52 protein-coding genes and 1 pseudogene (2 of these 53 only partly in view) are annotated in these 57,671 nt (G+C 53.3%); 29 read left to right on the top strand and 24 right to left on the bottom strand.

What is annotated here, in order from left to right:
* The 5 genes from ureC to BMZ14_RS02015 form a co-directional block, all read right to left on the bottom strand.
* Positions 1–1,308: the 5' portion of an urease subunit alpha gene (gene ureC, locus BMZ14_RS02035; RefSeq protein ID WP_074794052.1), read on the bottom strand. Its footprint begins 399 nt before the window's first position; the window shows 1,308 of its 1,707 coding nt (coding positions 1–1,308); the start codon lies at positions 1,306–1,308; its stop codon lies off the left edge, out of view.
* 33 nt (positions 1,309–1,341) lie between these two features.
* Positions 1,342–1,665 (bottom strand): urease subunit beta, encoded by a 324-nt coding sequence (locus tag BMZ14_RS02030; RefSeq protein ID WP_074794050.1) that lies wholly within the window; start codon positions 1,663–1,665, stop codon positions 1,342–1,344.
* Between the two features lie 18 nt (positions 1,666–1,683).
* A complete protein-coding gene (gene ureA, locus BMZ14_RS02025) occupies positions 1,684–1,986 on the bottom strand; it encodes an urease subunit gamma (RefSeq protein WP_074794048.1) in 303 nt (100 codons plus the stop codon).
* Positions 1,987–2,088: 102 nt separating this feature from the next.
* Positions 2,089–2,925, bottom strand: a complete 837-nt coding sequence (locus tag BMZ14_RS02020) for an urease accessory protein UreD (RefSeq protein ID WP_256208315.1) — start codon at positions 2,923–2,925, stop codon at positions 2,089–2,091.
* Between the two features lie 408 nt (positions 2,926–3,333).
* On the bottom strand, positions 3,334–4,647 hold the full coding sequence (locus BMZ14_RS02015) for a hypothetical protein (protein WP_256208314.1): 1,314 nt from the start codon (positions 4,645–4,647) through the stop codon (positions 3,334–3,336).
* 429 nt (positions 4,648–5,076) lie between these two features.
* Between BMZ14_RS02015 and BMZ14_RS02010 the strand changes: the two genes are divergently transcribed.
* Positions 5,077–7,065: an ATP-binding protein gene (locus BMZ14_RS02010; RefSeq protein ID WP_074794044.1), complete on the top strand. Its 1,989-nt coding sequence runs from the start codon at positions 5,077–5,079 to the stop codon at positions 7,063–7,065.
* A gap of 117 nt (positions 7,066–7,182) precedes the next feature.
* Positions 7,183–7,827, top strand: coding sequence for a response regulator (locus BMZ14_RS02005; RefSeq protein ID WP_074794042.1), 645 nt, complete (start codon positions 7,183–7,185; stop codon positions 7,825–7,827).
* A gap of 78 nt (positions 7,828–7,905) precedes the next feature.
* Here the strand turns inward: BMZ14_RS02005 and ftsB are convergent, their stop codons facing one another.
* The 5 genes from ftsB to tadA all read right to left on the bottom strand — a co-directional run bounded on the left by ftsB (position 7,906) and on the right by tadA (position 12,772).
* Positions 7,906–8,241, bottom strand: coding sequence for a cell division protein FtsB (ftsB, locus tag BMZ14_RS02000; protein WP_074794040.1), 336 nt, complete (start codon positions 8,239–8,241; stop codon positions 7,906–7,908).
* Between the two features lie 121 nt (positions 8,242–8,362).
* A complete protein-coding gene (gene eno, locus BMZ14_RS01995) occupies positions 8,363–9,646 on the bottom strand; it encodes a phosphopyruvate hydratase (RefSeq protein WP_074794038.1) in 1,284 nt (427 codons plus the stop codon).
* 220 nt (positions 9,647–9,866) lie between these two features.
* A complete protein-coding gene (locus BMZ14_RS01990) occupies positions 9,867–11,576 on the bottom strand; it encodes a CTP synthase (RefSeq protein WP_074794036.1) in 1,710 nt (569 codons plus the stop codon).
* A gap of 256 nt (positions 11,577–11,832) precedes the next feature.
* The gene (locus BMZ14_RS01985; protein WP_074794034.1) at positions 11,833–12,315 is read right to left on the bottom strand and encodes a L,D-transpeptidase; all 483 of its coding nucleotides are present in this window, start codon (positions 12,313–12,315) and stop codon (positions 11,833–11,835) included.
* Between the two features lie 7 nt (positions 12,316–12,322).
* Complete coding sequence (tadA, locus tag BMZ14_RS01980; RefSeq protein ID WP_074794032.1) at positions 12,323–12,772, bottom strand: tRNA adenosine(34) deaminase TadA; 450 nt, start codon at positions 12,770–12,772, stop codon at positions 12,323–12,325.
* Between the two features lie 328 nt (positions 12,773–13,100).
* Between tadA and BMZ14_RS01975 the strand changes: the two genes are divergently transcribed.
* From BMZ14_RS01975 to BMZ14_RS01950, 6 genes are all read left to right on the top strand, one after another.
* Entirely contained in the window at positions 13,101–13,397 is a 297-nt protein-coding gene (locus BMZ14_RS01975) for a hypothetical protein (RefSeq protein ID WP_074794030.1), read from the top strand.
* 152 nt (positions 13,398–13,549) lie between these two features.
* Positions 13,550–14,512 (top strand): DUF5996 family protein, encoded by a 963-nt coding sequence (locus BMZ14_RS01970; RefSeq protein ID WP_074794028.1) that lies wholly within the window; start codon positions 13,550–13,552, stop codon positions 14,510–14,512.
* A gap of 137 nt (positions 14,513–14,649) precedes the next feature.
* Complete coding sequence (locus tag BMZ14_RS01965) at positions 14,650–15,156, top strand: VOC family protein (protein WP_074794026.1); 507 nt, start codon at positions 14,650–14,652, stop codon at positions 15,154–15,156.
* 275 nt (positions 15,157–15,431) lie between these two features.
* Complete coding sequence (locus BMZ14_RS01960) at positions 15,432–16,001, top strand: recombinase family protein (RefSeq protein WP_074794024.1); 570 nt, start codon at positions 15,432–15,434, stop codon at positions 15,999–16,001.
* Complete coding sequence (locus tag BMZ14_RS01955; RefSeq protein WP_074794022.1) at positions 15,998–16,207, top strand: addiction module protein; 210 nt, start codon at positions 15,998–16,000, stop codon at positions 16,205–16,207. Before BMZ14_RS01960 ends, BMZ14_RS01955 begins: the two co-directional genes overlap by 4 nt.
* Entirely contained in the window at positions 16,204–16,407 is a 204-nt protein-coding gene (locus BMZ14_RS01950; protein ID WP_083396581.1) for a type II toxin-antitoxin system RelE/ParE family toxin, read from the top strand. Before BMZ14_RS01955 ends, BMZ14_RS01950 begins: the two co-directional genes overlap by 4 nt.
* A 110-nt stretch (positions 16,408–16,517) precedes the next feature.
* On the opposite strand, the gene BMZ14_RS01945 is transcribed toward BMZ14_RS01950, so the two are convergent.
* Together BMZ14_RS01945 and BMZ14_RS01940 are read right to left on the bottom strand one after the other, a co-directional pair.
* Entirely contained in the window at positions 16,518–17,879 is a 1,362-nt protein-coding gene (locus BMZ14_RS01945; protein ID WP_074794020.1) for an amidohydrolase, read from the bottom strand.
* A gap of 595 nt (positions 17,880–18,474) precedes the next feature.
* Entirely contained in the window at positions 18,475–19,041 is a 567-nt protein-coding gene (locus BMZ14_RS01940) for a hypothetical protein (protein WP_074794018.1), read from the bottom strand.
* Between the two features lie 217 nt (positions 19,042–19,258).
* Here BMZ14_RS01940 and BMZ14_RS01935 point away from each other — a divergent pair, with 217 nt between their 5' ends.
* Positions 19,259–19,972 (top strand): IS6 family transposase, encoded by a 714-nt coding sequence (locus BMZ14_RS01935; RefSeq protein ID WP_074794016.1) that lies wholly within the window; start codon positions 19,259–19,261, stop codon positions 19,970–19,972.
* Positions 19,973–20,324: 352 nt separating this feature from the next.
* On the top strand, positions 20,325–20,606 hold the full coding sequence (locus BMZ14_RS01930) for a DUF768 domain-containing protein (RefSeq protein ID WP_074794014.1): 282 nt from the start codon (positions 20,325–20,327) through the stop codon (positions 20,604–20,606).
* Between the two features lie 431 nt (positions 20,607–21,037).
* Here the strand turns inward: BMZ14_RS01930 and BMZ14_RS01925 are convergent, their stop codons facing one another.
* On the bottom strand, positions 21,038–21,349 hold the full coding sequence (locus BMZ14_RS01925; protein WP_305728844.1) for a type IV secretion system protein: 312 nt from the start codon (positions 21,347–21,349) through the stop codon (positions 21,038–21,040).
* Positions 21,350–21,509: 160 nt separating this feature from the next.
* On the opposite strand from BMZ14_RS01925, the gene ccmA reads away from it, so the two are divergent.
* From ccmA to ccmI, 9 genes are all read left to right on the top strand, one after another.
* Positions 21,510–22,130, top strand: a complete 621-nt coding sequence (gene ccmA, locus BMZ14_RS01920; protein WP_074794012.1) for a cytochrome c biogenesis heme-transporting ATPase CcmA — start codon at positions 21,510–21,512, stop codon at positions 22,128–22,130.
* Between the two features lies 1 nt (position 22,131).
* Positions 22,132–22,791, top strand: coding sequence for a heme exporter protein CcmB (ccmB, locus tag BMZ14_RS01915; protein ID WP_074794010.1), 660 nt, complete (start codon positions 22,132–22,134; stop codon positions 22,789–22,791).
* A 108-nt stretch (positions 22,792–22,899) separates the two neighbouring features.
* The gene (gene ccmC / locus BMZ14_RS01910; RefSeq protein WP_074794008.1) at positions 22,900–23,640 is read left to right on the top strand and encodes a heme ABC transporter permease CcmC; all 741 of its coding nucleotides are present in this window, start codon (positions 22,900–22,902) and stop codon (positions 23,638–23,640) included.
* Positions 23,607–23,834 (top strand): heme exporter protein CcmD, encoded by a 228-nt coding sequence (gene ccmD, locus BMZ14_RS01905; RefSeq protein ID WP_371265534.1) that lies wholly within the window; start codon positions 23,607–23,609, stop codon positions 23,832–23,834. The genes ccmC and ccmD overlap by 34 nt, the downstream gene beginning before the upstream one ends.
* A complete protein-coding gene (gene ccmE / locus BMZ14_RS01900) occupies positions 23,818–24,267 on the top strand; it encodes a cytochrome c maturation protein CcmE (RefSeq protein ID WP_074794005.1) in 450 nt (149 codons plus the stop codon). The genes ccmD and ccmE overlap by 17 nt, the downstream gene beginning before the upstream one ends.
* Before the next feature lie 114 nt (positions 24,268–24,381).
* Entirely contained in the window at positions 24,382–26,421 is a 2,040-nt protein-coding gene (locus BMZ14_RS01895; RefSeq protein WP_074794003.1) for a heme lyase CcmF/NrfE family subunit, read from the top strand.
* Complete coding sequence (locus BMZ14_RS01890; protein ID WP_074794001.1) at positions 26,418–26,942, top strand: DsbE family thiol:disulfide interchange protein; 525 nt, start codon at positions 26,418–26,420, stop codon at positions 26,940–26,942. The genes BMZ14_RS01895 and BMZ14_RS01890 overlap by 4 nt, the downstream gene beginning before the upstream one ends.
* A complete protein-coding gene (locus BMZ14_RS01885) occupies positions 26,939–27,490 on the top strand; it encodes a cytochrome c-type biogenesis protein (RefSeq protein WP_083396579.1) in 552 nt (183 codons plus the stop codon). Before BMZ14_RS01890 ends, BMZ14_RS01885 begins: the two co-directional genes overlap by 4 nt.
* On the top strand, positions 27,487–28,803 hold the full coding sequence (gene ccmI, locus BMZ14_RS01880) for a c-type cytochrome biogenesis protein CcmI (protein ID WP_074793999.1): 1,317 nt from the start codon (positions 27,487–27,489) through the stop codon (positions 28,801–28,803). Before BMZ14_RS01885 ends, ccmI begins: the two co-directional genes overlap by 4 nt.
* Positions 28,804–29,036: 233 nt before the next feature.
* On the opposite strand, the gene BMZ14_RS01875 is transcribed toward ccmI, so the two are convergent.
* Together BMZ14_RS01875 and smpB are read right to left on the bottom strand one after the other, a co-directional pair.
* Positions 29,037–30,047, bottom strand: coding sequence for a COX15/CtaA family protein (locus tag BMZ14_RS01875; RefSeq protein WP_074793997.1), 1,011 nt, complete (start codon positions 30,045–30,047; stop codon positions 29,037–29,039).
* A gap of 89 nt (positions 30,048–30,136) precedes the next feature.
* Complete coding sequence (gene smpB / locus BMZ14_RS01870) at positions 30,137–30,580, bottom strand: SsrA-binding protein SmpB (RefSeq protein WP_074793995.1); 444 nt, start codon at positions 30,578–30,580, stop codon at positions 30,137–30,139.
* Between the two features lie 90 nt (positions 30,581–30,670).
* Between smpB and BMZ14_RS01865 the strand changes: the two genes are divergently transcribed.
* The 5 genes from BMZ14_RS01865 to BMZ14_RS01845 all read left to right on the top strand — a co-directional run bounded on the left by BMZ14_RS01865 (position 30,671) and on the right by BMZ14_RS01845 (position 36,690).
* Positions 30,671–31,108 carry a type II toxin-antitoxin system RatA family toxin gene (locus tag BMZ14_RS01865; RefSeq protein ID WP_074793993.1) on the top strand — a complete coding sequence of 146 codons (438 nt, stop codon included), beginning with the start codon at positions 30,671–30,673 and terminating at the stop codon, positions 31,106–31,108.
* Positions 31,095–31,409 carry an RnfH family protein gene (locus tag BMZ14_RS01860; protein ID WP_074793991.1) on the top strand — a complete coding sequence of 105 codons (315 nt, stop codon included), beginning with the start codon at positions 31,095–31,097 and terminating at the stop codon, positions 31,407–31,409. The genes BMZ14_RS01865 and BMZ14_RS01860 overlap by 14 nt, the downstream gene beginning before the upstream one ends.
* 163 nt (positions 31,410–31,572) lie before the next feature.
* On the top strand, positions 31,573–33,033 hold the full coding sequence (gene guaB / locus BMZ14_RS01855) for an IMP dehydrogenase (RefSeq protein WP_074793989.1): 1,461 nt from the start codon (positions 31,573–31,575) through the stop codon (positions 33,031–33,033).
* Between the two features lie 160 nt (positions 33,034–33,193).
* Positions 33,194–34,756, top strand: coding sequence for a glutamine-hydrolyzing GMP synthase (gene guaA, locus BMZ14_RS01850; RefSeq protein ID WP_074793987.1), 1,563 nt, complete (start codon positions 33,194–33,196; stop codon positions 34,754–34,756).
* 311 nt (positions 34,757–35,067) lie between these two features.
* The gene (locus BMZ14_RS01845) at positions 35,068–36,690 is read left to right on the top strand and encodes a dihydroxyacetone kinase subunit DhaK (protein ID WP_074793985.1); all 1,623 of its coding nucleotides are present in this window, start codon (positions 35,068–35,070) and stop codon (positions 36,688–36,690) included.
* A gap of 125 nt (positions 36,691–36,815) precedes the next feature.
* On the opposite strand, the gene BMZ14_RS01840 is transcribed toward BMZ14_RS01845, so the two are convergent.
* From BMZ14_RS01840 to BMZ14_RS01825, 5 genes are all read right to left on the bottom strand, one after another.
* A complete protein-coding gene (locus BMZ14_RS01840; protein ID WP_074793983.1) occupies positions 36,816–37,241 on the bottom strand; it encodes a CBS domain-containing protein in 426 nt (141 codons plus the stop codon).
* A 45-nt stretch (positions 37,242–37,286) separates the two neighbouring features.
* Entirely contained in the window at positions 37,287–37,436 is a 150-nt protein-coding gene (locus tag BMZ14_RS14710; protein ID WP_143071855.1) for a lmo0937 family membrane protein, read from the bottom strand.
* Positions 37,437–37,539: 103 nt separating this feature from the next.
* Positions 37,540–37,944, bottom strand: a complete 405-nt coding sequence (locus BMZ14_RS01835; protein ID WP_074793981.1) for a hypothetical protein — start codon at positions 37,942–37,944, stop codon at positions 37,540–37,542.
* A gap of 67 nt (positions 37,945–38,011) precedes the next feature.
* Complete coding sequence (locus tag BMZ14_RS01830; protein ID WP_074793979.1) at positions 38,012–38,233, bottom strand: CsbD family protein; 222 nt, start codon at positions 38,231–38,233, stop codon at positions 38,012–38,014.
* A gap of 41 nt (positions 38,234–38,274) precedes the next feature.
* Complete coding sequence (locus BMZ14_RS01825; RefSeq protein WP_074793977.1) at positions 38,275–38,880, bottom strand: BON domain-containing protein; 606 nt, start codon at positions 38,878–38,880, stop codon at positions 38,275–38,277.
* Positions 38,881–39,304: 424 nt separating this feature from the next.
* On the opposite strand from BMZ14_RS01825, the gene BMZ14_RS01820 reads away from it, so the two are divergent.
* A complete protein-coding gene (locus BMZ14_RS01820) occupies positions 39,305–41,383 on the top strand; it encodes a hybrid sensor histidine kinase/response regulator (protein WP_074793975.1) in 2,079 nt (692 codons plus the stop codon).
* Positions 41,384–41,725: 342 nt separating this feature from the next.
* The gene (locus BMZ14_RS01815; RefSeq protein WP_074793973.1) at positions 41,726–42,529 is read left to right on the top strand and encodes a PEP-CTERM sorting domain-containing protein; all 804 of its coding nucleotides are present in this window, start codon (positions 41,726–41,728) and stop codon (positions 42,527–42,529) included.
* Between the two features lie 253 nt (positions 42,530–42,782).
* Here BMZ14_RS01815 and BMZ14_RS01810 read toward each other — a convergent pair whose 3' ends face one another.
* The 3 genes from BMZ14_RS01810 to BMZ14_RS01800 form a co-directional block, all read right to left on the bottom strand.
* Complete coding sequence (locus tag BMZ14_RS01810) at positions 42,783–43,100, bottom strand: DUF1840 domain-containing protein (RefSeq protein ID WP_074793971.1); 318 nt, start codon at positions 43,098–43,100, stop codon at positions 42,783–42,785.
* A 93-nt stretch (positions 43,101–43,193) separates the two neighbouring features.
* Positions 43,194–44,186 carry an SGNH/GDSL hydrolase family protein gene (locus tag BMZ14_RS01805; protein WP_177186888.1) on the bottom strand — a complete coding sequence of 331 codons (993 nt, stop codon included), beginning with the start codon at positions 44,184–44,186 and terminating at the stop codon, positions 43,194–43,196.
* 110 nt (positions 44,187–44,296) lie between these two features.
* Positions 44,297–44,611 carry an ElaB/YgaM/YqjD family protein gene (locus tag BMZ14_RS01800; RefSeq protein WP_074793967.1) on the bottom strand — a complete coding sequence of 105 codons (315 nt, stop codon included), beginning with the start codon at positions 44,609–44,611 and terminating at the stop codon, positions 44,297–44,299.
* A 380-nt stretch (positions 44,612–44,991) separates the two neighbouring features.
* Here BMZ14_RS01800 and BMZ14_RS01795 point away from each other — a divergent pair, with 380 nt between their 5' ends.
* Entirely contained in the window at positions 44,992–45,513 is a 522-nt protein-coding gene (locus BMZ14_RS01795) for a cyclic nucleotide-binding domain-containing protein (RefSeq protein ID WP_256208313.1), read from the top strand.
* A 182-nt stretch (positions 45,514–45,695) separates the two neighbouring features.
* Here BMZ14_RS01795 and BMZ14_RS01790 read toward each other — a convergent pair whose 3' ends face one another.
* On the bottom strand, positions 45,696–54,410 hold the full coding sequence (locus tag BMZ14_RS01790) for a glycoside hydrolase family 94 protein (RefSeq protein WP_256208312.1): 8,715 nt from the start codon (positions 54,408–54,410) through the stop codon (positions 45,696–45,698).
* Between the two features lie 651 nt (positions 54,411–55,061).
* Between BMZ14_RS01790 and BMZ14_RS01785 the strand changes: the two are divergent.
* Both BMZ14_RS01785 and BMZ14_RS01780 read left to right on the top strand, forming a co-directional pair.
* A pseudogene (locus BMZ14_RS01785) lies at positions 55,062–55,787 on the top strand (Crp/Fnr family transcriptional regulator).
* A 409-nt stretch (positions 55,788–56,196) separates the two neighbouring features.
* Positions 56,197–57,671, top strand: partial view of an AsmA family protein gene (locus tag BMZ14_RS01780; protein WP_074793962.1) — the 5' portion only. Its footprint extends 502 nt past the window's final position; the window shows 1,475 of its 1,977 coding nt (coding positions 1–1,475); the start codon lies at positions 56,197–56,199; its stop codon lies beyond the right edge, outside the window.

Genomic DNA, 57,671 nt, shown 5'->3' with positions numbered 1-57,671 from the left:
CCACAAGACGAGATCAGCGTATTTGCCGACCTCTACGGACCCAACGGCGTGGGAAACCCCGTGCGTGATCGCAGGATTGATGGTGTACTTGGCTATATAGCGCTTCACCCGGAAGTTATCGTTCCTCGAACTGTCTTCCTGCAGGGAACCGCGCTGTATTTTCATTTTGTGGGCAGTCTGCCAGGTGCGCAACACGACCTCGCCAATACGGCCCATTGCCTGCGAATCCGACGACATCATCGAAATGGCGCCCATGTCATGCAGAATATCTTCGGCCGCGATGGTCTCCTTTCGGATGCGCGATTCCGCGAAAGCAAGATCTTCCGCAATGCTGGCATCGAGATGATGGCACACCATCAGCATGTCCAGATGTTCGTCCAGCGTGTTGACGGTGTAGGGCCGCGTCGGGTTGGTGGATGAAGGCAAGACATTTTCCTGACCCACAACCTTCATGATGTCGGGTGCATGGCCGCCACCTGCCCCCTCCGTATGGAAAGTATGAATCGTCCGATCCTTTATCGCAGCGATCGTGTTTTCTACATATCCCCCTTCATTGATGGTATCGGTGTGGATGGCTACCTGAATATCATTTTTATCCGCGACATCCAGGCAATTATCGATAGCCGCGTAGGTAGTGCCCCAGTCTTCGTGCAGTTTCAGCCCGCAAGCACCGGCCACAATCTGTTCTTCCAGCGGGGCCGGCATGCTGGCATTACCCTTGCCGAAAAACCCTGTATTCATCACCATCCCGTCCGATGCTTTCAGCATTGACTTGATGTGCCATGGGCCCGGGGTACAGGTTGTTGCCGAGGTGCCGGCCGCCGGGCCCGTCCCGCCTCCCAGCATGGTGGTAATCCCATTCATCATTGCGTCCTCCTCCTGCTGCGGACTGATGAAGTGGATATGGACGTCGAGCCCGCCCGCCGTGATAATTGAACCTTCGCCGGCAATAATTTCGGTTGCCGCGCCGATGGCCATCGTGATGTCAGGCTGGATATCCGGGTTTCCCGCTTTGCCTATTGCCGCGATCTTGCCATCCTTTAGACCAATATCCGCCTTGACTATGCCCCAGTGGTCTACAATGACCGCGTTGGTAATTACGGTATCCATTACATCAGCATGACTGCGCTGTGATTGACCCATCCCGTCGCGGATCACCTTGCCGCCGCCAAATTTGACTTCTTCGCCATATGTAGTGAAATCTTTCTCGATTTCAATAAGAAGTTCCGTATCGGCCAGACGGATGCGGTCGCCGGTAGTAGGGCCGACCATTTCCGCATAGGCCTGGCGGGAAATTTTAAAAGTCATTTTCTGCTCCTCTGTAGATTATTCGCGGCACTGTTATTTCAGCTTGCCCATCACTTTCTGGTTGAACCCATACACCGTCCGGTCTCCGGCGAGTTCAACCAGTTCAATAGTGCGTTCCTGACCAGGTTCAAAACGTACCGCTGTGCCCGCCATGATATTCAGGCGCATGCCGTAAGCCGCCTCACGGTCGAAATTCATTGCCGAATTGACTTCATAAAAGTGAAAGTGCGAACCAATCTGTATTGGTCTGTCGCCACCGTTCGAAACTTTCAGCGTCTTGGTTTTTCTGCCGACGTTCAGTTCAATCTCGCCAGGCTGCACAAATATTTCACCTGGAACTAATGGTATTCTTGCCATGGCTAATCTCCGGGGTTTTCAAGGAATGGGGTTGTGGACAGTCACCAGCTTGGTGCCATCCGGAAACGTCGCCTCGACCTGGATATCAGGAATCATTTCGGGAACGCCCTCCATCACGTCGGCGCGCGTAAGTATCTTTCTGCCCTCCGACATAAGCTCAGCAACTGTATTGCCATCGCGCGCCCCTTCCATTATTGCGCAGGTGATCAATGCGACCGCCTCCGGATAATTGAGCCGCAAGCCGCGCGCTTTCCGTCGTTCCGCCAATAACCCTGCGGTAAATATTTGTAACTTGTCTTTCTCTCTCGGCGTAAGATCCATTTGACATCTCCTCGGTAAATTAACGGCTGCTTCTATTCTCCACAGCGCTAATACGTAGCACATTTTTAAAATGGCGAAAAAATAGCCTGTTCACCAGCGGCCTTATGTGTTCCACAACCTGGGCACCATGGCCTGCCGGTTCAACATGACTGGACGAAGCAAGCCCCAGGCGTGCAACATTATGCGGCGAGCAATTTCGCTCGAATGCCCCAGGTAGCGCATGACGATAATGGATTTAAATTGCGTAACGCCGAAATTGCCTGGGCTATCCCCTATGGCATCCGCGCCCTCACTCATTTCACGTAGCAGCGCGGCAGGAACTGCTTTGCCTACTGCAATCAGGGTTGCGCACACGGTGCTGCCGGAGAGTACCAAAGGGCTTTTCATGGCTGTGCTGCCGCCTTCCAACCGGGACTGCTCGAACCAGATTAATTTACCATCGCGACGGATGCTGCTGCGCTGCCTGATCTGCCCTCCCGTGAACGACTCGCCGGACGCGGTGCGACCAAAGCACAGAATTTCGCAGCCGATATAGCTCGCATCCTTTTCCAGCGCAACGCTGTGGTCCAGCATGACTTGTGCATTGTCGAAAAAAATGGTTTCCTGCGGCACCCACTCAAGTGTTCCTCCGGGGCCCACGTCAAGTTTTATATTCTGGTACGAAACACGGCCGTTGGCTTTGTACCACTTGGCTGCGCCGGGGGTAGTGATTTGCGCGCTTGCTGCCGGGCCAACCTTGGCGGTGACCTCCAGCTTATCCCCGCCGACAACTCCGCCAGGCGGGTGCACGATCACGACCTGGCACACTTCACGGCCTTCCGGATAGAGAGGTTTTTGCACCAGCAACGGGCCAAGGTGGTTTCTCTCGGTCAGCCGGGTAGCACCGGCGTCTTTCGTAAAACCCAGCGTCAAGCGGGCTTGCAAGGGCGCATGCGGCACAGCGGGTACCGGATTCGATAAAGATTTCGCGGGGTACAAACGATGGACCGGAGCAGCAGGCTCCTTTCCCGTTAAAAGGTTTTCCGCATTAGTAGTCGGATACATTTTTGTTGTTGTATTTATGATTTAGCTGAATCAGGTTTCCTGAAATCGGTCTCCATCACATCCCTTTCTGAGCACGTTACACACAATCTTGCATGATGTAAACCGAAACATAATGATGTTCATGCTCTTTAACCCCCTGAACGATATAAGGATTTATAACTTTGTCCTACACTGAACCTCAGATGGCAACGGAGCAGAATGATTTCCCGCCTTGCAGTCCATTCGCCTTTTCTCGCCCCTATGCCGGACTGAGCAGTTCTCGCCCGATTCTTGTTTCCGAGACTACCGTTCGCAGCTCAGGTATTACATTTGCAACTGGAAGGACAATTTAAAAATATCCACCTTGTCTCCTGTCACATCAGGTGCATAGTTCAAGCCCTTGGTAAAGAGATCGCCATGCTGGTAATACGCCGAAATACGCGCATTGAAGCCATCGATGATGTAATTCACGCCACCCTCGATCTCCTCGCGATTACTGCTGTGATCAGGCTGAATACTGGTAAACCTGCCGTAAGGCTGGAACTGCCCAATCCCTATCTTGACGGGTATCAGGTAAAGCCCGGTGACCGTCCATGATTTTCCATCGAATATGCAAAAGCAGCTTGGATCGGCAAAAGCGAGAGGGGAATAGTTGGCATAGAATTGCTTGTACTCGCCGTTGAGGGTGAACACGCCCGTATTTTTCGGCAGCACTTTTTCAAACAGGATATCGCCCACAAGACCAAGAAAATCACTGCGATTGGCAAATGAACCCGCGCCATCTTTCTGATACGATGCGCCGAACGCCAGCGCAAGAATGTCTCCCGCTTTACCGAAATAGGTGCTGCTGGTGTAATAGCCCGGGTTTTTTTCGGGGTTCAAAAAATTGTAGGTGAATCGTCCGGCCCAGAGCACGCTATCACCCTGGTTTGGCCCAACGGTGCTGGATGACTGGAGCCCTCTGTATACCCCGACAGCATAGCCGAGCGTACCTTTGATGAATCCGGGTTCGACGCTGCCCCAAAACGTTCCACCGTCATCACGGCCATAGCGGCCCGCGCCTCCGCTGCCAAACTTGGTGCTGAAATCCTGCGAGAAAAAAGGTGTTTTGAAGGCATCATGAGTAGCCTGGAAAAAGGGTCCGCTCAGTTCGCCCCGCTCCGTAGGCACCAGCATGCGCCCGCCCCATATATTGAAATACCGGTTAACCTCCAGTTTTCCTATCGCATCAAGAATATTGTAGGACATCCTGGGATTGTCACTGGACTGGGTGTTATTACAGAAAAAGCATTCCGTGTTGATCTCGAACTTCACATATTCATGGACCTGCCCATTGAAATAAACACGGGCGTTGTCAATGCTGAAATCATTCCTGAAGCTGCCGGTCGCACGGTTTTCCACCCATAAGCCAGTGCCGCGGAACCCCATGCCAAGTGTCATCCATCGGGTATCGTCAATCGCCCATTTTGGTTTACTCAAAGGCGTATGGTCCACGGCGCGGGCTTGGGGTGATAAGGATATAAAGCCTGCCGTTAGCGCTAGCAGCGTCGCTAACCGGGCAAAAAAGCTTCCTCTTCGCTTACCCCGGTCATTTTCCTGGAAAGCGTTCCCAGCCGTCATTAATTCGTAGCCAACCATTTATATCCCCTTCATGACAGTACTGAACAAGATATCCCCGAGTATGTCTAATTTTTCTCCAAGCCATCGCGGGCGTCCGTCACGTGTCAACACCCACTTGATTCTCGTGAACAGACAGCTAATTCTTTCCAATCCTCAAAATGCTATCATTAACGGAATAGCAAAGATGCAGGGGATTCCTGACAGGATATTCCTTTGTTCCTACATTTTGTTTCAGCGTTACCTCTAGTAACCTTCCCTATCATCCGTTGCAAGAGTCCATTCCAGAAAGAAGGGGCGGCCAAAAAAAAGTGATTCGCAAGAACAGGTCATCGGTTTATTTAAAAGGAGCGCAGGCGGTAATATCTCAGAAAGCTCTGCTGCGGTATGATTTTTCCGGTGTTTGCTATGGGTGGCAAGACATGATTTTACAAGGCGAAACGGAAGAACATGAGAATCAACGTTTTCACGAATTTTTTTCTTGTCATTATTTTACTGGGACTCGGCTTGCTGATAGCACTCTCTTCCCAGGCACTGGGCACTCTTGACGATGTCATAAACGCCGAGCGCCAAAAACACCACTCCCTGCAGCTTGCAAATGAGCTGTTCCGGAGTTCCGAAAACCTCACCAAAATGGCCCGAGGCTACGTGATAACTGGCAACTCGAACTACGAGCAATTTTTTTTTGAGATCCTCGGCATTCGTAACGGAACACTGCCGCGCCCCGCAAAGTACTTGAATAACTATTGGGAGGTAAACTGGTTTCCCGTCCAGGCAGAGTCCGATAATCCTATCTCCCTGATGGAACTGATGCGTCGCGAGGGTTTTAGCGAGAGGGAGCTCGATCTCCTGCGACAATCGCAAAACATTTCCGACAATTTGGTCAATCTGGAAAAACAGGCTTTCGCTGCTGTAAGGGGGTTATACGACGACGGGTATGGCAACTTCACCGTAGCCGGCGCGCCTGATCGCGATTTCGCTATTGATCTGTTGTTCGGTCAGCGTTATATAGCTGAGAAAACCAGAATCATGCTCCCGATCAGCGAATTCACGCAGATGCTGGATATTCGCACGCAAACCACGCTCAGCACCTTGCAGGGTAAATTTCAGCAGCAAATGCTGTTGATACTGGCATTGCTTTGCATCGGGCTACTCATCGTGGTATGCGCCGCTTTCCTTGTGCGGCGCAATGTCCTGCGTCCACTCGATCATCTCAGGCGCCAGGCGAGCAGCATCGCGCGCGGCAGCTATTCCACCCGCTGCGACATCTCTACGCATAATGAAATCGCCAAGGTCGGCGCTGACTTCAATACCATGGCAGAAGCCATTGAACATGAAATTACCAAACTCAAGCAGGTCGAGGGATCGTTGCGGGAGCGATTAAAGGAAATTCGCTGTTTTTACGGGATTCGCCGCGGCATGGAGTCAGGTTCGCTTGAGGAAGTTTGCAAAACCATTTTTGTGCAACTCATCGCGGCAATGCAGTTTCCGAACATTACCACAATCAAGATTGAACTCGACGGCAAGCAGTTTGTTTCCGGCCAATATGATAAAGATCATATACGCGTATTACGAAAGCAAATTCTGGTATACGGCGAGGCTTGCGGCTCTATTGCCATATTTTACAGTGAGGATCGGCCCTTCTTACTGCCAGAGGAGCAGAACTTGATCGACGTTGTCGGGGACGATCTGGGGAAGTGGCTTGAGCGCAAGCACGCAGAGGCAATGATTCTTACCGAGCAGGAGCTTAGGGTGCGCGATGCAGCAACACGGGAATTTGCAGCCCATGTAGAGCGCATGCGGGAAGAAGATCGCAAATATATCGCCCGCGAGATTCACGATGAACTGGGCCAGCTTCTGGCGGCATTGCACCTGGAAATTTCGTTGCTGAAGAGCGGACAGGTTAATAGAAGCGAAAAACTGGAAATCATCAGGCATAACATGCTGGAATTGGTGGATCAGGCAGGCCAGAGCGTGCGTAATGTGGCAGAACATCTGCGTCCGGCTTCACTGGAGTTCGGAATCATATCGGCAATCAGAAAACTGACCAACGAATTCAGCAAACATAGCGGCCTGAACTGCACATTGCAGCTGATGGAAGCGCCAATCGACCTGGATGAAAATCAAACGGTGACCATATTTAGAATCGTCCAGGAATCTCTGACCAATGTGACACGGCATGCCGAAGCAAGTTGTGTCAAAATCACCCTTTGGCAGAATGCGGATGACTTTATGGTTGAGGTACGTGACAACGGCAAGGGGTTCGATCCCGCGAGCGCCCCTAAGAAAAAGTCATTTGGCCTGCTTGGAATGCGAGAGCGCGCCGCTGTACTGGGCGGCAGTATCGATATCAGCAGTGTGCCGCAGCAAGGAACCGTGGTTAGCATGTGTATACCGATGAAGCAAAATAAGGAGAACGGACTTTCCGCTCACAAATGAACAAGTGCTGGTGGCACGAACTGATCAAATCAGCAGGCCTGTTTTTTATAACCTGGCATATTCCGGGGACGAATGGGGTTTGAGCTACCCCGGCTTTTCTCCGGGTATATTGGAAAAATGGCATACGACCAAACAATAAGAGTTTTTTTAGCGGATGACCATAGGTTATTCCGGGACGGGCTCAAACGGATTCTTGGCGAAACAACTGACATTGTAGTGGTTGGCGAAGCGTCAGACGGGTTTGACGCATTGGAAAAAATTCACCTGGGTGGGTGGGATGTGGCATTGCTGGATGTCAGCATGCCAGGCATGAGCGGGCTGGAGGTACTGAAACGGATAATGATCGACGATAAGAAGCATCAGGTGCTGATGCTGAGCACGTATCATGAGGATGAGTACGCTATCAGAGCAATACGCGCAGGCGCGTCCGCCTACCTTACCAAGAACAGTCCAACGGATCTGCTGATTTCCGTAATCCGGCGCTTGGCCAATGGGAAAAAATACATAGATGCAGCACTGGCGGAAAAATTGCTGTTCGACCTTGGTCCAACATCTAAAATGCCGCATTCCATACTTTCCGATCGGGAATTCACTGTCCTCAAACTTATCACCGCCGGATTATCTTTAACCCAAATTGCGCAAAAATTGGCTTTAAGTGCAAAAACCGTTAGCACTTACCGCGCTCGCCTTCTTGAAAAAATGAAAATGCAGAACAATGCTCAGTTAATCCGCTACGTAACCGAGCACAAATTGTTGGAATAGCACCACAAGTTTGTCAGTGACCTCTCAACTTCGGCAGGGAGTGAACCATATCACGCTGGTTGAGAATTCGTCATTTTCTTACTTCACGGACCCTTCGCCCTCAGTCGGTTCCTTTGAGAAGTTTTTTTCGCTATCTTCCGCGCTATCTTCCGTTATGTGAAAGAAGATCTCGTCCTCCCTGATCATGCCGAGTTCGCTACGGGCCCGCTCTTCAATCGCTTCGTAGCCCTGTTTGAGGTCGCGTACTTCCGCGTCCAGGGCAGCATTGCGGGTTTTCAGTTTCTGGTTGGTTTCGTATTGTGCCACGACCTGCTGGTCGACTTCCCAGACTTTAAGCCAACTGCCCTTGCCCAGCCATAGTGGATATTGCAGCAGGATAATCAGGGCAGCGAGTATAAGGCTCAATACTTTCACGTGAACATCTCAAGACTAATTTGCGAGTACGCGATCGTTGCCCTCTTTCCTTTCCTGATAAAAATGAAACCGCCGATATATTGAAATGCCAGCGCGGCTCAAGATGTTGAACCAGACAGGTCTATCTCAGCTGATAGAAAGCTCCACGTCCTGGATAACTGGCGGCGTCGCCCATATCTTCCTCGATGCGCAGCAATTGATTATATTTCGCCAGGCGGTCGGAACGTGAAAGCGAGCCGGCTTTGATTTGCAAGCTATTCGTCGCGACGGCGAAGTCAGCGATGGTGGTATCCTCGGTTTCCCCGGAACGGTGTGAAACCACCGCGGTATAGCCCGCGCGTTTGGCACTTTCAATAGCGGAAAAAGCTTCCGTAAGCGTGCCGATCTGGTTGAGCTTGATAAGTATGGAATTGGCTATGCCTTGCGCGATCCCCTCTTTCAGAATGCCGGCATTGGTCACAAAAATGTCATCGCCGACGAGTTGCACGGATTTTCCAAGCATGCTGGTAAGCAGTTTCCAGCCGTCCCAGTCATGCTCGCTCATGCCATCTTCAATGCTGAGAATAGGATACTTGTCTGTCCAGGTGGCAAGATAATCGGCATATTGTGCGGAATCGAGGCGCAAACCGTCGGAAGCCAGATGATATTTGCCATCCCGGTAAAATTCCGAACTGGCGCAATCCAGCCCGATGACCACGTCCGGACCCGGTAAGTAACCGGCCTTTTCGATGGCTTCAACGATCAGTTGCAACGCCGCTTCATTACTGGGCAGATTGGGCGCAAAACCTCCTTCGTCACCCACTGCAGTATGCATCCCCTTGCTGTCAAGCAAACCTCTCAAGGTATGAAATACTTCTGCGCCGCAGCGCAAGGCCTCGCGAAAGCTCTGCGCACCCAGGGGGATGATCACAAACTCCTGCATGTCAATATTATTATTGGCATGCGCACCGCCATTGATGACATTCATCATGGGTACAGGCAGGGACAATGGCCCTGCCCCGCCGAGATATCGATATAGCGGTAGCCCTGACTCCTCCGCCGCCGCTTTCGCTACCGCTAAGGATACCGCAAGAATTGCGTTGGCACCGAGCCTGGATTTGTTGCTGCTGCCGTCAAGATCAATAAGCGTCCTGTCGATGAAATTCTGGTCCATCGCATCCAGGCCCATGACGGCTTCGGAAATCTCGGTATTCACATTTTCCACCGCTTTCAATACGCCTTTACCGAAATAGCGCTGTGCGTCGCCATCCCGTAATTCGACTGCCTCGCGGGTGCCAAGGGATGCGCCTGAAGGCACAGCCGCTCGCCCCAGTACGCCGGATTCCAGCAATACATCCGCTTCCACAGTGGGGTTCCCGCGCGAATCAATAATTTCGCGGGCAATGACATCTACAATTGCACTCATGCTATTTTTCCCTGGGTCATTTATTTATAAGTTATTAAAAACTGCTTTGCTGAGATTCGGGCTTTACGGAAAGACGATCTGAAGATAAAAGAAAGCCATCGCCGGCGAGTTTGCTTGAATTTCGCCCCGTACTCAGGGTTAATGCTTTCTTCTGGTTTTGATCATGAAGGAATCTTCAACTGGGAGTAGGAGTTGAGCGGACCAGTTTCAACAAGGCTTTCTATTGGCTGGCGCTTATGGCAATGTTTTTCAGTTTGCTGTGTGGCAATGCTTCAGCTGCAATGCCGCCGGCTGTAATGCGTTTATCCGCAAAACTGGTGGCAGCCTCGATGAATGCAGTGAACAGCGGATGTCCAGCTTTCGGTGTGGATGTAAATTCTGGATGAAATTGGCAGGCGACAAACCACGGGTGCTCGGTCTCGGGCAATTCAACCATCTCGCACAGGCCCTCTCCCGCCGATATTGCGCTCACGCGCAGCCCGGCCTTTTCCAGGCGGGGAATATATTCGTTGTTGACTTCGTAGCGGTGGCGATGCCGCTCGATAATTTTGTCCTTCGCGTAAATCTTGCGGGCGAGCGATCCGTCTTTAAGCAAGCACTCCTGACCGCCGAGACGCATGGTGCCGCCAAGGTTTGACTCGGCATTCCGGATTTCCACCTGACCTTCACGGGTGCGCCATTCGATGGTGAGGGCAATTACAGGATAAGGTGTATCAGGATTGAACTCGGTACTGTGCGCGCCCTCCATTTCAGCCTTGTCACGCGCGTATTCGATCACTGCGAGTTGCATGCCCAGACAGATGCCGAGATAAGGAACGCCATTTGTACGAGCGTAGCGGATGGCCATGATCTTGCCTTCCACTCCTCGTTTGCCGAACCCGCCCGGAACCAGTATCGCATCCATTTCTTTGAGACAATCCGTGCCTTCCTTCGCGATATTTTCCGAATCCATGTAATGAATATTGATCTTGCTGCGGGTATGAATACCGGCATGTATCAACGCTTCCGAGAGGGATTTATACGATTCCGTCAAATCCACGTACTTTCCGACCAGCGCGATTTCAACCGTGCGCTGAGGATGCTTCAGCGCGTGCACCAAGTTTTTCCAGATGCTCAAATCCGCCGCCTTGGCTAGGATATGCAGCTTGTGGCAGACAATTTCATCCAGCATCTGTTCGTGCAGCAGGCCCGGGATTTTGTAAATGCTATCCACATCCAACGCCAGAATCACGGCTTCTTCCCGAACATTGGTAAACAAGGCAATCTTGCGACGCTCATCCTCCGGCAACTCGCGCTCGGCGCGGCACAGCAACACATCCGGCTGGATGCCGATTTCCCTCAACTCCTTTACAGAATGCTGGGTTGGCTTTGTTTTCAATTCCCCCGCCGATGTGATGTAAGGCAGTAAGGTGAGGTGAATAAAACAGGTATCATCGCGAGGAAGTTGTACCGCCATCTGCCTGATCGCCTCGAGAAATGGCAGGGATTCGATATCTCCTACCGTTCCGCCAATCTCAACGATAGCTACCTGGGCGTCTCCTGCGCCGGCCTTGATATGTAGTTTGATTTCATCAGTGATATGCGGAATAACCTGTACCGTGCCACCCAGATAGTCCCCGCGCCGCTCCTTCTTGATTACGCTCTCGTAGATCTGGCCAGTCGTGAAATTATTACGCCGGCTCATCCTGGCGCTGATGAAACGCTCGTAATGCCCGAGGTCGAGGTCGGTTTCCGCTCCGTCCTCGGTCACGAATACTTCACCGTGCTGAAATGGGCTCATCGTGCCGGGATCCACGTTGATATAGGGATCCAGCTTGAGCATGGTAACCTTTATGCCACGAGTTTCGAGGATAGCTGCGAGAGAAGCCGCGGCGATGCCTTTTCCGAGGGAAGATACAACGCCACCTGTCACAAATACATACTTTGTCATGGCTGCTTATGATACCGGAAAAGGCCTGCCTGAACAAATTGACCGGATGAATGAGGCGGATGTTTAACCGGGAAACCTGACTCAATCGTGGCTAATTCGTCCTTTTATACTCGCTCAATATTACAGGGAGCATATCAAGACGAGGGTATTGATTAACGGAAGCTTAGGGGGGAAATGATGGTTGAAAATAATAAAATGGCGGATTTCGGTTACTTATTTCCTCACCCTGCCGATATCGCACGAAAAGCATGCACTACTAAGTATTGTTGATTTCGACCCCTGCGCCCGCATCCACCAAGTCGAACAATTCCAGTAAATCACTGTTGTGCATCCGGATACAACCTATGGAACCGGGTTTACCCATCTCCACGCTATCAGGGCTGCCGTGTATGTAGATGTAGCGGCGCATGGTATCCACCTGTCCCAAGCGATTGAAGCCGGGCTCGCAACCGGAGAGCCACAAGATGCGCGTTAAAATCCAGTCGCGCCCCGGATAGCTTGCGCCCAGTTCGGGGGTATAGATTTCGCCGGTTGGCCGGCGTCTTACGAAAACCGTATTGACTGGCTGGCCGGCACCGATTTTAGCGCGAATGACGTGCTTTCCCAGCGGGGTGCAAAAACTGCCGTACTGCTGCCCCACTCCCTTTCCAGCTGAAGAAATGTTGTACCGTCTAGTAATATTTCCATTATCACTATAAACTTCAAGCTGTTGAGATGGAATACTAATCACAATTCCCATCAGCGCCCTACGCTCCTGTTGCCCTTGCCTTACGGCGTTTTTCAAAAAACTGCTTCAACTTTCCGCTCCCCTCTTCCGCCAGGATTCCGCGGGTTATTTGCATGTGATGATTTAGCCTTAGCTCGGCTGTCAAATCAATTACGCTCCCGCAGGCACCCGTCTTCGGGTCTGCGGCGCCATAGACCAACCGCGCGATACGTGCGTGAAAAATTGCTCCCACACACATGATGCAGGGTTCCAGCGTGACATAAAGCGTGCAACCCACGAGCCGGTAATTACCCAGGTTCCGCGACGCATCCCGCAACGCCATCACCTCCGCGTGGGCGGTGGGATCCGCTGCTGAAATCGGACAATTGTATCCCCTCCCGATGATCGCGCCATTCTTAACCACCACGGCGCCGACCGGCACCTCGCCCGCCTCTTCCGCCTGTTCCGCAAGCGCGAGCGCAGCGCGCATAAAGTCAATGTCTACACTATTCACGCTTGTTACATTTTAAGTCACAATAAAAATTCTTATGTGAGGGTTATACCGTAAAGAGCGTTAAAAGCGAACTAAACGCACGGAAATACTCTGAAAGGCAGCAATTCGAAATGCGCAAAGCCCGGAATCCGCGGTCCTCCGGTTCTCGAATTCTCGGTCTTGGTCCAACTGCACGGAACCTGTCGAAAAGGGAACGCAATGGTCATTTCTTGCTATTCAGACCGACATGGTCTAGAAATAATATGGTCGTGATCTCGATTGACCAGCAAAGCTTCGGTTGATTTTTCCAGGGAGGATTTGAAATATGCCTAAATCTGTGCGAAAAAAGTTGAAGTCTCTCAAGCCCCTCAAGGGTGATGATCGTGATCGCATGGCCCGCTTATTTGAAGAGATTACCGGCAAAGTGCAGGAGATGAGTACGATAATGAATCGTCTCCATGGCACGCCGGTTCAGTGGTCAAATTTCAGAATCTCGTCTTCGGGCGCCACCGATACGGATGGTCCGTTCGTACTTATAGTGGTGTGCAATGAGGAAACCGGAGAGTGCGGATGCTACGATCACGAAGCCGGTACATGCGGCCCTTGCCCTGATCTGAATTAGCTTTGTCCTGTTAACGCGTTATAACGAAGATCTGATGGTGAGGGTCGCCTGCCCTTCCGGCCATACAGCTGGATGATATTAATACCTGACCCGGAGTCCGTCCATGCAAAGATCAAGACAGTATCAGTACAATGCAAGTGGAGTAGGAAGCAATGCTTAGCCAGAAAGGAAAAACCACGACAACGCAGCCGATTGCTGTCGAAAACGATTGGCCGGAACTGCCTCCGCTTGAAAATTGGCAGGACACCTGTACTACGCTACACATGTGGACACAGGTCGTCGGAAAAATCCGGCTGATGCTCTCACCAGACGTCAACCACGGTTGGGGATCCACACTTTACGTCACGACCCGCGGCCTGACCACCTCGCCTATCCCTTACGGACCGTTCAGCTTCGCTATCGACTTCGATTTCCTAACCCACGCCCTGCACATCACTACGTCGGCAGGCACTAGCCGCTCATTGGCTCTGGAGCCCATGCGGGTAGCCGATTTCTACCGCAAGACCATGCTGGCGCTTGCCGAGTTGGGTATCACAGTCAAAATTTTTGCCCGCCCGGTCGAGGTGGAAGTGGCAATCCCGTTTGAGAAAGATAACCAGCATGCGAGCTATGACGCAGATGCCGCTTCTCGTTTCTGGCATGCACTGGTGCTTGTTGATGGTGTCTTAAAGGATTTCCGCGCCCGCTTCATAGGCAAGGTGAGTCCGGTGCATTTCTTCTGGGGCGCGTTTGATCTGGCTGTGACCCGGTTTTCCGGACGAACCGCGCCGAAGCATCCCGGCGGCTTTCCTAACATTGCCGACAGGATAACGCAAGAAGCTTATTCACACGAGGTATCGAGTGCAGGTTTCTGGCCTGGGACCGGTTTGGGCGAAGCCGCTTTTTACGCTTATGCTTATCCCAGCCCCCCCGGTTTCAGCAACTACCCCGTTCAGCCGGAGGCCGCGTACTTTCACGACAAGCTGGGTGAATTCATCCTGCCCTACGAATCAGTGCGCGCCGCTGCAAACCCGCCACAAACGCTGCTCTCATTCCTTCAGACCACTTACGAAGCAGCTGCTACTTTGTCGGATTGGGACCGGCTCGCGCTGGAACGTCAAATGATACGCGCATGACGCGGCAAGCAGCCGGGGTATGACCGCGCCTCAAGCCGACCTGATCGATTAATGGCGGCCTGTGCCGCCGGGGACAACGTCCCGTAAGATTACATTCAGATCATCATTCGAAATAGTGCGAAAAAGGAGTCAGGCCAATGACAACCAAACCCATACCCAATGGCTACCATACCATCACCCCATACCTGATGATCGATGGCGCCACCGAAGCCATCGATTTTTACAAACGGGCGTTCAATGCAGCTGAATTATATAAAATGGACGCGCCCGGCGGCAAAGTCGGACATGCCGAAATTCAAATCGGTGATTCCCGCATCATGATGGCTGACTCTTGCGGCGGAGAAAGCACCTTCCGTAGCCCGCAAGCTTTGGGCGGTTCGCCGATTGGCCTTCATTTATATGTGAAGGACGTGGATGCATTGTTCGATCAGGCCGTGGCCGCCGGTGCAAAAATCGTCAAACCGGTCCAGGATCAGTTTTATGGCGACCGGACAGGCGCATTGGAAGATCCGTTCGGACACATGTGGTTCCTTGCGACTCATAACGAAGACCTCTCTCTGGACGAAATAAAGCAGCGCGCGAAAACGATGTTCCAGCAGGACAAGGGGGATAAAGGAGATAAGGGAGGGCAGGTGAAAACCTGAAAATTGGAACAGCTGAACTGATAGCGATCTATAGGGTCACTCTCCGAACCCTTGTACCTTCGATCATCGTTGCACCCGGATGATGGTTCACCTCGGGTCATGAATGTGAAGGCGGTCCAGAGGCCTGCACTCCTTGGTTACCCCAGTTCTTCTCAAACCAGCGACACAACACTCCCAAGCCTGGGTGAGCACGAACCTACCACTTACGTGCAGTCGTAGGCAAAGCCCTTGCACAGGTAACATGGAGACGAGTTTTTGGAGAAGAAAAGGCAAAAATGAAAATCGGCTATGCGCGGGTCAGTACTCAGGATCAAGATTTGGCTTTACAGATCGACGCCCTGACTAAAGAGGGTTGCGAGAAAATCTTTCAGGAGAAATCTTCAGGTGCGCAGCGGGACAGACCAGAGCTGAAGGCCGCGCTGTTGTACATGCGCAAAGGGGATATTCTAATAGTCTGGAAGCTTGACCGCCTTGCCCGATCCATGAAGCAACTGATCGAGACAGTCGAGGATTTTGAGGTCCGAGGGATTGGGTTGAAATCCTTGCAGGACCCGATTGACACGAGTTCACCAAGCGGAAAACTGGTCTTTCATATTTTTTCGGCACTAGCCGAGTTTGAACGTGGGGTTATCCGGGACTGGACCAATGCAGGCCTGAAGTCGGCGCGGAACGGGGCCGCAGACAGCGGCTGTTATCTGATAGAGATTTGCAGACCGCGAAAGCCTTATTGCGGAACCCAGCGATTGGTAGCAGAGGTTGCGAAGCGTGTTGGTGTTTCCATATCAACTCTCTACAATCACCTGCCTGCTGCTCGTGCAGAAAGTTTGGAGGAAGTCGTATCATGAAAATGCTCACAAAAGAAGATGTAAAGGCCCTTACAGCGGATCAGAAGCTTGAGCTGATGGATCTGCTTTCGGAAAGCCTTGAAGAAAATAATATCCCGGTGTCTCCAGAGGTAAGGGATGAAGTGGAATCCCGTCTGACGACATTCGATGAAGACAAGAAAACCGCCCTGCCGTGGAGGGACGCGTTGCGTCAGCTTGCGCCTTGATCGTTACCCTTCAGGCATTCAATGATGTGGCACAAGCAAGAGACTGGTACGAAAAGCAGCGACCGGGATTAGGGGCTGATTTCGCCTCCAAGGTCGAGGAAGCTTTGGAAATGATTGAAAGCAATCCCATGCTCTACCCGGCATTAGTTAAAGATGCGCGGCGAGCAAATATGAAGAGATTCCCCTATGGTTCAGGGTAGAGGGCGACCCTGTCGGCATTGCCTGTCTGCACTATCGCAGAAACCTGGCTTTGATAAAAGGTCGCGCTCCTTAATCCCTTCAATTCCTTCAACCGCGCGTGGCGCGATCGTTACTTCGCAACGTCCATAACCTGGCCTGTCAAAAACGCGGCGGTCATCAACGCCATGGTTCGCGTACCAACCACGAGAGCCCGCTCATCGACGAAAAAATGGGGACTGTGGTTTGGCGCCACCTTTAAAGGATCCTGGTCTTCAGGCGTGACACCCAGAAACAGATACAAGCCAGGAGCCTCTTGCGCCAGATAGGAGAAATCTTCGGATGCACCGATCAACCGGGCAACCGCGACCTTGCCGTCGGCAGCTTTGCGAATGATCGGCTCCATCTTTGCAGCCAACGCAGCGTCGTTGATTGTGGTTGCGTAGATGGGTATAACCGAAACCTCAGCCTTCGCCCCGGCGCTCTCGGCAATATTCTCGGCGCTCAATTTCACATCTTGCCCGACCTGTTCGCGAACACTTTCGTCGTAGGCCCGGATGGTGCCTGACATATCGACGCGGTCCGGGATGACGTTCGGCCCAGTCCCGCCTTTGATCGCGCCAATCGTTACGACTGCAGGGGACAATGCAAGATTTGCCCGCCGACTGACGACGGTTTGCAAACCTGTAAGAACCTGTGCGGATGTGACGATCGGATCGATCGTGTTCCACGGCATTCCACCGTGGCCTTGCCGGCCGTGGACGCTGATCTGAAGCATGTCACCACTTGCTGTGGTCGCGCCGGTGCGCCAGCTAATCTCACCTGATGGCCCGGGCATGACATGAACCGCAAAGACGGCATCCGGCTTGACGTTCTTGAAGAGTCCCTCCTCCAGCATCAGCTTTGCCCCCCAGCTTTTGCCTTCGCCGGGCATGACGACGCTGGAACCTTCCTCGGCCGGTTGAAAAATGAACATCACGGTTCCCGGCAGCTGCTCCTTCATGCCGGCAAGGATCTCGGCTGTCGCCATCAGCATGGCCGTGTGTGCATCGTGACCGCACGCATGCATGACACTCACCTCCTTGCCGTGATAAACCGCCGTCGCCTTGGAAGCGAACGGCAGTCCCTCAGGCTCCGTGACAGGGAGTGCATCCATGTCGGCGCGCAGTCCTACAACCGGTCCCGGTTTTGCGCCCTTCAAAATGCCGACAACGCCTGTTCTGCCCACTCCGGTCTGGACATCCACACCCAGACGCTTCAGGTGCTCTGCGACAAGTCGCGACGTGCGCCGCTCTTGGTCTCCAAGTTCCGGATGCTGGTGAATGTCGCGACGCCAAGCGATTAGTTGCTTTTCGACGGCCGCCGAGCGTTCGCGAATCTGCGCTTCCAATGAAGCCTCCTGGGCTCCAGCCGTTGAAGTCACAAGTATCAAGAGCGCAACTACGAGCGCCTGCATCTTGAAGCAAACATCTTCCGCAAAACTGGTTTTCTTCATCGCCAGCCTCCATGATCCAGGAGAGATTCGAGCAAGTGCCGAAAGCATTTATGATTATATCATAGCGATTGCTACTGGAAGGTCGCGGCAAAGTAAGGGATAGTGCACGATGTTCCGTGGTAGAGCAGATCATTTACCCTCGCACGGATTAAAGATGCTGTGATAGATAGATGATCATGAATCAAATCAGTATCTATTGATAGGCTTTTCAGGGGATTAAACTACCTCTCACTAGGGCTAGCCCTAACGAGAGATTGCTCACAAGGAGTATGTGCGATAAATCCCTATTGGTGGAGACGTATGAGGCCGCAGTAGGATTGATACGATGTGATCTTTTCGGGGATGAGAATGAGGCTACATTCATTTTTCATCACCATCGGCGATAACGACAGACACAAGATCGAGACGCACGAACCGTGACTGATATGAGGAACTGAATCCGCTAGCCTTCACGGCGAACGAGCAAGTTCCAGGTATCCAAGTTTGACGATGATGATCTCGAAGCAACCTGCATTTTCATCCAGCAGAAGCCGATACCTGGACAACTAAGACTATTGATCCCGAAAACTTCCTGCTATACCTGTGGCTCCCGGATTCAATCCGGATTCCTTGTCCAGCTACGGAGGTTAGACGGATTGCGTTGGTATGTCGATGGGTAGCGATACGACCATGTGATGTCTCCGCTTGGTCCGTAGCTCAATACCAATCCCTCGAACGTGTCAAGCTGACCGTAGGGCAACACACGACCCGAAAATTCCACTTGAAGCTCAGTTGATACCACCACATAACACTGAGCAGCCTTGGCGATTTCAGAGCAAAATAGATTGCCGTCTCCAGTAATTGGAGCTCCAGGGTTTCTAATAAATCCGACCAAGCAGGCACGAAACCAGATCTTCTCAACTTTACCGGCCCATCTACTGAAAAGATTCGTATGAGAACGGTCAATTCCTTGACCCATTTGAAGATAACTTGCGTTACCGTGGCAGCTAAAGACAACGTGCTTAAGCTTCTCGCTGGGTGCGCCACGAGCGACTTCAGCAACCCACCTAGTAATATGATCGGGGGTCTCAGTAAGGCTAACGTTCCAGGTGTTCCACATCTGAATGGTTGCTGGCGCACGAGGATCGTTCAGTCCCATGTGAGGAGACTCCAGGGAAATCATATTTTTCTCCTTATATTTCGATGCCAAAAAACATAGCATCAATTACTCGCCACAATTCAGCATCGCAGATGATAGGCGCTAGGGTAGCTACGACCCTTAACTTAAATATAGGCGGTTATAAAATAGTTTTTTTCTTTTCTCTGCCTCCCTTTTTACGGTTCTGTTGCAAAAAATAAGAAGCGAGGTGCACCATTGTGTTTTTCCGGTCAGATCATCAATGTCAGATTTTAAGTGGCGTCATTTCCGTGGGGTGATGATTCTGGGTTGTGTCAGGTGGTATTGTAAATACGGCATCAGTTATCGTGATCTGGAGGAAATGATGCTGGAACGTTGTCTTGATGTGGATCACACAACACTCTACCGTTGGGTTCAGCATTACGCGCCCGAAATGGAAAAGCGTCTGCGGTGGTTCTGGAAGCCGACGATGGGCTACAGCTGGCGGGTAGATGAAACTTATGTGAAGGTCAAAGGTAAGTGGGCGTATTTATACCGGGCCATTGATAAGTGTGGCCATACGATTGATTTCTATCTCTCCCCAACGCGCAATACCCAGGCCGCCAAACGGTTCTTGGGCAAAGCCCTGAAATCCATGGAACCCTGGGCGTACCCCAGTGCTATCAATACCGACAAGGCGCCCGCTTACAGATCCGCCATGGCCGAATTAAAAGCGGAAGGAAAGTGTCCGCCGGATACCGTGCACCGGCAGGTCAAATACTTGAACAATATTATCGAAGCTGATCATGGCAAGCTCAAACGCTTGTTAAACCCGGTACGGGGCTTTAAATCGATGAAAACAGCCTACGACACCATCAAAGGTTTCGAGCTCATGCGGATGTTCAAGAAAGGACAGATGGACATTTGGAAATGGGGCCAAGGCCTCACAGGAGAAATCTGGCTCATTGAAAGGCAATTCCTTATCTACAGGACATAATCAATCAGATCACACGCATAGTTTCTGGTTTGTCCTTTTTTTGCAACAACAGAGCCCAATTTTGTTATCAAAGGGTAAAATCACCGCTCCCAGGCTTCTTTGGCTTGGGTGAGGATTTATGAAGTTCCTCATCATTGGGTGTCCTTAGGTCATCAAATTTTATGCTGGGAGGGCATTGTGACGGGTCTTTTTTTATCTGTGACTCGAAATACATTATCGATAATCAAACGATCGAAAAATCCCGGAAAATTACTACTAGCTTTTACCCTTGATAACCTATTTTGTCATGGGTAAAATGCTCCCATGAGGGGCGACCGGCGCCGAACTCAACGCAGAAGATGGGTGGGCAGTCATGAGCAATCGCTTCCTGATGTGGGCAAAAACATGGATCGAGGAAAACATCCCTCCCGGCGCCAATTCCGACATAGAGAGTCATGAAGTAAAGGCAAAGCGGCTGTCAGAGAAACTGTTCGCCGAGGCAGCTGCGGCCAACTTCACAAACGTCGAGACCGAGGAAGAGCGGGCGCGCATTACGCCCCTGGTACTGGCCGCGGTCTCGGACAGCAGAGACTTTGACATCGATGCCTATCATCTCAAGTCGCAACTTGCGCGGGAGAATGAAGATGGCGACTGAGCCCCGCATGGTTGGTCTTCAGGGCGGCATCGCGTTGGTTGCTTGTCAGCTGCTCGTGACATATCCATAATCAAAAGAGGGCTGTCATTTGTTCTCAAGGATCTTCCTGGAGACAAGCCTGTAGTTTTTCGCATCGGTAAAGCATAGGCGTTTGTCAGCTGTATTCATGAATATAGATGAGTTCGAAAGATGGCCTAAGAAAACCCACTGAGCATTTCCTTCCTTCTCGCACAGCTCGCGATTGTCTGATTGTCTAGGAAGTGAACTTCTTCGGCGCCATTGAAAACGGTTTTACCATGGCTGTACCCAATCTGCCGATTATGGCAGCGGGAACTGCAGACGAAGTAGCGACTACTACAGATTAGATAACCTTTTACATCATAATGCTTGATGAGTCTCTAGCTCTTTTTTATGAATGATAACGTCCTTTATCATTCATAAAAGAAACTGAAAAAAGATGATCTGCAACCCTTGACGATACCTACCAGCAGTACCATAGCAAAGAGCGATACCGCCACGCCGAATACCGTTTTGTAGTAATTAATCGCTATCTCGGAAGTCCAGAGCGACCCGCCAAAACCCAGGAAAAAGGTGCCCGCATAAGCCAGTATCCAGTCGGATACCAGCAATAGCACCATGTTGATACCAATCAGGGCCAGGATAATGAGAATGACCGCGGCCATGATAATGCCGGTCATGCTGCGATAGGTGCGCGAAAAGTGGATTCGTCCAATGCTCCTCACTTTACTTGTTAGCTATAGGCATCGTATAAAAAAATGGGCCAGGCTCAGGGTATTATGATGAATTCAATTTCTTGAATTGTTCTCGCATCCGTTAGCGTAATGATATGAAAGGCATCGACCTCATCGATACGCTATAATCCCCGTTTTTTCGTTTCGACAAATGTCAACGCTGCAAGGAAACAAGCTAACGTGCGTCCGCGGCGACCGCAAGCTGTTCAGCGACGTCAATTTCTCCCTTGAAACAGGCGGCTTGATGCAGGTTCAGGGTCGCAATGGCAGCGGTAAAACGAGCCTTCTACGCATGCTGTGCGGACTAGCCACGCCTGCCCACGGGGACATCCGCTGGGATGGCGTTGAAATCCGCTCCCTTGGTGGAAGTTATCACGGCGCAATGACGTACCTCGGCCATTTGAGCGGCGTAAAAGATGATTTGACCGCTATCGAGAATCTTCGTATTTCCAGTGCCCTGGCAGGTGTTGAAATCGATGAGCGTAAAGCCCATGAAGCCTTGCAGCACATGGGATTGGGGGGGCGCGAGCTATTGCCGGCAAAGGTACTGTCTCAGGGGCAACGGCGCAGGGTGACATTGGCGCGTCTGCTGGTGTGCCAAACCGTCCTGTGGATACTGGATGAGCCTTTGACGGCGCTGGATACTACTGCGGTAAAGCTCATTCAGGATTTAATGGAGCGGCATCTGGAACATGGCGGCATGATAGTAATGACGACCCATCAGGAGATCGAGATAACCGCTGTCGCAACGCAGCGGTTACAGCTCGCCTGACATGTTTCTGTGGATAATTCAACGCGATCTTCTGCTCGCGATGCGGCGACGGGCAGATGTCTTGACGACCCTGTTTTTTTTCATCATCGTGGTGAGCCTGTTTCCCCTCGGCGTGGGTCCCGAAATGAACATGCTTCGGACCATGGCGCCGGGCGTCGTATGGGTAGCGGCGCTGCTGGCCTCCATGTTGTCGCTGGGACGGATGTTTTCAAGCGATCACGCCGATGGCACACTGGAACAGATGCTGCTCTCGCCCCAGTCGCTATCCCTGCTGGTGTTGGGCAAGGCGCTGGCGCACTGGCTGGTAACGGGCGTGCCACTGGTGCTGATGGCTCCCGTGCTGGGCATCCAATATGATCTGTCCACCGATGCGCTACTGGTGCTGACAGCCTCCTTATTGCTGGGAACACCCGTGTTGAGCCTCATTGGCGCCATCGGTGCAGCACTGACTCTGGGATTGCGAGGTGGTGGAGTTCTGGTGTCGCTACTGGTGTTGCCCCTGTATATACCCGTATTGATATTCGGCGCAGGTGCGGTGGAAGCAAGCGCGGCAGGCCTGGGCGCTGGAGCGCACATGTCGCTGCTCGGGGCGTTTTTGCTGGCATCCCTGGTCCTTGCGCCATGGACGGCGGCCGTCTCATTGCGGATTTCCATGGAGTAAGGAAAAACCAATTCTGAATTCAAGGTTTTTAGGTTAAAATTTCAAAGTTAAGCACGTGAGGCCAAAACTTCAATTATCGACCTCATAGGGAGTTCAGTATTTTTTAACATGGCAATTAACTGGTTCAAATATTCCTCTCCGGCAAGCTTCTATTCTCTTGCCGGCAAAATGATCCCCTTTTTTTCCGTAGCCGCGGCTGTATTGTTCGTGGTGGGGCTTTATATCGGGTTCTTCGTGGCGCCCACCGATTTTCAGCAGGGTGAAGCGTATCGCATCATATTCATTCACGTCCCGGCCGCCTGGCTATCCATGTTTCTCTACGTGATAATGGCCATGTGGTCTGGCATTGGCCTTGCGTTCAATACCCGCCTTTCTTCCATGGTCGCAACGGCGATTGCGCCGACCGGGGCAATGTTCACCTTTCTTGCCTTGTGGACCGGCGCACTGTGGGGCAAACCCATGTGGGGAACCTGGTGGGTATGGGATGCGCGGCTAACGTCGGAACTGATTCTGTTATTTCTCTACATTGGCTTCATGTCGCTTCAGGCGGCAATAGATGATCCGCGCAGGGCAGACAAAGCCGGTGCAATGATCGCCCTGGTGGGGGTTGTCAACGTTCCGATCATCTATTTCTCGGTGAAATGGTGGAATACCCTGCACCAGGGTGCTTCCGTCAGTCTTACCCAATCCCCGAAAATGGCAAGCACCATGCTGACCGGAATGCTGATCATGTCGCTCGCATGCTGGATGTATGCAATTGCCGTGATACTGATACGCACCCGCGCCATTATTCTGGAACGTGAGCGCCATACAGTATGGGTGGGCCAGTTGCAAGAGGCCACACAGTGAACTGGAGCGGTCTGTCCGAATTTCTGAACATGGGGGGATACGGATTCTATGTATGGGGATCTTATCTGGTTGCGCTCCTCTGCATCGCCGGAGAAATTTTTCTGGTTTTCAACCGCAGGCGAACTTTGCTCAGACATCTCAGTCTGATTCATCAGTCAACCAAACAAGAGAAGGGAAATGAAACCACGTCATAAAAAACTGGCAATCATCGCTTCGAGCGTGACAGCGCTGGGTGTCGCTTCAGTACTGGTGTTGAATGCATTCCAGAGCAATCTGGTATTCTTCTTCAGCCCTACCCAGGTAGCCAACAAGGAAGCGCCTGTGGGCAAGAGCTTTCGCATCGGCGGCCTCGTGGAAGAAGGCAGCGTCAAGCGTCAGAACGACGGCGTAACAGTGAATTTCGTGGTGACGGATACCGCAAAAGTTATTCCGGTGGTATACACGGGTATTCTTCCCGATCTGTTCAAGGAAGGCAAGGGCGTGGTAGCTCAGGGAAAGATGGCGCAGGACGGTATTTTCCGCGCAGATGAGGTACTCGCGAAACACGATGAAAATTACATGCCGCCTGAAGCCGCCGATGCGCTTGATCAGGCGGACAAGGCGCGCAAAACCGTGCTGGTGCAATAGCGCAAATAGCGCAAATAGCGAAGGTTTGACAGGATCAGGACGCCTTCTCCTGTCAGACCCGGCCCAAACCTGGCCATATCCATATTTTCAATCCACAACTCATAGCCCCCGACCATGATCCCAGAACTTGGTAATTTCGCTCTGATCCTCGCCCTCCTGCTGGCGCTTATACAAGGCACCCTGCCCATTATCGGTGCAGCCCGCGGCATTCCTTCATGGATTGCGCTGGCCCGGCCGGTGGTTCAGGGACAATTTGTGTTTGTCGCCATCGCGTTCTTCTGCCTTGCCTATTCATTCGTCACCAGCGACTTTTCGGTGATAAACGTCGCGCAGAACTCCAACTCGAAATTGCCTGCCGAGTACCGGTTTGCGGCAACCTGGGGTTCGCATGAAGGGTCCTTGTTGCTATGGACATTGATGCTGGCGAGCTGGTCGATTGCAGTCAGCGTATTCAGCCGTCATCTGCCGAACGAGATGGTGGCGCGGGTACTGGGCGTTATGGGCCTGGTAAGCGTGGGCTTTCTTCTGTTCATGCTTTTCACTTCCAATCCATTCGAACGTATGCTGCCGGCGGCGATGGAAGGAAGCGATCTCAACCCCTTGCTGCAAGACCCGGGCATGGTGGTTCACCCCCCCATGCTGTACATGGGCTACGTAGGCTTTTCCGTGGCATTTGCTTTTGCCATTTCCGCACTGCTCAGCGGACAAATGGATGCGACTTGGGCACGGTGGTCGCGTCCGTGGACGACTGTTGCATGGATGTTCCTCACCATCGGCATCATGCTTGGAAGCTGGTGGGCTTATTACGAGCTTGGGTGGGGCGGCTGGTGGTTCTGGGACCCCGTCGAGAATGCTTCTTTCATGCCGTGGCTGGTAGGAACGGCACTGGTTCATTCCCTTGCGGTGACGGAAAAGCGCGGGAGCTTCAAGAGCTGGACCGTGCTGCTGGCAATATGCGCGTTCTCCTTGAGCCTGCTCGGCACGTTCCTGGTTCGCTCGGGTGTGTTGACTTCCGTACATGCTTTTGCAACCGATCCCAAGCGTGGCATTTTCATCCTGGCCTTTCTGGTTATCGTCATCGGAAGTTCCCTGCTGCTTTTTGCCTGGCGAGCGCCGAAAATCGGATTGGGCGGCAAATTCGAACTGGTGTCGAGAGAATCCATGCTGCTCGGCAACAATCTCTTGATGATGGTCGCGGCCGGCAGCATCCTGCTGGGTACACTTTACCCCCTGGTCATGGATGCGCTTGAGCTCGGCAAGATATCTGTGGGCCCGCCCTACTTCGAATCCGTATTCGTGCCATTGATGGCGCCTGCTGTTTTTCTGATGGGCCTGGGTCCCCTCGCACGCTGGAAACAGGCGCACCTGCCCGAGCTTATGGTGCGTTTGCGTTGGGCTTTTGCCGTTAGTCTGGTTAGCGCCCTGCTGATGCCGTTCGTCATGGGCGAATGGAAACCATTCGTAAGCTTCGGTTTGCTGATGGCATTCTGGGTCGTGGCCACCATAGCCGTAAGCGTGACACATCGCTTGCGAAGCAGCGGCAGGAAGGGATTATTGGCGAAACTCGCCGCACAATCACGCAGCTATTACGGCATGCATTTTGCGCATCTGGGCATAGCCGTGTTCATCATCGGCGTGGCGCTGGTGGGCGGTTATGAGACCGAAAAAGACGTACGCATGGAAATTGGCGAGACCGTCGAGGTGGGAGGTTACACCTTCCGTTTCAATGGCGTTCACAAGGCGCCTGGACCCAATTACATGGCCGATATCGGTAATATGGACGTGCTGCGCAATGGTGAAAAGGTTGGCGCCATGGAACCGGAAAAGCGGGTTTACAACGCATCGGGAATGGCGATGACCGAAGCAGCAATCGACACGGGCATACTTCGGGATCTCTATGTTGCGTTAGGGGAGCCGCTGGAGAATGGAGCATGGGTGGTACGTGTCTATCACAAACCGTTCGTGGACTGGATCTGGTTTGGGTGCCTGCTGATGGCATTTGGTGGAGCACTGGCTGTAACCGACCGGCGTTACCGTCTGTCGCCACGCAAGGAACGTGAGCCTGTGGACGACAGAAAAGCTGCAGGCAAGAAAGTTCCGGCCGGCAAGAAGGCGCCGGCTGCACCCATGATTGCGAGGAGCAAGAAGGCATGATGCGTTTTCTGCTGCCGCTGGCGGCATTTATCGTACTTGTTGGTTTTCTGCTGGTAGGCCTGAACCTGAACCCCAGGCAGGTTCCTTCCCCGCTGATCGGAAAACCCGCCCCTGATTTCCAGTTGGAACAGCTGCACGAGTCGGAAAAGACGCTCACATCCAAGGAAAATCTGGGCAAGGTATGGCTCCTGAATGTGTGGGCTTCATGGTGTGTCTCCTGCCGGCAAGAGCATCCGGTACTGGTTGAGCTCGCCAAATCCGGCATCGTGCCGGTCTACGGCCTCAACTATAAGGACGAGCGCGACCTGGCTTTGCAATGGCTGAGGCAATTCGGGGACCCTTACACAGTCAGCGTCCGTGACCCGGAAGGCAGGACAGGCATCGATTTTGGCGTCTACGGCGTACCGGAGACCTATGTCATCGACAAGAACGGAGTAATCCGATACAAGCAGATCGGGCCTGTAACAGTAGAAGCGCTTGAGACGAAAATTTTGCCGCTGGTGAAGGAACTGCAGGGATGAATCTGGTGCTTTTATTTCCATCATCAAGTTTTGCCTTGATGCACAAGCGCGACGCTGGGCGGAAAGGCGCCTTGGGCCTGAAAAAATTCGCGCTGCTGCTCACCTTGATGCTTCTGGCATCGTCCGGATGGGCGAAGGAGGCTGCGCCCGTTGCCGAGGATCCCGAGATCGAGAGACGCATGATTGCATTATCCGAAGATTTACGCTGTCTGGTATGCCAGAACGAATCGCTCGCGGGCTCACGGGCCGATTTTGCCAACGATCTCCGGCGTGAAATCCGCGAACAGATGCAAGCAAACAAAAGCGATAAGGAAATTGTCGATTTTCTGGTGGCGCGTTATGGTGATTTTGTACTCTATAATCCGCCGGTCAAGCCTACGACCGTATTCCTGTGGTTCGGTCCATTCATTTTTCTGATAATCGGTGCGGTAATACTGTTTGTTTATCTCAAACGCCGCCGCAACCAGATTGAAGAACCAGTGCTATCCGAACAGCAACGCAAACAGGCTGAAGCGCTGCTGAAGGAAAGCAAGGGTAATAACGCATGACGTCATTTTGGGTTGTGGCCGGCATATTCATTGCCTGTGCATTGCTGTTCGTACTTCCGACATTGTGGAGCAAAAAGAATCGTCCGGGCGGTGTGGCTCGGGACGCGACCAATGTCAGCATCTATCGCGATCAGTTGGCCGAACTCGATAGCGATTTTCTCAATGATATTCTGACTCGCGAGCAATATGAACAAAGCAAGCGGGAGCTGCAGCAACGAATGTTGCAGGATGTATCCGAGGGAGAAACCATGACAACAGCAGTTATGGGCGGTAACCGCAATGTTGCAACCATTACATTGACAACTTTGGCGGTACCGCTTCTGGCGGTTTCGCTCTATCTCTGGCTGGGCAATACGAAAGCTTTGCTGCCACAACCGGCAATGGAGCAGATGCCGATAGGTGCGGCGGCCGATGATGGAGGTCACGCAAATATTTCATCGGTGCTGGAAAACCTGACGGCACGCCTGAGGGAACAGCCTGATGATGTGGAAGGCTGGCTCATGCTGGGACGAACCTACGCCATGATGCAACGCTTTAATGAAGCAAAGGATGCCTACGAAAAAGTACTGGCCTTGTCCCCGGATAATTCCGAGTTTATTACGGATTATGCGGACATTGTCGCGATGACGAACAATGGCAGCCTGCTGGGGCAGCCGCTAGAACTGATCAACAAGGCGCTGCGCCTCGATCCCGGCAACCCCAAGGCCTTGGCGCTGGCAGGCACGGCCGAATTCGAGCAGAAAAAATACAAGGAAGCTGCCGCATACTGGGAAAAACTGCTCGCGCTCATCCCTCCGTCAGAGGCCGACCTGGTGAATTCGATAAGCGCCAGTATCGCCGAAGCGAAATCCCTGGCATCAGGAAAAGGGAGCCTGGTGGCAAGAGCACAGCAACAGTTTTCGGGTGGACAAACTCCGCCTCCTGCGGAAAACAAACCCGAGTCGGTGGCTGCTGCCGGGGCTGCAACCTCAGGCACGCTTTCCGGCACAGTAACGTTGAGCCCTTCCCTGGCCGGCAAAGCATCGCCCAACGATAGCCTGTATATCTTTGCTCGCGCCAAAACCGGCCCCAAGGCTCCGTTGGCGACCCTGCGCTTGCAGGTAAAGGACTTACCCGCGTCCTTTTCCCTGAACGACTCCATGGCCAGGTCTGGTGTACAGCTATCCACTTTTCAAGCAGAAATGGTGGTAGGTGCAAGAATCTCGAAGTCGGGCTCTCCTATGCCGCAGAGCGGGGATCTACAGGGTTTCAGTCAACCAATCAGGATCGGCGGCAAGGATATCAAGGTCGTAATCGATCAGCAGCTACCCTAACGGATTCTACACACAAGTTGTCCGCGGATATCGGCTTACCACCGTGCCAAAGTGCAGGGTGCAAAAAGGGAAGCGCGTTGCACCGCATGAAGAAATTAACCATGCGCGCCCGGCCGGCTTAAGGCGTTGTAAACCGTTCGCCCCCCAATCCGGGCCTTTTAATCATTAATCATCTCTTCCGGCTGGCCCCATGGCACGAACCCAAGGTGCCGGTGGACTTCTGGAATTCCCGGCTAGCGTAATTGGTGATTGACCCACAAGGCAGCCGTAACCAAAAGTACGGCGCCCGCCTGGTGAGCTGCTGCGAGCGATAGAGGGACGACAAGCAGCAATGTGGAAATACCCAGGCTTATCTGCACCGCCAGCATGACCAATAATAGAGTGCAGGCCAGGCGAGCTGAACCAGACAGCGGCACACTCCTGGATTTAAACCAGAAGATTGAAATCAGAATCGCCAGCGTCCATGCAATCAGGCGGTGATCGAACTGGACTGTCGTCATGTTATCAAAGAAATTCAGATACCATGGCTCCAGCATGAATAGTTCAGGCGGGATGATGTGGCCATCCATCAAAGGAAAAGTATTGTAAGCCAGACCTGCCTGGATACCCGCTACAAAACCGCCCGAAAGTACCATTATGAATATCAGGGTGGTCAGGGCAATCGAGAAACGGCGCAAACTTCGCATTTTACTGTTTACAAGTGATGCCCCAACTGGGTAAAGCAGATCCAGCGCCACCCAGAACATTGCGGCATAAATCGCAAAGGCAAGCCCTAGATGGGCTGTCAACCGGTACTGGCTTACATGCGGATTATCCACCAGCCCGCTCTTTACCATGTACCAGCCCATTCCGCCCTGCAACCCTCCTAAAATAAAAATTCCCGTCAGCTTGAGGCCCAACGGTCGATCGATTGCCTTTTTCGCAATGAAATACAGGAACGGGAAAAAGAAAGCCAGTCCGATGACACGACCCAATAGCCGGTGAAAATATTCCCACCAGAAAATATACTTGAATTCATCCAGGCTCATGCCCAGATTGATTTTTTTATACTGGGGCGTCTGGTGGTATTTTTCAAAAAGTTCGTCCCAATCGCTTTGACTCAGCGGGGGCATGGTGCCAACGATGGGCTGCCATTCGACAATGGACAGTCCGGAATGGGTGAGCCGCGTAACGCCGCCGACAACCACCATGGCAAACACCAGAGCGCAGCAAACAAGCAACCAGATGGCAATGGGTTTCTGCATGATCAAATTGAAAGTTAACTATAAGGGGAAATTAACGATAGCGAATGAATCGCTCGTCCAGGATTTTCTAAACCGGGGAATTTGCAAATTTATTTCGCACGCATCAGGCGTTGCTTGTCGCGCACCCACTCTTTCTGTTTCTCGGATTCGCGCTTGTCATGCTGCTTCTTGCCCTTGCCAAGACCGATTTCAATTTTGATCTTGCCTGCTTTATAATGCATATCCAATGGCAGCAGCGTGTAGCCCGCGCGCTCCACCTTACCGATGAGCCGTTTGATTTCTTCAGCATGCAACAGCAGCTTTCGAGTACGGACCGGATCCGGCAGGATATGGGTTGAAGCCGTCGGCAAAGCGCTGATATGACAACCGATAAGAAACAGTTCACCTTTACGGATGACAACATAAGCTTCTTTTATCTGTACTCGCCCCGCGCGAATCGCCTTGACCTCCCATCCCTCCAGAACCGCGCCGGTTTCAAATTTTTCCTCGATAAAATAATCGTGAAAAGCTTTCTTATTCTGAACAATACTCATGTAAGGGAAGAAAAAGGGTGAGTTCCACGCCGGTTTCGTGTATTTTAACAGCTTTCAATACTATCTCGTTGGATCAGCGCAGTTTATCTTATGGCAGAAATCGAAAAATCGGTACTGATCGGTTATTCTGCGAGCCGTATGTTTGCATTAGTGGATGCAGTGGAAGACTATCCCAAGTTCTTGCCCTGGTGCGGAGGTTCATCCGTCGTTCGACAGGATGAAACCGTTACGCATGCAACCATCATGATCGATTATCATCACATCAAGCACAGCTTTACCACCGAGAATATCCGAAAGCCGCCGGAATTGATCACCATGACACTTCTGGACGGCCCATTCCAGAATCTTGACGGCCACTGGCGTTTCGTTCCCCTGGCTGAAAACGCCTGCAAGATCGAATTTCGCCTGCATTATACGTTCTCGCACATTTTTCTTGAAAAACTGGTGGGCCCGGTATTCTTCATGATAGCCAACAGCTTTGTGGAAGCGTTCATCGAGCGTGCGGAAGAAGTTTATGGAAGTTCATGAAGGAAAAATCGAAATCGAAGTAGCGTACGCTTTGCCCGAAAATCAGCTTGTCCGGCGTTTGGACCTTCCAGCCGGAACAACTGCGAAGCAGGCTGTGGAATATTCCGGAATTACCAGCCTTTTTCCGGAAATCGATCTTTTCCGGAACAAGCTGGGCATATTCGGCAAGCTCGTCAGCCCTGACACGGTTCTGCATGATCGAGATCGCGTGGAGATCTATCGGCCTCTAGCCGTTGATCCAAAGGAAAGTCGTAGAAAACGCGCGAAGGAGCTCGGTTCGAAGAGGAAGATAGAAGCGTAAGTGCGAATCTCACTTGCCCCGCCTCGAATAATAAAGATCATACCCGTCAACGAAGATCAGATACTGGAGCATTGTAAGCTGCGCCGCAGGCACTCGTCCTGAGGTTCACTCCCCATAACTCCCCGCGTTTCGCTATAATGCCGCTTTGTGAAGGATCAATATCATGCGACTGGTTGAGAAAGCTCTAACCTTTGACGATGTTTTGTTGCTTCCCGCACACTCCGTGGTTTTGCCACGCAATGTCAATCTGACTACCCGGCTCACCCGCGGCATCTCTCTGAATATTCCCCTGGTTTCAGCCGCCATGGATACGGTTACCGAGGCACCGCTTGCGATTACGCTCGCACAGGAAGGCGGTATAGGCATCATCCACAAGAATATGCCGGCAGAATCCCAGGCGGCCCATGTGGCCAATGTCAAGCGCTTCGAAAGCGGCGTGGTGAAAGATCCCATTACCATCCCGCCGGATATGACGGTGCGGGAGGTACTCAACCTCATTCGCAAATACAAGATATCCGGCTTACCGGTGGTAGAAGGCTCAAAAGTGGTGGGTATCGTCACCAATCGCGACCTTCGCTTCGAAACCAATCTGGATCAACCCATCAAGAATATCATGACGCTGAAAGAGCGTTTGGTGACGGTAGGCGAAGGGACCAGCCGCGAGGACGCGATGGCGCTTCTGCACAAATACCGGTTGGAGCGGGTGCTGGTCGTGAATAGCGATTTCGAGCTTCGTGGATTGATAACCGTGAAGGACATCATCAAAACCTCAGAACATCCCAATGCATGCAAGGATGACCTCGGACGCTTGCGGGTGGGCGCCGCCATTGGGGTTGGCGAAGGCAGTGAAGAACGCGCGGAAGCGCTAGCCGAAGCAGGCGTGGACGTAATCGTGGTGGATACCGCCCACGGCCATTCGCAGAGCGTGCTGGACCGCGTCCACTGGGTAAAAAAACGATTTCCGGGAATACAGGTCATTGGTGGCAATATCGCTACCGCTGCTGCTGCCCGTGCGCTGGTAGATCAAGGGGTTGATGCGGTAAAGGTCGGAATAGGCCCTGGCTCGATCTGTACCACGCGTATCGTTGCGGGGGTGGGTGTACCACAGATCACCGCGATCAAGAACGTATCCGATGCTTTGGCAAATACGGGAATACCGTTGATTTCCGATGGAGGCATCCGCTATTCCGGCGATATCGCCAAGGCGATTGCAGCCGGAGCAAGCTCTGTGATGCTGGGAGGATTGTTCGCCGGGACGGAGGAAGCACCAGGCGAAATCGAACTATTCCAGGGGCGCTCTTACAAAACATACCGCGGCATGGGGTCGCTTTCCGCCATGCAGCAAGGCTCAAGCGACCGCTATTTCCAGCAAGCCGAGCAGGATACGAGGAAGCTGGTGCCGGAAGGCGTGGAAGGCCGCGTCCCGTTCAAAGGCAGCGTCGTTGCCGTAATCCATCAACTCGTAGGTGGTGTACGCTCGGGTATGGGCTACCTTGGTTGTGAAACCATCGCCGACATGCATGCAAAAGCCGAGTTCATCGAAATCACCTCCGCCGGCATTCGTGAATCGCACGTCCATAACGTGCAGATTACCAAGGAAGCGCCGAACTATCGCGTGGAATAGCAACCGGTGTAGCGGTCACCCTCCTGGTAGAGCTTCCGGTTGCCTTCCACGTGAATACCGATGCTCTCTACCTCCGCCCGGGATTTATCCACCCATTTAAAATTTCCGCTCTGGTTTCTTATCGGGACTGTTACGCAAGATATTTCTGGCGCAATACATCATGCATCAAAAAATACTCATCCTCGATTTTGGTTCCCAATATACACAGCTGATTGCCCGCCGGGTACGGGAGAATAACGTCTACTGCGAGATTTATCCCTCCGACATCAGCTCTCAATTTGTCAGAGATTTTGCGCCGGCAGGCATTATTCTTTCCGGTGGCCCGGCTTCCGTAGCCGAAGATAAAACGCCGCGGGCCCCCCAAAGCGTCTTCGAACTGGGCGTGCCGGTAATGGGTATTTGCTACGGCATGCAGACGATGGCTGCGCAACTGGGGGGCGCGGTTGAAAACGCCAGGGTGCGCGAATTCGGCTATGCCGAAGTGCAGGCGCAAGACCAGACGACTCTACTGCGGGACATTCACGACCGTACCGATTCGGCGGGTAAACAGGTGCTCGATGTATGGATGAGCCATGGCGATAACGTGACAGCGCTTCCTCCCGGCTTTGAAGTCATGGCGTGCAATGCCGCAACTCCGCTAGCCGCCATAGCGGATGAGAAGCGAAAATTTTATGGCATGCAATTCCACCCCGAGGTGACACACACGCTGCAGGGCAAGGCCATTATCGAACGGTTCGTGCACGAAATCTGCGGAGCCGGCCATGACTGGAACATGCCCGATTATATGGATGAAGCGATTGGCAGGATACGTTCCGAGGTAGGAGCGGACGAAGTCATTCTGGGCCTGTCAGGTGGCGTCGATTCGTCGGTCGCCGCAGCACTGATTCATCGCGCCATCGGTAAGCAGCTCACCTGCGTTTTCGTGGATAACGGCCTGCTGCGGCAAAACGAAGCCGAGCAGGTAATGGATATCTTTGGCAGAAACCTGGGCGTAAAAGTCATCCACGTGGACGCCAGTGCAGAGTTCCTGAAACATTTGCAAGGTGTTGCCGATCCGGAAACAAAGCGCCGTGTTATCGGCAGGGAATTCGTCGAAGTGTTTCAGCGTGAAGCAGCCGGAATTGCCAATGCCAAGTGGCTGGCCCAAGGCACGATTTACCCTGATGTGATCGAATCCGCCGGAGGTAAAACAAAAAAAGCTCACACGATCAAATCGCACCACAATGTAGGGGGCTTGCCTGATACGCTTCATCTGAAACTTCTGGAACCCTTGCGTGAATTATTCAAGGATGAGGTGCGCGAACTCGGCCTGGCGCTCGGCCTGTCGCACGAAATGGTCTTTCGCCATCCGTTTCCGGGACCTGGCCTGGGCGTTCGTATTCTTGGGGAAGTAAAGCGCGAGTATGCTGAACTGCTGCGTCGGGCCGACGCGATCTTCATTGAAGAATTACGCATATCGGGCTGGTACGAAAAAACCTCCCAGGCCTTCGCGGTATTCCTGCCGGTAAAATCAGTGGGCGTCATGGGCGACGGGCGCACCTACGATTATGTGGTAGCGTTAAGGGCGGTGCAAACCGAAGACTTCATGACAGCCCACTGGGCCGAACTCCCCTATACCCTGCTGGCCAAAATATCAAACCGCATCGTAAACGAAGTACGCGGCATCAACCGCGTGGTTTACGATATCTCCGGCAAGCCCCCTGCGACCATCGAGTGGGAGTGATCCCGCGTCTTGCGTGTCCAGGCACCTGATGGCATAAAAGCCGCAAAGCCCGCACGGTCCAGACTTGAGCAGCGCAAGGCGAAGTTCGTGAGTAGATCGAAGTGAAGATGAGGCAACGCGAGGGCGGGAAGGAGCGTGGCGTTTGATACTTCCGCAAATGCCATAGAAATCGAACAAGCCATCATAGACCTTGTGGAGCAACCCTTTGCCCCGTAGAGTTCACACGCTGAAAAGGGGAAACATCGCGAAGATCCAACCTGTGAAGCCGTTCTTCCTTGATAGCGAGGGCAAAGGATTAGATAGGAGAAAACATGGCCCAGTTCATCAACACCAGGGAAAACATCGTCACCGAAGCCGTCGATGGTCTGGTCGCGGCGTCTGGCGGCATGCTGGCGCGGCTCGACGGCTATCCACACATACGGGTGGTCGTGCGCAACGACTGGGACAAGTCCAAGGTCGCGCTGATCTCGGGCGGTGGATCGGGGCACGAACCGGCGCATGCGGGTTTCGTCGGGGAAGGGATGCTGACGGCTGCGGTGTGCGGCGACATTTTCGCCTCGCCCACAGCCGACGCGGTACTGGCAGGCATCCTTGCCGTGACTGGACCGTCCGGCTGCCTGCTCATCGTCAAGAACTATACCGGTGACCGGCTGAATTTCGGGCTGGCGGCCGAACGCGCTCGCCAGTTCGGCTTGAATGTAGAGATAGTCATCGTCGACGATGATGTGGCGCTGCCCGACTTGCCCCAGGCCCGCGGCCTCGCAGGTACACTTTTCGTGCACAAGATCGCTGGCGCGCTGGCCGAGAATGGCACCGACCTTGCGCGCGTCACCGCAGCCGCGCGCAAGGTCGTGTCGAAGACAAAAAGCATCGGCATGTCGCTAGGCACCGGCACCATCCCAGGTTCTCCAAAGGAGGATCGCATTCCGCCGGGCATGGCCGAGCTTGGGCTCGGCATCCACGGTGAAGCCGGAGTTGAGCAAGTCGAGTTCAGGGACGCGAGCGAAGCTGTCGCGGCCATGGTCGAGCGCCTGTCCGCTGCAATGGAAGGAAAGAGGCATGTCGCTATGGTCAACAATCTCGGCGGCACATCGGTCATCGAGATGTCGATCATTCTCAACGAAATCCGGCGATCAGCGATTGGCGAGCAGATAAACCACGTCGTCGGCCCGGCGGCCATGATGACGTCGCTCGACATGCATGGCTTCTCGATTTCGGTCTATCCTGCCGACGATGCCGAGATCGCCCTGCTCAAGCAGCACACGCCGCTGGCGGCATGGCCGCGGGTCTCCCGGCTGGGCCAGGTCGCGGTTCAGGCACTGCCGGACGGCCTGACGCCTGTCGTTCCGGTGCCCTCGATGCACAAGCCGACCAGGGAGTTCCTGACCAGATGCTGCGAGGTTCTGATCGCCGCCGAGAACGACCTCAATGCGCTCGACGCGAAGTCAGGCGATGGCGACACCGGCAGCACGCTGGCCGGCGCGGCACGCGCCCTGATCAGCGCCGTGGACCGATTGCCGCTTGCCGATCATACCCAACTCTATCGCGCCATTGGCTTGGAGCTTTCCAAGACCATGGGAGGCTCGTTCGGTGTGCTCCTCGCGATCTTCTTCGCTGCAACGGGCGACGCCGCCTCAAGCGGCATGCCAATGTGCGAAGCGTTACAAGCCGGATTGCGGAGAATGCAGGAGATCGGCGGGGCGCGGTTGGGTGATCGCACCATGGTCGACGCCCTTGCGCCGGCTCTTGATGCCCTGGAAAAGAGCCTATCCGAGGCGGCGAAAGCCGCGCGTGCGGGTGCCGATCGCACTGTCCGCATGAGCAAGGCGAATGCGGGCCGCGCTTCCTATGTCAATGCCACGCAATTGGTCGGTCACGCCGATCCAGGTGCTGAGGCAATCGCGCGGCTGTTCGAGCACTTGGCCGAATTTTAGATTTTAAGTATCTGTTCATAATAAATAATGAATTCATTATTTATCGACGGCTATCGATGCCCTGCATCGATTATTGCCGGATTTTCTAACGGACGTGTAGCAGGGGCTTGATGAGTAAGTAGACTTCACGGCGGGCTTGAAATATCTGTGAGCGCTTCGGCTACAGGACCGATATCGGCACTATCGACGGCAAAGTCTCCCAACGATACGATTCCCACCAAGCGTTTATCCGCATCCACCACCGGCAACCGCCGAATCTGATGGTCGCTCATGATTTGGGCCGCGTCTTCTATGGAATCGTCCTCCTCAACCCAGATCACCCCTTCGGACATGACCTCCCCCACCGACGTATCCGGATCCTTCCCTTCGGCAACTGCCCTTACGGCAATATCGCGGTCGGTTATAACCCCCAGCAACTGCTCGTCTTCATCTTCTGCCACAGGCAACAGTCCGAAGTCGCCATCCCGCATTTCCTGGGCCGCTTCCTCAATGGTGGCGTCAGGGCTGATAACATGCACGTCGGTGCTCATCACCTCACTAACCTTCTGCATCTCATTCTCCTCGTCAAAAACTCCGCACCATCAGGCGTAAAATAATCAAAGCGGTTTGCGGCCGCTAATGACCCTGAGCAGGACAACCACTATGGCTATCACCAGAAGTATGTGAATAAAACCACCCATGGTGTACGAACTCACCAAACCCAATAGCCACAAGATGATCAAAACAACAGCGATCGTATAGAGCATGATAATTTCCTCTTTATATGTGAAATTTATCTACAAGCGCTTAGCCAGCTAATTGTATTATTCGATTCCGATTCTGCCAGCTGGCCCGGGCCGCCCCTGCTGCTTAATACTCTCTCTTGGCGTCAGCTTTCGCAGCTGCTTCTGCAGCTTTTGCTTCTTCAAGGCAAACGTCTTTCACGTTACCGGCCTGATCGTCACACCTTTCCTTTGCCACCCTGTAGTCAGCCTCAGCCTTAACCACTTTAACCTCGTAGCTGGCTTTTCTAGATGGCTTATACCGCGCTTCAAGATCTGCCTCCGCAACTTCTTTCTTCCCCTTGGCTTCAGCCTCGCATATATCCTCGGCATTACCCGCCAGCGAATCGCAACGCTCCTTGTCCACGTCATATTCACGCTGAATACGATCCTTGTCGGTTACATAGACATCATGTGGCATGGTCTGCTCTGCCACTACGCCCATACTGAATGAAAACCCCACGAGTGCCAGGATGACGTTCAATTTACGCATGATTTCCCTCGATGTGTGGTTACGCTGATGATTATCTGCACGCTGCGATTCGCCCATCTTGCTCGCTCTAGTATTTCGGGGGATACACATCCTTCTGGTTTCTTTCCCATTCGGCAATTTGTTCCTCCGCTTCTTCCTTCGAAATACCGTACGATTCCTGGATTTTTCCGGAAAGTTGTTCCCGTTTTCCCGCAATAGTGTCAAGATGGTCGTCGGTAAGCTTGCCCCATTGTTCCTTGACTTTACCCTTGAATTGCTTCCAGTTACCTTCTACTTGGTCCCAGTTCATATTAATGCTCCTTTGTAGTGTCGTTGATAACAGGTAAAGTTTTATTTCCTGACGCTCAGTTCATTGATGACGTTCTTGACGCCCTCGACTCCCTTGACAACCTGCGTAGCTCGGTCGATCTGAGCCTGGTCGTCCACGAAACCGCTGAGCTGGACTTCCCCATCGCGCGTCACAACGGCAATATCGGTGCTGTTGACGCCAGACTCGGCAAGCAACGCAGCCTTGACTTTGGTGGTGACAATCCCGTCATCGATCTTTTCGCCTACCGTGGTTTCGGCAGTCTTCAAGGTCATTTTATTGTCCACGTTTTTTACGCCCTCAACCCCCCTCGTAATCGAGATGGCCCGATCGATCTGGGTCTGGTTATCCACGAAGCCGCTTAGTTGAACTTCTCCTTTATGCGTTTCAACCTGGATATCCAGGCCCTTGACAATCTCATCCGCGAGCAGCGCGGATTTTACCTTGGTGGTAATGGCGCTATCATCTACATCCGTTCCAATGGTCGTTTTTGCCTCAGGCGCAGGTTCGGATTTGGTCTCCGGTGTTCCGGGCTCGGGCCCCTTGTCCTCGGTTTTTCCGCATGCAGCAATAGACAAGGCGCCGATAAGCGTTATAGTCAGAACTACTAATTTATTTTGAATATTCATGCTGTTTTTCTCCACAGTAGATTTGAATTAGAAGTGGCCAATGCCTTTACAGCTAAAGACGAGAATTCGTGTTCGGCTCTCCACTGGCCGACTGCAGCATCATGATCACGCTTTTCAGCCAACGGCTCAGTGCGCTGGCGCACATATTGAAAAAAACCGTTCTCCAAAGCCATTAACGGGATCGTAGCGTTTTATAAGCACATTCGGCTATTCAGCGGCATTGCATGATAATGAAGAAATCGAGTAATTGAAGACGCCCCTGATAAGGAAAACGGGAGTGCCCCGAGCAGGTAAAAAAATAACGTAAACACGCGGTTTTCTCCCACTGCTGTTTTCGACCAGCAATTAAATGGCACGCCGGGAGGCGTGCCGTATAAAATTTAGCCGTAACACATTGACGAGGATGTAAACCGAGAACAGTCCCGTGAATATCAGAAAATTTACCAGCCTTTCCAATGTCGTCCTTGCCCTGCTGCTGACCAGTATCGGCGCACTTGTATTTCATTCGCTGAGCATTCGGGATGACCTCAACAATAGTGAGCGTCACCGGTTTCAGGCGCTTCTGCTTGCCGATGAATTGCTCCAGAGCTCGGATGATCTCACGGACCTGGCGCGGCAGTACGTTGTTACGGGCGCCCCGGTTTATAAGCGCTATTTCATCGAAGTACTGGATATCCGCAATGGCATGCGACCAGGTCCGCTGCACTACTCTCCCACGTACTGGCACCTTGTGGCAGCAGGAAAAAATCCCTCCGTAGAAAAAAGGGAAGCTGTTTCCTTGCTGGAGAGGTTCCGCCGGGCAAACTTCAGCGATGAGGAATTTTCCTTGCTACAAGCCGCGCTGGAGCACTCCGATAAGCTCGTCAACCTGGAACGGCAGGCATTCGCGGCCGTGGAAGGCTTGCATGATGATGGCAAGGGAAATTTTACGGTACGCCGCAAGCCCGACCGGGAATTCGCAATACGCCTGCTGTTCAGTGAGCGCTATCTTGCCGGGAAAGCCGCTGTCTCGGAGCCGATCCAGAAGTTCATGGATCTCTTCAGTGAACGCATGTATACCCAATCTAACCGGGGCCTTGCCCGACTGGAACGCCAAATTATCTTTGAAATGGTGCTCATCTTTATCGCCCTGCTTGCTACGACCGGTATCATTTTTTATACCCGCCTCGGCATATTGCAACCTCTGGCGGAACTTGGCCGCCAGGTAGCCGGCGTAACCCGCGGTATTCATCCCAGCCGATATGGTAAAGCGACGAGTAACGAAGTATCCAAACTCGGCGAAGCATTGACTTTGGCGGATGCGGAGAAACGGCAACTTCTCGAGAACGAGCGAATTGCGCGGAATGAGGCTGAGCGCGCCAGCCAACTCAAGGATGAGTTTCTGGCAACCCTCTCCCATGAACTGAGAACCCCGCTGAATGCAATTCTGGGATGGTCGCAGCTCATCTTGAGCGGAAACATGAAAAAGGAAGACATCCATCGAGGCCTGGAAACGATCGAAAGAAATGCTCGCGCCCAGAATAAGCTTATAGAAGATCTCCTTGAAATGAGCAGCATCATATCAGGCAAGGTCAGGCTCGACATGCAGCAATTGGATGTCGCCAGCCTAGTCGACGCGGCAGTGGAGTCGGTCAAGCCAACGGCGCAGGCCAAGGGCGTGGCGCTACAAAAAATGATCGCTCCACATATCGACCCCATCACCGCGGATTCCAACCGGCTCCAGCAAGTCTTGTGGAATCTACTTTCCAACTCGATAAAATTTACGCCAAAAGGGGGCAATATAGAGATTCGAGTTGAGCAGTTCAGCTCGTTCGTTGAAATCAGGATCAGCGACTCGGGCTTGGGTATCGCTCCGGAATTCATGCCTTACGTTTTCGATCGCTTCAGGCAGGGTGATGCTTCACTTACACGGCAGTACGGCGGTCTTGGCCTGGGCCTTGCGATTGTCAAGCAATTGGTGGAGCTTCATGGGGGAACAGTACGCGCAGAAAGTGCAGGCGCCGGTCAAGGGTCATCATTTGTCGTGAATTTGCCGCTCTCTCCCGTTGCTGTCCTGAAAAATGAGCCAGTATCATCCCTGAGAGGGCATTTTGATGGAAAAGGCGCTTCGTTTGCAGGGTTGAAAGTACTGGTAATTGACGATGAACTGGACGCACGCGAACTCATCAGGCGAATATTGACCCAAAGCGAAGCCAGCGTGGTCACTGCCACGGGTGCTAACGAAGGATTGGAATTTTTTAAGATGGAAAGACCGGATGTGATCATCAGCGACATCAGCATGCCGGAGCGGAACGGGTATGAATTCATTGAGGATGTGAGAAACCTTTCCCCGGAAGATGGCGGCAACACTCCCGCCATTGCGCTCACGGCGTTTGCCGCTGGGGAAGACAAAACCAGGGCCATAAGCTCAGGCTACCAGATACATCTGCCCAAACCTGTCGATTCATATGAGTTGATCACCGCTATTAATGCCCTCCTCGGCCGGAACGGGGCCGACGAATAATCCTTCCTCCGGTCAGGAAAAATCGCCCCTGGCGGCGCTTGGCCCATTCTCGGCGCCTTCCTGCTCCTTCAAAGGTTCGCACCTTTTTATCCTGAATACCTGTCGGCAACCGCAAGTGATGCGGGTATAGCTGCCTGTACTCGAAATGCGTCCTCCTTATTGAACTTCGGCCTGCCGATGCATCCCGTTTGCTGAGCCGCGGCAATTTGCCACATGCGACAATATGCCACATTGATTTATCGATAAGAGTAATAAATACTCACCACGTCGGCCAGTTACGAGAATTATGCCGGTATCTTGAAATTACTTTATGTCGTTAATCAGTTTACGAGAGATCAAAATATGAAAAAAACACTTCAGTGCGCATTTTTTCTGGCTGGCATGGCCTCATTACCTGCGATGGCGCATGTGGGTTATGGCGGCCGTGATTTTGGAACTTTTGATAATACCTACACTACTTCCACTCGAATCGATCAAGCGGTGACCGGGAACTATGGCTGGATGGATGGCACGGATGCCGACTATGGCGACAGTCACAAATTACGTGCCTACCGCTTCACGCTGCTCGAGTCTGCCAATATTAACCTTACGTTCGAGCAGGCAACCTCGCAGGTTACAGATCACCTCGGCAACATCTCCACTTCTCATCTCGGATTGCTACCCGGGTTCTCGCTCTACCAGGGGCTTGCACATATTGCGCCCATGAAGGCGGATCATGATTCTGCCAATATATCCCTCTCTAACCGTCCGGTTAACGCGGAGGGCTCATTCCGAGCCTTGACCGATTGGTCAATCGGCAATGATCCAGGCGATCTGAACGGCACGTCTGTTCCGGCGAGCCTGAGTTTTTTCAAATATATTGGTCATGCCTATGATGGCTCGGGCTTTGGCTCGGATGGCGCACCTGATGGGAAAGTCTCCCATACCTTCATGAATCTGGCGGCTGGCGACTATTCTGTATTCGTGGGAGGGGCGGATTATTTTGCTCAGGATATCGCCAACCCGAATTTGCAGAGCAAGTATGGCGTTACCGGCACCCTGATCGCGGGAGCCGTACCCGAACCGGAAACCTACGCCATGCTGCTCGCCGGCCTCGCCTTGATGGGCACCGTCTTGCGGCGGCGCCTGCCTCGCAATACGGCCTGAACTGTCGTCGAAGGGTGCTCCGGCGGTGGAGACCGCCGCGCCGAATGTGAAAAAGTCCGGAACGATATAATCGCGCCGGACCAGGAGTGTCGTTCAAGGGGAGGGTCGAACGACGCCCACCTATAGTCTTGCTCTGTTTGGAAAAGCCGTCCGTTCGCTGCCTCACATAAAACAAGGCGTCCGGACTGTAGTCAGGTTAATTCTGCACTCATCCTGCACCCTGCTGGCAGGTAACACAATTTGACAAGGTAATCTACATCTTCTCCCACATCACGTCACAACGTTTTTTTTCCGCGGCGGTGAGCAATTCGATTATTGGCAGTGCGCGATGGGCAAGGCTCACCGCTTGATCGGCGGGCTCATTGCCTTCAGCAACGACGTCCGGCTCCTGCGCCCTCGGCGTTTCTTGCTCAACGCCGCGTTTCAAGCGCTCCAGCGCAGCCGGGACATCCTCGGCCAGTATGGCGCCGGGCACAGTCCCGCTATGCCCCATCATCTTTAATAGCCGCTGCGCGACATCGCCGAACATGGTTATGTCGGCATAAGCATCGCTCTTGAATGTTATCAGCATAAAAATCCCATAAGGGTATCCTACGACGCAACCCTGTGCTGGTTGCGTGGCATTTTACGCGTTGTATTGATCAGCACAAAGCCGGTCGTGTATTCACATCAGGGTACGCCGTCTGCATACAACCATACCAAGGACAAACAGCCCCCCGATGAACATAACTGCAATTCCAGGCTCTGGCACGGCGCTTGCGAAAGCTCCTCCCAAAATGGCATGAGCCCGAGTTGTTGGATGAACGTCATCCCAGTAAAGATGACCATCCGGATTGCCGCACGAAACATCAAAGGGAAGCGAAATACAGGGACCCGTTACATTGGGTAACATATAGTCCCCAGGATTCTGAATAACATTATTTACGAAAGAATAGGTATCGAATCGAAAAATATCTGTTGTGGGAAAACTTGAACTGGTATTCCCCAACTGTGTGGCCAGCTCGTTATTAAAAACAATCGTATAATCTCGAGCTTGAGCTTCCTCACCCTCCGCTCTGGCGAGCGGGGTGTGGCCCAGGTTCGCGAGATTCGGAACCAGGATGTGCCTTGCACCTGCCGCCGCCAACATATTTACATAGCTCCCAATATTTTGGGCCGCCGAGATGGGAGAATCATGCGTTAAATAGTCATTTGCCCCCCCCCATACAAGGTACAAACCGTTGGGATCGGCGTTTCCCCCGGAATCACTGATGTAGCGATCCACCTCTTGTTTCATACCCGGCAGCCCCAAATCCCCTTTATCAGTTGCGCTGCCTCCTATATCACCGCTATTTCCTATCCCGGATGTGGCACCGCCCACGGCATAACTGCGGAAATTCGTGGTAGTTACACCTCCGGGGAACAGAGATTCCGCGAGATATTCAGAGGCAACAGGTCCGTTGGAGAGGCGGCCATCATCATAGGGCGGGCAGAAATGAAGAGGATCACAGTTGTTATTCAGAATCTTGTAAATGCTCATCACTGAGGAAGGGCTGTCTCCCGCATCCGAAAGACTGTCTCCGAACGTATACAAACTGCTGAAAGCCGGAGCCGCCCAGACATTTCCCCCGGTCAACACCAAAACAGAAAGCGCGGCAAATGTAATTCGTATTCTCATGATCAACCTCCTCCCAGCGAGTTGTGGCTTGATGGAACCGGGCCCGACAATAGAATCCGCTTCGCTCCGCTGCCCGCTCATCCTCATGACGTTTTGCTCACGAGCGGGAATCAATCGCGGTCCCGTATCAGAAACCCGATCAGAATACCAACCCCAATGGCTAGCCCTACGGTACGCCACGCGTTTTCATGCACATATTCATCTGTTACCCTGGCCGCCACTCTGGATTTATCTACGACGGAGCCTTCCACATCATGCAAATAATCCTTGGCGAGCTTCAAATTGCGGTCGAGCTTGTCGCGCAGGGCCTGAGCCTTTCCGCCGCTTTCATTGCTTACAAATTTCATCAATTCTTCGGTATCGGCGATAACCGACTGAAAGTCGTTGACGAGCTTCTCTTTGGTTTCCCGGGCATTCCTGGCCATTACAATCCTCCATATAAAATTAACATCGTTTTCTATTTATATTCCGCAACTCGCTGCTTAATCTGTATACGAACCGGACGCTTTCATAACAGGAAAACACTCTGTATACTCGTTATGCTCTCGCGGTGACGCTCGTGCAGCAATCCCCTCCACTCGCGCGGCTTCGTTACCTCTTCCAGAACCTTTGTACCTCCTTTTCGTCCCCTCCGTCTGTCGGTCACCGCACATACGGCTTTCTGATTTTGATGTAAAGTCAAACCGTGTCGTGCGTCTCCAATTGTAAACATTATGCCCCGCCGTACTGGAATACGAACCATTACTATTTTTGCACCTGGCAGCAGCCCATGATTATCGAGACCAGCAAATAACGAGGAATGTAAATGTCATATATTCTTACCCCCGGGCTTCATACCCCCAAGCAAAACCTGTTTTTGGCTGCTCTTCCCGAAAAAGATTACGAGCGGCTGCAATCCTGCCTTGAACTTGTATCCCTGGCCAAAGGATGGGCCGTTTACGAAAATGGTGGTGAATTGGATCTTGTTTATTTTCCCACTACCAGTATCATTTCCCTGATCACCCTTACCGATAAGGGAGAGCCTATCAAGATTGCCGCTATCGGCAATGAAGGTGTATTCGGCATTTCCATGCTTATGGGGCGAAAAATCACTCCAACCCGGGCAGTGGTTCAGAATGCCGGTTTCGGTTATCGCCTCAAGGCTGCCAATCTGCGGAGAGAGTTCGAACTCGGCAGCCCGTTGCGCTACTTGCTTCAGCGGTATACCCAGAGCCTTTCGGCCCGGATCGCCCAAACCCTGATGCCGGGCATTCGCCCGGCTCATTCCGCTCATCCCGCCATCAGGTCCAGCATGCCGTTAAGCAGTTCACCTGCTCCTTTGGCTTGAATGGCATAGAGGCATTCTCATTCATGGAGGCTGCTGGTCTTGCAGCCTTGACTCAAGCTGCGCTCGACGCCTGCAGAATTCTGGCGTCACGCCAGCCCGGTCTCATTAATACAACCCGATAAGCAATCCTCGCGGCCTTCTTCGAGTAGCAACAACTGCTGCCCTTACAACCGCAAATGCACTCAGGCGGGAGAACGGCCCAGCTGGACTTTGACTGTATGCGGCGACCGGTCGTCGACAAGAACAATAGCCAGGTCGGGCTGGCCAACGCCATCGATTGTGAGGCTCTCGTTACCCATAGCGCTAACCGTCTGTGTCACCGTAATGTCATAGATCGTTTCCACATAACGGTATTTCACCGTGAATGTATCCCATTTCGCAGGCAGGCAAGGGTTAAAGCACAGCCGGTTCCCCTCCAGTGTAAGACCGAGCAGCGTCTCCAGCATCAAACGGTACAGCCAACTCGCGGAACCCGTATACCACGACCATCCGCCGCGGCCCGTATGCGGGGGAACCGCATAAACATCGGCGGCAACCACATAGGGTTCCGCCTTGTAGACAGATACCATCTCCGGTGATTTCCCGTGGTTTACCGGGTTGATCATCTCCAGCAGTTCCCAGGCACGCTCATGATCTTTCAGCACCGCGAAAGCCATGGTCGCCCAGATCGCGGCATGTGTGTATTGCCCCCCGTTCTCGCGTACGCCCGGCACATAACCTTTTATATAACCCGGGTTCAAGTGAGACTGATCAAAAGGGGGATCAAGAAGTTGAATGAGACGCGCGTCCCGACGGACCAGATGCTTATTTACGGCTTCCATCGCCTGCCGTTGACGCCCCCCCGAGCCTCCGCCGGACAAGACCGACCAGCTCTGCGCAATTGAGTCGGTCCGGCATTCAGGATTACTGTGGGAACCAAGAGGAGTACCGTCATCAAAGTAGGCGCGGAGATACCATTTTCCATCCCAGCCATGCTGTTCGATATTCTGGCGTAGAAGATCGGCTTCCTTTTTGCAACGACCGGCAAACGCCATATCCCCATACCGTTCGGAAAGTTCCGAAAACTGGATAAGGATGTCATACAGGAAGAAGGCCAGCCAGACGCTCTCGCCACGTCCGTGAAAACCCACGAGGTTCATTCCGTCGTTCCAGTCGCCGGTGCCCATCAACGGAAGACCGTGTTCGCCGAATCGCAGGCCATGCTCGATGGCACGTACGCAATGCTGATAAAAGGTCGCGGCCTGTTCAGAACGGACTGGCAGATCGTAGTATGACTCCTCATCGGGGGACACCTGCCGTCCTTCCAGAAATGAAACGTGTTCATCCAGCACGCCGATGTCGCCGGTGGTAACAACGTACCGGCAGGCTACCAGAGGCAACCACAGATAATCATCGGAGCAGCGCGTACGGACGCCGCGGCCGCCCGGTGGATGCCACCAATGCTGGACATCTCCTTCGATGAACTGGCGCGCCGCCGCCCGGAGCAGATGCTCGCGGACAAGAGCGGGTTCGGCGTGAACCAGCGACATCACATCCTGCAGCTGATCGCGGAATCCGAAAGCTCCCCCTGATTGATAATAGCCGCTCCGCCCCCACAAACGGCATGCCATCACCTGATATAACAGCCAGCCGTTGACCATTACGTTTACGGATGGATCCGGCGTTTCGACCTGTACAGTGCCGAGCGTCCGGAGCCAGTAGTTGCGCACTTTTTGCAGTGCCTCATGCGCGACCCCGGCTCCGCGGAAGCGCCGAGCGATCTGGAGGGCGTCATCAGCATGAAGCCCGGCGCCCAGGCGAAACGTGACCTGCCGCATTTCCCCCTCCAGCAACTCGAACGGAACACGGATAGCCCCACAGGGATCAAGCCCCGCACCCACTTGGCCCGAGAGATCCTTCGCAGCCATCGCGGCAGGATTCTTCAATCTGCCATTGCGGCCGATAAATTCGGTTCGGTCTCCTGTGATACTGCGCGTTTCATCGTCTACATCAAAAAAAGCAACACGGCTGGAAAACTCGTTGTTATAAGGATTGTGCGCAAACAGAATTCCGCTTTCGGGTTCTATCTCCGTTACGACATGCATTCTGCTCTTCGCCGGCAGGTCACCCAGTACCCATTCCATACAACCTGTTGCCGAAAGCTTCCGGGGTCGTCCGGATTCGTTACGCACTTTCAGTACCGCAAACTTCACGGGAGCGTCCAGGGCGACATAGACCTCGAGTTCTGAATGAATGCCGCTCTCGGTGTGTTCAAAAATACTGTAACCAAATCCATGCCGGGTAACATATGGCGCCGCTCCCGGCTTTGGCAGAGGCGTCGGGGACCAGAAATCACCGGTTTCTTCATCCCGCAAGTAATAAGCCTCGCCACTCGAGTCGCAAACAGGATCGTTATCCCACGGCGTCAACCGATACTCGTGGGCGTTTTCATACCAGGTGTAAGCTTGGCCGCTCTCCGAGATAATAGTCCCGAATTCAGGGTTTGCCAGGATGTTCGACCAAGGCACGGGCGTTGCCTGATTCTGCCCCGTCGTTATGACATACTCGCGCGCATCAGGGGTGAATCCGCCAAGCCCGTTGTCGAAGAGCAGTTCGCGGCGGGGCAACGTGACAGGCTCATAAGGTTCCAGAGCCCGGATCGGCGTCAGCATGGCTTGGGGACGCGGCAACTCTACGGGAAGGCGCCGCGCCAGCTGTTCCACCAGATTCCCGTTGCTGTCGAGTATGATCACGCGCGCAACGGTTTGCATCAGAATCCGGTCTTCCGGAGCAATCTGCTCTGCGCGCCGGATAAAAATGCCACCGGGACGATCAAGCACATGTGCCTCCGCACTGCCCGCGATCAAACCCATGATGTGCTCGTGCAGCAGTTGCCGATAACTGGAGTGGTCCTCATTCCAGATTACCAGATCGACCGCCAATCCCTTCACGCGCCAGTAGGAATGGGCCTGCACCAACTGCCGCACCAGATTGATATTGGCGACGTTGCTGATCTGCAACAGCACAATTGGCAGGTCACCGGAGATGGCGTACCCCCACAGGCCGGACTGCCCACGCTGGTTCTTGACGAGTATGGAATCGTCCGCACGCAAATAGGAATTCGCGTACAGCACCGAGCCAGCCAGCCGGCCGAACAATTGCGCATCAGTTTCAGTCGCGTTGAGCTGATGCAGCACAACGAGACTATGAGTCCATGCGAGATCAAAGACACGATTCGTCAAGTGCTGATCCTGGTACTTATCAACCAGATGCATGGCTGCGTGACGCGAATCTCCTGCCCCGGTAACGATATCTATCGTCGCGGACTCTCCCGGTTCGATGGTTACGCATTTCCGGATCGCTACTATCGGGTCGAGAACCGATCCCGCGCCGCCGGAAAGCGGTGCCGCATCCATCATTGCCTGTGGCGCGGACACATCATTTCCCCGCCCGATGAAAGCCATGCGGTCGGTCTCGTAGGAGACCGTGTCCGTGGCAACGCCGTGCGCCATCATCAGGTGAAACATCCAAGGCACCGCATCGCTCTGCGAGCGCGGCCGCCTGCTGCACAGGATCGCATGACGGTCGGGCAGGATTTCCGTCTGCACAAAAAGGTTTCCGAAAGCGGGCGCCTGTGCATCTGCCGCCGGGGGTGCGAGCACAATCTCGGCATACGAAGTGATTTCGATTGTCCGGGTTGTCCATGCACGGTTGGTGATACGGATCCGGCGTAACTCGATGTCATCTTCGGGCGATACCGTAATCTCGGTATGGGTATCAAAATCAAGATCCCGCCTGCGAAATTCGACTCGTCCTTCTGAAAAGACAACGCCATAACGCTTGGGCTCTTTTAGTGTGGGCTGGTACGTGTTCGACCAGAATTCTCCACTTGCCACGTCGCGCAGATAACAGAAACTGCCCCAGTAATCGCACGTACTGTCTTCCCGCCAACGGGTCACGGCGAGGTCCTTCCAGCGACTGCTTCCCCCTCCGCTATTGGTTACCATTACGTGATACCGGCCGTTTGACAGAAGCTGTACCTCGGGAATCGGTGTATTCGCACTCGAGAGCACCCGCATCGGCATGTCCGGAAGCTCCTTGATCACCCGCACATCCGGGAGTTCGGCGGCTTGCGAGCGGAAAACGGTAGCCTTCGGAACGCGTTCCTGAAGCAGCAGCATGGTTGCCTGAAACAGGGGCTCGGACTCGAATCGGCGTTGCATTGGACGATCGAGCAACAGGTACGCCAGCGAAAGCAGGCTCATGCCTTGATGATGGGCCATGTACGATCGCACAATAGCGCGTGATTCACCTCGCCGGAGCCGCGAGGGCGTATAATCCGCAGCTTCGTAAAAACCGTACTTGCCGGCCATATCTTCGGCTGCCATTTGCTGAAGGTTGCGGCACGCGGCCTCGGGCTCAACCATGAGCGCCAGCACGGAGGCATAGGGTGCGATGACCAGGTCTTCCCCCAGTCCTCGCTTGAGTCCCAGACCGGGAACGCCGAACGCGCGATACTGGTAGTTGAATTGAGCGTCGACAGCGTTGTAGCCGGACTCTGAAACCCCCCAGGGGACACCGCGTTCCTCGCCATAGGCGATTTGCCGTCTTACCGCCCCCTTGCACGTCTGGTCGAGGAGCGTGTTATCGAAGGTCGGCATTACCAGCAGCGGCATGAGATACTCGAACATCGAACCGCTCCAGGACAGCAGCGTAGCTTCCCCGCCGTAGGTGGTAAGGATGCGTCCGAGAGCAAACCAACTTTCCTGGGGCAATTGTCCTTGCGCAATCGCGACAAAATTGCAGAGTCTCGCCTCGGATGCGAGCAGGTCGTAGTAGCTGCCGTCCAGCCGATGCTCACCCGCGTTGTATCCGATTGCCAATTGCCGCTGCGCATGGCTGAACAGGAAGCCGTATTCCATCTGCGCCATTTCCGCAGCCTGAAGCGCCAGTCGTTCGAGGGTAGCCAGCCACTCTCCGGCTACCCCGCTACCCTCATCGGCAAGTTGGCGGAGGGAAGGGATTGCAATAATGCCGGTTTTCCCCGTTTCGTCTGCCAAAGCTGTCGACCGGGATTGGGGGGCGAGGCTGTTCAGTTCGGCGAGCGCCTCTTCACATTGCTTGTTCAATGTTTTTGCCCATTCCTGCGCGTCCTTTGAGGCGGAGGACTGGGAAGCCGGCTCTTCGACAATCTCGCGCACAATTTCTTTGGAACAGCCAGCCAGCCATTCGAGATCGGTTCTCGCGCTCGCGACTGTTATTGGGGTGGTATCTGCCGCAACGGCAAGCGCCATTCCAAGTTGCGCCAGAGAAGAATTGGGAGTGGTAGTTCCAGCGCTTTTTTCCAGAATCCGCAAAGTATCGGCCAGCGCCAGAAATAATTGTTCGCTGATAACAGGCGCGTCCGATATCTCCAACAGAGCTGCGCGCAGCGTCAGGAGGTGACCGCCAAGATTACCGCTATCCACGGTGGAAACATAGCGCGTCAATGGCGTTTTTGTTTGAGTATCATACCAATTGTAAAAATGCCCGGCATGCCGTTCCAGCGTTTCCATCGACTGCAGCATTTTTTCCGTGCGCTCGATGAGCTGGCCCACACCGATATAGCCGAAGTCGTAGGCGGCAACATTGGCAAGCAGTCCCAGTCCCATATTGGTCGGCGAGGTTCGGTGTGCAACAGTTGGGACCGGATGCTCCTGAAAGTTATCGGGCGGCAGCCAATGATCTTCCGGGCCGACATATGTCTCGAAGAAAAACCAAGTCCTGCGCGCAACCTGACGCAGGAAGTGTATCTGCCCAATGGTCAGCTCCGAACTGCGCGGAGGAAACGGCACGCTTGCCCACCATGCGATGACTGGAGACCCCGCCCACAACAGTAGTACGGGCAAGGCGGCTATCAGCGAATAGGGTGCGGTGCTTACCATCCCGGCCGTTGCGAGCGCGACGCTTACGGGTGCTATCCACATTGACCGGAAGGAGGAACCAAGGCCCCTATATCCTTCCACAACTGCAGGTCCGGACTCGCCCTCTGCATAGTGAGAAGGGCTCCATTCGAGAAGCCCGCGATGTGTTACGAAAAGCCGTACATGAGTGCGCACTATCGCATCAAGGCTGAAATAAGCCTCATATGGGAGGCAGGCCAGCGTGAACAATATCTGCGCGAAATACCGGCCAGCGCCGCGCGTGGTGGTGGTAATGTGCGGTCGCCACGCAACTTCGCGTGGCTTCTTCAACAGATCGGAGATGACATTTACCCCGACGGGAATAACGAGTGCGGCTATCACGACCAGTGTCCAGAACCATGCATGGGCCAAAGCCAGCCATCCCAGTAACAGGAGCAGCATCATCGCAACCGGCACAAGGCTGCGCCGGAGATTGTCCAGCAGTTTCCATCTCGACAATGCCGATAGCGGGTTCGGATGATAGCTTTCCAGAGCTCCCGGTACGCGCCATAACAACCAGCTCGCGAGTTGCCAATCTCCCCGGATCCATCGGTGGCGGCGAGCGACGTCTGCGCTGTAGCGGGACGGGAATCCCTCATACAGTTGCACGTCGCTTAATAGACCTGCCCGGGCATAGCAACCTTCCAGAAGGTCGTGGCTCAGAATCCGATTTTCCGGGAAGCGGCGGCAAACGGCTTGTTCGAACGCATCGACGTCGTAAATGCCCTTTCCGACAAACGAGCCCTCATAAAACAGATCCTGATAAACGTCCGAGACAATCCGGGTGTACGGATCAATCCCGGCCTCGCCGCCAAAAAGCCATGCAAATCTTGACCGGTTCGTGCTCGACAGGCTCACCGCGACCCTGGGCTGCAAAATTCCATAGCCTTTGGTCACCACCTCGGCGTCTCCATCTGCGCGAACCCTGCCGAGCCTCGGGCGATTCAAGGGATGAGCCATCGCACCTACGAATTGATGTGCAGTCTCGCGCGGCAATTGGGTGTCGGTGTCGAGCGTGATGACATACTTCACACTGGACAGCAAAGCTGTATTACCCACGATCAGGGAAAATGCGTCACCCCCGCCCCCCCGTAGAAGTGAGTTTAAATCGGCAAGCTTTCCCCGTTTGCGCTCATGACCCATCCAGAGGCGCTCCTGTCCATTCCATCGGCGCGGGCGGTGAAAAAGAAAAAATGGCCCGTTCTTGGGGATTACCGCATGTTCCGGCCCGCCAGCTCCGTCATTGCGGGTTGCAGCGGCATATTTCCTATTCAGCTCTTCAATGCCGGCTTGAGCGAGCTTCAGCAAGGGTTCGTCCTCGGGCAGCGTTTCCTGATCCGCGTCCCTGAAATCAGTCAATAAACCGAAATCAAGACTGTCGTCGCGATTGGCTAAAAACCGGACTTCAAGTGCTTCAATGAGGTTCAAGGCCTCCGCCTCGTTCGTCAGCATCGTCGGAACCACTACCAACGTCTGGAACGTCGAAGGTATGCCAGCGGAAAAATCCATTCGCGGCAGCGAGTGAGGCCGCACCAGAAAAGGGGTCACCCAATTGACCAGCGTAATGGCAAGTTGACTCATTGCAAACAGTGACAATATGCCCACTGCCCCTAACAACCAACCACTTGCACCGTCCGAATAGGCCTCTAACACCAGGAGGCCGGTCAGACTCAGCGTAATCAATGCGATCGCGCCGAGATAGCAAAAAAGCGGATACTGGCGTCCCGCCCGCCAAAACTTCTCCCGCAATGAGACGCCCACCTGCGCGGCCTCCTCGAGCTCCGTCACGCCTTGGTCAATCAGGTAAAAACCGACATGCTTGCTGACGGTGTCATTCCCATTCGGCTCTGCTTGACGCGCCAGCCGTAGCGCCAGCCGCGCCACCTCCACTTCCGACATCGGACTTGCCTTGGCCAGCCGTTCCACCGCATGCCGGTAACGGTCCCGGCTGGCAAAATCCATCCTGCCATAGACCCCGTCCGGGTCCTCTCGCAATGTTTGCTCGACAAGACTTGTCGTTTCGACAAATTCGCGCCAGTCAATGCCGCCGAGCTTGCGCAGGCTATTGATACTGTTGGATACGGAAACCTGATCTGCCGCCTGTTGCTGGTTTCCCAGCTGTACCATCTGATCGATGGTCTGGTTCGACTCTGCCAGCCTCTGCTCGATCCAGGTCAATGGCAGTGCTAGCCAGGGGCCCTGTCCCTGCAGTCGGCGTGCGAGTTCGGAAATGAAAGGTGTTGTCATCGGCGGGTCCGACCGCGCCATGTCAGCAATGACTAGAACCAGACTCTTGGGATCTTTTTCGGCAACACTCGTAATCTCGTCCGCCCAGGCAGCGGCAAGATTCCGGTCTATTCTGCCGGCTGCGACATGTACCCCGACACGACGGAGATTTTCGATCAATGCCAGGCGCAGCATAATCGGAATCGCCCATAACTCGCCCAGCTGCAGGTTGGCTACCGCCTGATACGCGGCAACAAAACGCATGAGACTCTCCGTATCGACCCTTCCGTCGCCATGCGAAATCGCCTGCAGCGCAATGTCATAGACGCGCGGAAGATTTGCGGAGGTTCCGTTTGCAAGGAGAGGCAGTTCTCTGCTATAGCTTTTGGGAAGATGACGCCGGGCGGTGCGGATTTGCTCTTCTATCAAATAGAAATTGTCATAAAGCCATTCACCCGCCGGGGTCAGGAGTTGGTCCGCCGTGACTGCTTCGGTCAGCACATTGGCGATATCGAATAATGTTTTTTCGTTATCGTCCAGCCGTGCCAGGAGCTGATCCGTACCCCGGGTTGAGGACACCTCGTGAGACGCCGCAAGAATTCCCCCGTACAACTCCATCTGATCGGCGCTGAATAGTTCAGAGCGCAACGGCAGTTCTTCACTAATCGGAGTTGGCGGCTTTCTGATTTTCCTGAGCCGGGCCGTAAAGGGAAGCAAAAGCTCGGAAACGGTTGTGCCTCTAGCTTTCAATCTGGATATTCTCCCGGACACACCCATCAGGCAGTGCAATCAAAATACTGGTCTTCTTTGATGGGCATGAGGCTTCACATGTAGTAGTCTCATCTCGATTTCGCGATAATCGTAAACCCCTCCTCCTGCACAGCTTTCAGCATAATGCAGAAAGATAAATGGTTTAACAGAAAAAGGAAGAAGGTCTGCGGATATCGAAGCTCCTTCTCAAGCACACGCTTCCGCGCTACGAGCGACTTACCGTAATAGCGCCTTCTGGCACCTGTTATCTGATGTGCATGAAACGTCCCCAGATTTCATGCCAATGTATCTTCGCATGGCCTACTTTATGAGATGTCGGCGTGGGCGATTCTTGAGTTATGCTGGCGCGCGAGCACTTAGCGTGCGATTGTGATTTTGTCCGGCAAATATACCATTATTGCATGTTAAAACCCGGCTCATCAGTGGTATGTACGCTAGCGCACCAAATGCCCGCACGTAAAATGGAATACTCGGCAAAAAGCTCCACTTGACAGAATTGCCTCTCAAGATAAATGCTATCATAAGTTTGGATGGAAACGCGGGGGTGGAAGGAAACAAGAGTCACTTGGATCTTCAGGTTTCATTTCATTGCGCCTGGCTGCGCTTACTTTTTACAGACCTCTGTAACGGATGCTAAGTTCTCCCCCACATCAGCCCGATCAGAACCATCTCCTCGCCGCGCTGCCGGCGATTGAACTTGAACGTTTAAAACCGCACCTGGAACTGATGCATATGCCTCTCGGTGACGTTCTTTGCGAGTCTGGCGGACGCCTTCCCTATGTCTATTTTCCAACTTCCACCATTATTTCCCTCCATTACATCCTCGAAAACGGCGCCTCATCCGAAATTGCGGGCGTAGGCAATGAAGGCATGCTCGGAATTTCATTGTTCATGGGAGGCGAAAGCACGCCGAGTTGGGCGACAGTGCAAACCGCAGGCTACGGTTATCGAATGAAGGCCGCGCTTCTGCTGCAAGAGTTTAATCAGGGCGGGCCAGTATAGCGCCTGTTGTTGCGTTACACCCAGGCGCTTATTACGCAGATTTCCCAGACCGCGGTATGCAACAGACATCATACGATCGAACAGCAACTGTGCCGGTGGCTGTTGCTTACACTCGACCGGTTGAATTCGGAGGAACTGGTGATGACACAGGAGTTGATTGCCAGCATGCTTGGCGTGCGCCGCGAAGGCATAACGGAGGCTGCCGGAAAATTGCAACAAGCTGGAATCATTCGCTACCGCCGCGGCCACATTACAGTACTAGACCAGATCGGACTGAAAGCGCACGTTTGCGAGTGTTATGATGTTGTCAAGAAGGAATTTGACCGTTTGTTTCGCGACGTGCGGAAGTACTAGGATACGAGCCGCGCCTTCATGCGACGTTTATCCGGTTTAACTCGACGCGGCCGCCGGACTGGATTTGACCATTCATTTCAAGTTTCACCTCGGCAATCGACCTTCATCCCCTGAAGCACTCCCCTTCCCTGCTGTTCCAGTCGCACCTTATTCACGTTCCAATGTGCGATGACGTACTGAACAGCTCCATCAGCGAAAGTATTATTCAACGTAAATCCGGCAGTTGACCGCTTGTTTTTCAACTTAGCGTGTGATCCACCAAGACTTTTTGTATCCCTTGGCCTTCCTTTTTGGTGAGTTCGCTACGGGGCGGATTGAACACTTCACCCGTCCAACTACCAAATTTAGCTCCAAAACTCATTCGAAGTAATTTTTCATTTCAAGTTTCGAACTGGAAATCCTTTCACCCATGAGACGTCGCACAAAAAGAATCTTGTCTATCTCAAGCATCGTATTTGTGCTGCTTGTCACGATATTCATTGTCTGGTTCGACTGGAATATGATAAAGCCATACGTGGAACGCCAGGTCACCGAAAAGACCGGGCGCGAATTCGTGATTCGAGACCTGGATGTCAGGTTATCGCTCAACCCATTGATCAGCGCGGAAGGAATCTCGCTCGCCAACGCCGAATGGGGAACCGAACAGCCCATGCTCGATGTCGATAAGGTCGCGTTCAGGATCAGCCTTTGGGATCTGCTCCTGGGAGACGTGGTATTGCCTGAAGTATCCGTAGCCCGGTCGAAGATCATCCTCGAAAAAAGTGCCGACGGGAAGCGTAACTGGGATTTGAAAAAAGAGGAGGAAAAGGAAGCGGAATTGCCAGAAATCGGCAAGCTCACCCTGGAGGAGGGGCAGCTCACCTATCGCGACCCCAAGACCGAAACTGATGTTATAGCGCGCATATTTACGGATCCCGCGGCCGATGCACGGGAAATGCCGCTTGATGTAAAGGCAGAAGGCAAGTTTACGGGCCTGAAGTTCAAAGCCCAAGCCCAGGGTGGCAAAATAATGTCTCTCGCGGACAAGACACTTCCCTATCCCATCAAGGCGAGCGCCGACGTAGGAACAACCCATGCCGAGGTTGATGGCACCATTACCGGCCTGGAAAAATTAGCCAAAATGGACTTGAAGCTGAACGTGCAGGGTGAAGATTTGTCTGCGCTCTACCCGATAACGGGAATCGTATTTTTCCCCTCACCGCCATATCAGATATCAGGAAGGGTTGAGCACCAGAAGACCGAATGGTCGATGAAAGGATTTTCGGGGCAGGTGGGCAAAAGCGATCTCGGCGGCGATCTGCTTTTTGATACGGGAGGCGAACGCCCGATCTTGCGTGGGGACGTGGTCTCCAAGGTTCTCGACCTGAATGACTTGCAGGGTTTTATCGGCGCCAGAAAGGCGCCGCAACCGCAGGATACGCCTGCGGAGAAGGAGAAAAAGAAGGCGTCGATCGAGGCGCAGAAAGATCGCATCCTACCCGATCAGGAGTTCAAAGTGGACCGGTTGCAGGCGATGGACGCGGATATCAAGTTTACGGGCGAGTCGATACGCAACAAGGATCTGCCCGTCGAACACCTGGTCACTCACTTAAAAATAGACAATGGCTTGCTGGCCATTGATCCAGCTAATTTCTCGGTGGCAGGCGGTAATATCATTGCCAACGTCACGATAAATGCGCGCGAGGAAACCCCTTCCGGGGAAGCCAAGGTCGATTTCAAGAGGATGCAATTGCCGAAGCTTTTCCCCAAGGTCGAGCTCACCCACGGCAGTACCGGTGTAATCGGTGGCACAGCAAAGATAAAGAGTCATGGAAAATCGGTGGGATCGCTTCTGGGTTCCGCTGACGGCCGCTTGGGATTGATCATGTCTGGCGGTCAAATCAG

Origin of the sequence: Nitrosospira briensis (assembly GCF_900115125.1) — a bacterium.
Classification (GTDB): domain Bacteria; phylum Pseudomonadota; class Gammaproteobacteria; order Burkholderiales; family Nitrosomonadaceae; genus Nitrosospira; species Nitrosospira briensis_A.
This window is presented reverse-complemented; position numbering and strand designations above follow the sequence as displayed.

Coding starts and splice junctions, on each gene's coding strand:
- BMZ14_RS01865 (WP_074793993.1), top strand. CDS start 30,671: ATGGCAGAAATCGAAAAATCGGTACTGATCGGTTATTCTGCGAGCCGT.
- BMZ14_RS01840 (WP_074793983.1), bottom strand. CDS start 37,241: ATGCAGAAGGTTAGTGAGGTGATGAGCACCGACGTGCATGTTATCAGC.
- BMZ14_RS01825 (WP_074793977.1), bottom strand. CDS start 38,880: ATGAATATTCAAAATAAATTAGTAGTTCTGACTATAACGCTTATCGGC.
- BMZ14_RS14710 (WP_143071855.1), bottom strand. CDS start 37,436: ATGCTCTATACGATCGCTGTTGTTTTGATCATCTTGTGGCTATTGGGT.
- BMZ14_RS01795 (WP_256208313.1), top strand. CDS start 44,992: ATGTCATATATTCTTACCCCCGGGCTTCATACCCCCAAGCAAAACCTG.
- BMZ14_RS01970 (WP_074794028.1), top strand. CDS start 13,550: ATGCTTAGCCAGAAAGGAAAAACCACGACAACGCAGCCGATTGCTGTC.
- eno (WP_074794038.1), bottom strand. CDS start 9,646: ATGAGTGCAATTGTAGATGTCATTGCCCGCGAAATTATTGATTCGCGC.
- guaA (WP_074793987.1), top strand. CDS start 33,194: ATGCATCAAAAAATACTCATCCTCGATTTTGGTTCCCAATATACACAG.
- ccmA (WP_074794012.1), top strand. CDS start 21,510: ATGTCAACGCTGCAAGGAAACAAGCTAACGTGCGTCCGCGGCGACCGC.
- BMZ14_RS01935 (WP_074794016.1), top strand. CDS start 19,259: ATGTCAGATTTTAAGTGGCGTCATTTCCGTGGGGTGATGATTCTGGGT.
- BMZ14_RS02005 (WP_074794042.1), top strand. CDS start 7,183: ATGGCATACGACCAAACAATAAGAGTTTTTTTAGCGGATGACCATAGG.
- BMZ14_RS01810 (WP_074793971.1), bottom strand. CDS start 43,100: ATGCTGATAACATTCAAGAGCGATGCTTATGCCGACATAACCATGTTC.
- BMZ14_RS01985 (WP_074794034.1), bottom strand. CDS start 12,315: ATGGGAATTGTGATTAGTATTCCATCTCAACAGCTTGAAGTTTATAGT.
- BMZ14_RS01835 (WP_074793981.1), bottom strand. CDS start 37,944: ATGCGTAAATTGAACGTCATCCTGGCACTCGTGGGGTTTTCATTCAGT.
- BMZ14_RS01955 (WP_074794022.1), top strand. CDS start 15,998: ATGAAAATGCTCACAAAAGAAGATGTAAAGGCCCTTACAGCGGATCAG.
- BMZ14_RS01940 (WP_074794018.1), bottom strand. CDS start 19,041: ATGATTTCCCTGGAGTCTCCTCACATGGGACTGAACGATCCTCGTGCG.
- BMZ14_RS01990 (WP_074794036.1), bottom strand. CDS start 11,576: ATGACAAAGTATGTATTTGTGACAGGTGGCGTTGTATCTTCCCTCGGA.
- ccmI (WP_074793999.1), top strand. CDS start 27,487: ATGACGTCATTTTGGGTTGTGGCCGGCATATTCATTGCCTGTGCATTG.
- ccmD (WP_371265534.1), top strand. CDS start 23,607: ATGGGTGGGCCAGTTGCAAGAGGCCACACAGTGAACTGGAGCGGTCTG.
- BMZ14_RS01860 (WP_074793991.1), top strand. CDS start 31,095: ATGGAAGTTCATGAAGGAAAAATCGAAATCGAAGTAGCGTACGCTTTG.
- ureA (WP_074794048.1), bottom strand. CDS start 1,986: ATGGATCTTACGCCGAGAGAGAAAGACAAGTTACAAATATTTACCGCA.
- BMZ14_RS01960 (WP_074794024.1), top strand. CDS start 15,432: ATGAAAATCGGCTATGCGCGGGTCAGTACTCAGGATCAAGATTTGGCT.
- BMZ14_RS01890 (WP_074794001.1), top strand. CDS start 26,418: ATGATGCGTTTTCTGCTGCCGCTGGCGGCATTTATCGTACTTGTTGGT.
- ccmE (WP_074794005.1), top strand. CDS start 23,818: ATGAAACCACGTCATAAAAAACTGGCAATCATCGCTTCGAGCGTGACA.
- BMZ14_RS02010 (WP_074794044.1), top strand. CDS start 5,077: ATGAGAATCAACGTTTTCACGAATTTTTTTCTTGTCATTATTTTACTG.
- BMZ14_RS01875 (WP_074793997.1), bottom strand. CDS start 30,047: ATGCAGAAACCCATTGCCATCTGGTTGCTTGTTTGCTGCGCTCTGGTG.
- BMZ14_RS01805 (WP_177186888.1), bottom strand. CDS start 44,186: ATGAGAATACGAATTACATTTGCCGCGCTTTCTGTTTTGGTGTTGACC.
- BMZ14_RS01975 (WP_074794030.1), top strand. CDS start 13,101: ATGCCTAAATCTGTGCGAAAAAAGTTGAAGTCTCTCAAGCCCCTCAAG.
- BMZ14_RS01930 (WP_074794014.1), top strand. CDS start 20,325: ATGAGCAATCGCTTCCTGATGTGGGCAAAAACATGGATCGAGGAAAAC.
- BMZ14_RS01895 (WP_074794003.1), top strand. CDS start 24,382: ATGATCCCAGAACTTGGTAATTTCGCTCTGATCCTCGCCCTCCTGCTG.
- smpB (WP_074793995.1), bottom strand. CDS start 30,580: ATGAGTATTGTTCAGAATAAGAAAGCTTTTCACGATTATTTTATCGAG.
- BMZ14_RS01815 (WP_074793973.1), top strand. CDS start 41,726: ATGAAAAAAACACTTCAGTGCGCATTTTTTCTGGCTGGCATGGCCTCA.
- BMZ14_RS01945 (WP_074794020.1), bottom strand. CDS start 17,879: ATGAAGAAAACCAGTTTTGCGGAAGATGTTTGCTTCAAGATGCAGGCG.
- BMZ14_RS01830 (WP_074793979.1), bottom strand. CDS start 38,233: ATGAACTGGGACCAAGTAGAAGGTAACTGGAAGCAATTCAAGGGTAAA.
- guaB (WP_074793989.1), top strand. CDS start 31,573: ATGCGACTGGTTGAGAAAGCTCTAACCTTTGACGATGTTTTGTTGCTT.
- BMZ14_RS01845 (WP_074793985.1), top strand. CDS start 35,068: ATGGCCCAGTTCATCAACACCAGGGAAAACATCGTCACCGAAGCCGTC.
- BMZ14_RS02015 (WP_256208314.1), bottom strand. CDS start 4,647: ATGGTTGGCTACGAATTAATGACGGCTGGGAACGCTTTCCAGGAAAAT.
- BMZ14_RS01800 (WP_074793967.1), bottom strand. CDS start 44,611: ATGGCCAGGAATGCCCGGGAAACCAAAGAGAAGCTCGTCAACGACTTT.
- BMZ14_RS01965 (WP_074794026.1), top strand. CDS start 14,650: ATGACAACCAAACCCATACCCAATGGCTACCATACCATCACCCCATAC.
- tadA (WP_074794032.1), bottom strand. CDS start 12,772: ATGCGCGCTGCGCTCGCGCTTGCGGAACAGGCGGAAGAGGCGGGCGAG.
- ccmC (WP_074794008.1), top strand. CDS start 22,900: ATGGCAATTAACTGGTTCAAATATTCCTCTCCGGCAAGCTTCTATTCT.
- BMZ14_RS01885 (WP_083396579.1), top strand. CDS start 26,939: ATGAATCTGGTGCTTTTATTTCCATCATCAAGTTTTGCCTTGATGCAC.
- BMZ14_RS02030 (WP_074794050.1), bottom strand. CDS start 1,665: ATGGCAAGAATACCATTAGTTCCAGGTGAAATATTTGTGCAGCCTGGC.
- ccmB (WP_074794010.1), top strand. CDS start 22,132: ATGTTTCTGTGGATAATTCAACGCGATCTTCTGCTCGCGATGCGGCGA.